Raw genomic sequence first — 57465 nt, forward strand, 5'->3', positions numbered from 1 at the left:
TGCACGCGCTGTTCCGCCTGTTGCAGCTTTACCTGGCCCTGGCGCGCCAGCTGCACACCGCGTTCGAATTCATTAAGCGCCTCTTCTAACGGCAGATCGCCGCTTTCCAGACGGGTAACGATTTGCTCCAGTTCACTCAGCGCAGTTTCGAAACTGGCAGGTGCATCGTTTTTCTTCGGCATAGTGAATGTCTGACTCTCAGTTTTTTATCCCTGATATGGTATCGGACTCAGGGTAATTATCAAATAACGCGCAATGTGCACAGGAGGCGCCTGATGGTGGTATACTTGCGCGCCTGGAAGCAGCCTTCGGTTATAGGGGCTGCTGTACTTTTCCATTACAAGCTTAAATGCTTGCCAAAGAAACATTGCCGCCATGAAGTTTATCATTAAATTGTTCCCGGAAATCACCATCAAAAGCCAATCTGTGCGTTTGCGCTTTATTAAAATTTTAACCGGGAACATTCGTAACGTTCTGAAGCACTACGACGAAACCCTTGCCGTCGTGCGTCACTGGGATCATGTTGAAGTCCGCGCTAAAGATGAAAATAAGCGCCTGGACATTCGTGATGCCTTAACCCGCATCCCGGGGATCCACCATATTCTGGAAGTGGAAGATGTTCCGTTCACTTCCCTGCACGACATCTTCGAAAAAGCGCTGGCGCAGTATCGCGATCAGATCGAAGGCAAAACTTTCTGCGTGCGCGCCAAGCGTCGCGGTAAACATGAGTTTAGCTCGATTGAAGTAGAACGTTACGTGGGCGGCGGTCTGAATCAGCACGTTGAATCTGCGCGCGTGCGCCTGACCAACCCGGAAGTGACCGTGCATCTGGAAATCGAAAACGACCGTCTGCTGCTGATTAAAGGCCGCTATGAAGGGATTGGCGGTTTCCCTATTGGTACTCAGGAAGATGTGCTGTCGCTGATCTCCGGCGGTTTCGACTCCGGTGTCTCCAGCTATATGCTGATGCGTCGCGGCTGCCGCGTACACTACTGCTTCTTTAACCTTGGCGGCGCTGCCCATGAAATTGGCGTGCGTCAGGTTGCGCACTATCTCTGGAACCGCTTCGGCAGCTCCCACCGCGTCCGTTTTGTTGCCATTAACTTTGAACCTGTGGTGGGTGAAATCCTCGAAAAAGTGGACGACGGCCAGATGGGCGTGGTGCTGAAGCGTATGATGGTACGTGCGGCCTCAAAAGTCGCTGAACGCTATGGCGTACAGGCGCTGGTGACCGGCGAAGCGCTGGGCCAGGTCTCCAGCCAGACTCTGACCAACCTGCGTCTTATCGACAATGTCTCCGACACGCTGATCCTGCGTCCGCTGATCTCTCACGACAAAGAGCACATCATCGATCTGGCGCGTGAGATCGGCACCGAAGACTTTGCCCGCACCATGCCAGAATACTGCGGCGTGATCTCAAAGAGCCCGACGGTCAAAGCGGTGAAGGCGAAGATCGAAGCGGAAGAGGAGAACTTCGATTTCTCCATTCTTGATAAAGTGGTGGAAGAAGCCTCTAACATCGATATCCGCGAAATCGCCCAGCAGACCGAGCAGGACGTCGTCGAAGTGGAGACCGTTAACGGTTTCGGCCCGGATGACGTACTGCTGGATATCCGCTCCGTTGATGAGCAGGATGCGAAGCCGTTTGAGCCGGAGGGAGTAGAAGTGGCCTCACTGCCGTTCTACAAGCTGAGCACCAAATTTGGCGATCTCGATAAGAGCAAAACCTATCTGCTGTGGTGCGAGCGCGGGGTGATGAGCCGTCTGCAGGCGCTCTATCTGCGCGAGCAGGGCTTTACCAATGTGAAGGTGTATCGCCCGTAGTGGTTGTGCCGGGTGGCGGCTACGCCTTACCCGGCCTGGTCGTGCTTTGTAGGCCCGGCAAGCGTAGCGCCGCCGGGCAATTTCTACGCTTCGTAATAATTATAAATTCCCGCCGCCATCACCAGCGATGAGGCCACTTCATACGCTTTTTCGCGCCCAACCAGCAGCTCAATAATCTTCAACGCAAAATCAATCGAGGTTCCTGGCCCCTGGCTGGTGAGCAGGTTGACGCGCGGATCCCAGACCATACGCTTATCCACCCATTGCTCTTCGGGGATCTTATCCTTCAGCGTCGGGAAACCGGTCATGTTGCCGATCGGGAAGATATTGTGCGGAACCAGCACCGTGGCCGCCGCCGCGCAAATAGCCGCGACGATCCGCCCGGAATGGTGGAACTGCCTGACCGTCTCGACCAGCAGCGGGCTGTCGCGGAAGCACTCGGCGCCTTTCAGGCCACCCGGCAGGACGATAACGTCGTAATCACCGTCGGCGACTTCCACCAGCGGTGCATCTGCCACGATTTTCACCCCACGGGAGCAGGTGATGACCAGGTTGCCATCGCTGGCGACACTTGCCGTTGTGACGCTAATCCCGGCGCGAACCAGCAGATCGATGGTGGTGACCGCTTCGGTCTCTTCGCTACCAGGGGCGAGGCATACCAGTGCCGACGCGCTCATACTCACTCTCCTTACGTTTAACCTGTTCATACAGCCGGACATTTTCTGGCACGCTGATACCGTGTGCCCGGGCGCGTTTTAGCAGGTAACCGGTAATATAGTCAATTTCAGTATGGCGCAGAGCGCGGATATCCTGCAGCATCGAGGAGATATTCTGCGCCGTACTCTCAATGACCTCTTCGACGTAATAGCGAATATCATCCACTGAGGTGTGAATGCCTTCCCGCTCCACCACGGCAGCCACCTCAGCGCACAGGGTTGCCACCTCCTCAGGGTGATGTTTAAGCTCGCCGTTCGGGCAATCCAGCAGGGCAGTCAGCGGATTGATCACGCAGTTTACCGCCAGCTTGTGCCACATCTGTGGACGAATGTTATCGTGCCAGGCGACATCCGGCAGCACCTGCTGAAAGCGATCCGCCAGATAGCTGTAGTCACCCTCCTGGTCACGTGCAGGGCCGATATGGGTCATGCCGCTGGCGACATGAACAATTACATTGCCATCCCGGCGGGCGGCATGGGTGGTGATTGCCATCAGCAGTGGCTGGTGAACGTGTCTGAGCTCTTCAATGGTGCCCATGCCGTTGTGTAGCAACATGATTGGGGAGGCGCGGGGGAGGGGGGTTGCCAGCGCCCGGACGGCATCGGAAACCTGCCAGGCTTTCAGGGTGACCAGTAGCAGATCGCTTTGCGCCAGAAAGTCAGGGTCGTTAGCGATCAGCGATTCGTTAAAGATACTTCCGTCTTCTTCAATTACGTTTACACTGCAATAGGGCTGTGGCACGCGCAGCCAGCCCTGTACTTCATGCCCATGTTTGCAAAGTGCGGTGAGCCAAAGTTGTCCCAATGCTCCGCATCCGAGCACGGTAATTTTCATCGTTCCTCCTCACCTGCAACTGCACCAGGTGTTTCAACATTTAGTATAGCGTCGACAACTAAGCTTCTGTTGAGTTATGCCCCGTAGCGGGTATTATGCAACGCAACAAAAGTGAAGGGAGAAGAAAAGATGCCATCTTTCGATATTGTTTCCGAAGTTGATATCCAGGAAGTACGTAACGGCGTAGACAACGCCAGCCGCGAGGTTGAGTCTCGCTTCGATTTTCGTGGCGTTGAGGCTTCATTTGAGCTGAATGACGCGAATAAGACAATTAAGGTGTTGAGCGAGTCTGACTTTCAGGTGAATCAGCTGCTCGATATTCTGCGCGCAAAACTGCTGAAGCGCGGCATCGAGGGGACATCCCTGGATGTGCCAGAAGATTTTGTTCACAGCGGTAAAACCTGGTTTGTTGAGGCCAAACTGAAGCAGGGCATTGAGAGCGCGGTTCAGAAGAAGATCGTTAAGCTCATCAAAGATAGCAAGCTGAAGGTACAGGCGCAGATTCAGGGCGAAGAGATTCGTGTAACCGGGAAATCCCGCGACGATCTGCAGAGCGTGATGGCGCTGGTACGCGGCGGCGATCTCGGCCAGCCGTTCCAGTTCAAGAACTTCCGCGATTAAGAAAATGCCCGGCTAAGCCGGGCATTTTTTCAGGCTTTCAGGGCCTGTTCAACTTCAAAGCGGTTTGTCACTTTACTGTCGATTTTGACATACAAACTGCGCTCCTCAGGTACCAGTAATACCTCACTGACTCCCTCTTTGGCTTCAAGGCGCTGTTTTAAGGCATCGCTGATATTCACATCAGACGGAATTTCCACCCGCAGGCTACTGACATACTTCGGTTCTTTCATGGTGCTGGCGACCAGTAGCCAGAGGGTTGCCAGCAGCGCACCCGCGAGGAAAACGGTTTGCGAATCAAACAGGCCATCAACCCAGCCGCCCAATGACCCGCCGATTGCCACGCCGATAAACTGGCTGGTGGAGTAGATCCCCATTGCCGTGCCTTTATAGCCTGCCGGCGACTCTTTACTGATCAAGGACGGCAGCAGGGCTTCCATCAGGTTGAACGCAAGGAAGAACAGCTGCACCCCGGCAACCAGCTCCCAGAAGTGCGGGCCTGAGCCCCACAACACAATTTCCGCAATCAACAACAGAGCGACGCAGGTGATGAAGACGCGCTTCATCCGGCGCTTCACTTCGGCATAAATAATAAATGGCACCACGGAGACAAACGAGATGAGCATGGTCACCAGGTAGATTTTCCAGTGCTCGGCCGCAGGAAAACCCGCTGCGGCAAGCTGGCCGGGCAGGGCGACGAAGGTAGACATCAACAAAATGTGCAGGCACATAATGCCAAAGTTGAGCTTCAGCAGGCGCGGCTCAACCAGTACTTTGCTGAAGCAGCCTTTCACCATTCCAGACTCGCGGTTCAGCACATGATTTTTGCTGTCCGGCACTACCCATATCGTCAGGGCGATACCCAGCGTCGCCAGCACGGCAATCATCCAGAACAAGGCGTGTAACCCAAGTGCATGCGTGATAATCGGACCCAGTACCATGGCGATGGCGAAGGTCACGCCGAAGCTGACGCCAATAAAGGCCATCGCTTTGGTGCGGTTCTGTTCACGGGTCAGATCGGAAAGCAGCGCCATCACGGCGGCGGCAATGGCACCGGAGCCCTGCAACGCGCGACCGAGAATAATGCCCCAGATAGAGTGGGAGAGGGCGGCAATCACGCTACCGGCGACAAACACCAGCAGCCCGCCGACGATTAACGGTTTACGGCCGACGCGATCGGAAAGCAGGCCAAAGGGGATCTGAAATATGGCCTGCGCCAGGCCATAAATGCCGATGGCAAGGCCAATCAGCGCCTCACTTGCGCCCTGTAACGCCATACCGTATGTCGTCAGGACCGGCAGGACCATGAACATGCCGAGCATGCGCAGTGAAAAAACTGTCCCCAACCCCCAGGTCGCGCGTAGCTCGCCTGGCGTCATTTTATAATCGTTCATTACCACCTCTGTCTAAAAAGCGCGTCCAGTGTAGTGCGAGCGAGCGTGCGGGTAAACAGAGCGATGGTGAGCAAATATAAATTACATGAATGATCTGTGCTATTAAGTAGAAAACAGGGTAAACGAAAGGGGAGGGGATAGGGTGTTTGCTGGATTCGGCGACTTACGTTAATTAATGATGAACCAGAAACAGGTTGAATAACCTGTTTCTGCAGCGTTACCTATTTTACGCGTTGGCTTTTGCGAGGAAATTATTCCAGTCGCTGGCCGCGTTATTAACGAAGGTTGACCAGCTATTTCCTGCTGTTGAGACAAAACCGTTCCAGTTATTTGAACCGGTATCAACAAAAGTTTGCCAGTTAGAATTTCCCAGCACGAATGAGCCAAAAGCGATAGCGCTGTCTACCACGAAGTCAGCAAAGGCGGCACCTGCGGTGCTAACGAAAGAGCCAAAGCCGACCCCGGAGTTACAGACAAACTGGGTGAAGCCGGTCGCAGCACCGAACAGATTAAAACCACCTGAGACATAGTGCATTTCATTTAGTGATAATTCTTTCACTTTTATTTCCTTATTAAATGAAAAAGAAGGTGAGCTAAATACTCACGGCGAGAGAGTACCACCAGATAATAACAATGCGACAGACAAAATGTAGCGAAAGGAGTTATATGTTCTTTTTTTAGCTTAATTAATATATTAAGGTGATCTGTCGTGCTGAAATAATTAATTTTTGATATGACATTAAAAAAAACAGCCCGCGACCATTACGGTGGCGGGCTGTTGAGTGACGCTGTCAGGCAAGCTTACCAGACGTAAGTCAGCAGGCTATGTGAGTCCGGGACCATAAAATCTACAGACATCATGACGCTCAGCGCGGTAATAGCGATGATCGAGAAGCCGAACAGCTTACGCGCCCAGACTTTATCATCTTCAACTTTATATCCGCGCAGCGCCATGCCGAGCCACCAGACGCTGACCGCTGCAGCCACCACCAGATATTTATATCCGGCGTAACCGCCCAGTGAAAGCATCAGCGTAGCCACCGCAAAAGCGATGATGTAGAGGGTGATATGGTTCTTGGCGACAGAGATGCCTTTCACCACCGGCAGGACCGGGATGTTCGCTGCCTGATAATCCTTAAAGCGGAAAATCGCAATGGCGTAGGAGTGCGGCATCTGCCACAGGCTAAAGATAGCCAGCAGGATGAGCGCACCGCTGTCGAACTCGTTGGTGACTGCGCAGTAGCCAATCACCGGCGGCGCAGCGCCGGAGAGAGAACCAATCAACGTACCGTAGACGGAGTGACGCTTCATATACAGGCTGTAGACGCCCACATAAACCACGAAACCCATTACCCCCAGCCAGCAGGCCAGAGGGTTGGCACCGAACCACAGCAGCATAAAGCCAGCAATACCCAGCAAGGTGGCGTACACCAGCGAGACGGCAGGAGACATCAGGCCTTTTACCAGCACCCGATTTTTCGTCCTTTCCATCTTCCTGTCGATATCCATGTCGATGTAGTTGTTAAATACACAACCGGACGCAACCACCAGTGACACCCCAATCAGCGTGGAGATAAAGAGGGCGTAATCGATGCTGCCTTTAGAAGCCAGCAGGAACCCTCCGATCACCGAGATCAGGTTGCCAAAGATGATGCCTGGTTTTGTTACTTGCAGGTATTGCTTAAACATACTCGCCGCTCTTAGTGAACCATCATGTTGTAGTTGAGGTTCCACATAATCCAGATGGATCCGACTACCAGGATTGCGATGATAATCACGGTAAAGATGAATGCTGTCATATTCCAGCCTTCATCAGACTTGGTGTTCATGTGCAGGAAGCAAACCAGATGCACCAGAATCTGCACTACCGCGGTAACCAGGATGGTACCCAGAATTGCCGCGTGAGAAGCAGTACCGCTCATCACCATCCAGAACGGAATGACCGTCAGGATGATCGACAGGATAAACCCTGTCATGTAGGTCTTTACGCTGCCGTGGGAAGCGCCATGATCGTTAGAATGACTCATTACATCGCCCCCATCAGATAGACTACAGAGAACACACAGATCCAAACCACATCCAGGAAGTGCCAGAACAGGCTCAGGCACATAATACGGGTGCGGTTAGTGCTGGTCAGGCCGCGACGGGAAATCTGGAACATCAGCACTGCCATCCAGATCAGACCGGAAGTCACGTGCAGACCGTGGGTACCGACCAGCGCGAAGAACGCTGACAGGAAGCCACTGCGATCCGGGCCGAAGCCTTCCATGATCAGGTGATGGAATTCATAGATTTCCATCCCGATAAATCCAGCACCAAACAACCAGGTCAACGCCAGCCAGGAGACAACCTGGCTCTTGTTGTTTTTGTACATGGCGATAGCCGCCATGCCGTAGGTGATGGAGCTGAACAGCAGCAGGGCAGTTTCAACCAGAACGAACGGCAGCTCAAAAATGTCCTTACCGGTCGGGCCGCCCGCTGTGCCGTTCACCAGAACGGCATAGGTCGCGAACAGACAGCAGAACAGAATGCAGTCGCTCATCAGGTAGATCCAGAAGCCGAAAACTTTCGTCGGCCCTGTATCGTGGTGCGCGTGGTCATGCGCGTGGGCAGTTGAGTGCGTCAAAGTATCAGTTGCCATTTTTCAGCCCCGCTTTAGAAATCTCATCGAAATGCTGGTTTTCCAGTTTTTCGACTTCACGGACTGGTACGTAGTAGTCCACGTCCTCGTCAAAGCTCTTCACAATCCAGCTAATTACGACGCCGGCAAAGCCAACAATCGCCAACCACCAGATGTGCCAGATCATTGCGAAACCAAATACCATAGTGAATGCGGCGATGACAATGCCCGCACCGCTGTTTTTCGGCATGTGGATCTCTTCGTAATGCGTAGGTTGCTTGTACGCTTCGCCTTTTTCTTTCATTTCCCAGAATGCGTCACGCTCATGAATGTGCGGCACAACGGCAAAGTTATAGAACGGCGGTGGAGAAGAGGTCGCCCACTCCAGCGTACGGCCACCCCATGGGTCACCGGTCAGGTCGCGGTTCAGGTTACGGTCACGGATAGAGACGTAGTACTGAATCAGCTGACATGCGATACCGCAGGCAATCAGCGCCGCGCCGCCCGCTGCAATCAGCAGCATTGGGTGGAACTGCGGATCGATCTGCTGGCTCAGACGACGGGTCATACCCATGAAGCCCAGCACGTACAGCGGCATAAATGCCACGAAGAAGCCGATAATCCAGAACCAGAACGCGCGTTTACCCCAGGTTTCGTTCAGCGTGAAGCCGAACGCTTTTGGCCACCAGTAGGTTACGCCAGCGAAGCAACCGAAGACGACGCCGCCGATGATAACGTTGTGGAAGTGCGCGATCAGGAACAGGCTGTTGTGCAGAACGAAGTCAGCACCTGGAACAGCCAGCAGTACACCGGTCATCCCACCGACGGAGAAGGTCACGATGAAGCCGATGGTCCACAGCATTGCTGAGTGGAACTGGATACGGCCCTGGTACATGGTGAACAGCCAGTTGAAGATCTTAACCCCGGTAGGGATTGCGATAATCATGGTCGTAATACCGAAGAAGGCGTTTACGTTCGCGCCCGCACCCATGGTGAAGAAGTGGTGCAGCCAGACGATGAACGACAGAACGGTAATACATACGGTTGCCCACACGAGCGAGGTGTAACCAAACAGACGTTTACGCGAGAAGGTCGCCGCGATTTCGGAGAAGACACCGAACACCGGCAGAACCAGGATGTACACTTCCGGGTGACCCCAGGCCCAAATCAGGTTGATGTACATCATCATGTTGCCACCCATATCGTTGGTAAAGAAATGGGTACCCAGATAGCGATCCAGGGTCAGCAGCGCGATGGTGACGGTCAGAATTGGGAAAGAGGCGATAATCAGGACGTTGGCGCACAGAGATGCCCAGGTAAATACCGGCATCTTGAACATCGTCATGCCTGGGGCACGCATCTTCAGGATGGTCACGAAGAAGTTAATACCGGTCAGGGTAGTACCGATACCGGAGAGCTGCAGCGCCCAAATCCAGTAGTCAACACCTACGCCAGGACTGTATTCAATTCCCGATAGCGGCGGATAGGCCAGCCAACCGGTCTGCGCGAACTCACCGACGCCCAGAGAGAGGTTAACCAGAATCACACCGACAACCGTGAACCAGAAGCTCAGGTTGTTCAGGAACGGGAACGCAACGTCGCGCGCACCGATCTGCAGCGGCACAACTACGTTCATCAGACCGATAACCAGCGGCATCGCCACGAAGAAGATCATGATAACGCCGTGGGCGGTAAAGATCTGATCGTAGTGGTGCGGTGGCAGGAAGCCTGCTTCACCCGCCGAGGCGAGCGCCTGCTGGCTACGCATCATGATCGCATCCGCAAAGCCACGAATTAACATGACGATACCGACGATGCAGTACATGATGCCGAGTTTTTTGTGGTCAACCGAAGTCAGCCACTCATTCCACAGGTAGCTCCACTTACCGAAGTAAGTGATCAGGCCAACTAAGGCCGCGCCACCAATGATAATTGCAGCAATCGTAACCATGATAATGGGTTCATGGTACGGCACTGCATCCAGTGTCAATTTTCCGAACATTTTCTTCCTCGGCCCCTTAGTGAGCGGTTTCCGCGTGGCTCATGTCCATGCCTTCCATACCTTCGTGCGAGGTGTGCTCGCCTTCAGGCTGGGTCACGTCCATGCTCTTGCCATGTCCCATAAATTTGCCAATGACATCTTTGAACAAATTCGGTTTCACGTTAGAGAAGTACTCCACTTTGTTGTATTCGCTAGGCGTTGCCACTTTTTCGAACGCAGCCATGTCAGACATGGTGTTCGGGGACTGTTTCGCTTTAGCGACCCACTGGTCGAAAGCGGCACGGTCAGGTGTGGCAATGGCTTTGAACTTCATACCAGAGAAGCCCGGACCACTGTAGCTGGCGGAGATACCGTCATAGGTGCCTGCTTCGTTGGCAATCAGGTGCAGGTTAGTCTGCATACCGGCCATCGCGTAAATCTGGCTGCCCAGACGCGGAATAAAGAAGGAGTTCATCACGGAGTTAGAGGTCACTTTGAACTCTACCGGAGTGTTCGCCGGGAAGGCGATTTCATTCACGGTAGCAATGCCCTGTTCCGGGTAGATGAAGAACCATTTCCAGTCCATGGAGACCACTTCAATGGTGATAGGTTTCTCATCGTGAACCAGCGGTTTGCTCGGCTCGAGCGAGTGAGTGGTTTTCCAGGTCAGCACGGCAAGGAACAGGATGATCAGGATAGGCACCGTCCAGACCACAGCTTCCACTTTATTGGAGTGTGACCAGTTAGGGCTATACTTCGCATCTTTGTTGCTCGCACGATACTTCCAGGCAAAACCAATAGCCATCAAAATGGCAGGAATAACGACGATCATCATCAGGCCGAAAGCCGTCAGAATCAGGGAACGTTGTTCCAGTCCAATCTGTCCTTTGGGGTCCAGAAGCGCAGAATCACAGCCACTGAGTAATACAGTGCCTGCAATTAACGACAACCAGCCCAAACCTTTATTGTATTTCCTAAGTGTCATTTAACGACCTCAATTCCACGGGGACCTTGGTGGCGTTTAAAGTGTGGGGGCATTTTACGGGAAGGTTACATTACTGTAAACATGATTAGGACTGTGTCAGTAACGTGTTACCGGGTTCTGCCAGATAAGTCACACATGTTGCAAAGTATAGCCAATCCTGGACAGGAGTCCCGCCATTCGCGGCTTATAACGAATCCAGTCCTGTCGGGAGGGGAAAGGGGGTAATTGGTATAACCATTGCGGAAAAGACACAAATAATTAACAAATAATTTTCAATAAAAAGACAATTAAAAAACGGAAAATTAATCTTTCGGTTGCTGAATCGGTTAAAGGAAAATAGGGTTTATTACCGCTTCCAATAATTTCCGGAATTCTAAGAAGCACGAAACAACAAATATTATTTTGACCGGGACAGATTTATTCGCCGTTATAATTTCACAAGGTGATTACAACGGCAAATAACCGTTTTTTATCATTTTACGCCGTTTGGGTTTTACGCATGGCCAGATAATCGAGAAGCGCACCGGTTACGATCCCGACCATCGCCAGTAGCGCACCCACATCAAGCAGCAGCAGGGTAAACGGCAGATCGAGCGTGGTTGTGGCATTCACGATCGCCGCGACAAGCCACAGCGCCAGCATCAGAGATCCCGCAAGTAAGATTCTTAAGGCGAAGCGATAGGCGTACGAGTAGAGCGTTCTTTCCATAAAGTGTTCGGTTTGCTGGGTATATTCCAGCGAACGGCGGCATAGTAATAACAGGAGCAGCCCAGGAATGGCTGCAAACACAGAGAACAGATAGAACTCCGCCCAGCCGTGCGTTTCAACAAACCAGCCCGCGATAGGGCCAACATAGACCCGACCCACCGCAGAGAGGGCCGAGAGCAGGGCGAACTGCGTGGCGGAGAACGATTTATTGCACAAGGTCATCAGCAGCGCGACAAACGCGGCTGTCCCCATCCCACCACACAGATTCTCGAAGAACACCGCCGTCGCCATGCTGAGCATATGCTTATCGGTGATGGAGAGCAGCCAGTACCCGGCGTTTGAAACCCCCTGCAGAATGCCGAAAATCAGCAGGGCACGGAACAGGCTTAAGCGCTGCATCAGCACGCCGCCGTAGAGCGCGCCGATAATGGTGGCAATCAGCCCCAGCGTTTTGTTAACGACCCCCACTTCACCAGCATCGAAGCCCACACCACGTATCAGGAAGGTGGTGGTCAGGCTCATCGCAAACGCATCGCCAAGTTTGTACAACACAATCAACAGCAGAATGAGCCAGGCGTTGTTACGGCCAAAAAAGTCGCGCAACGGTTCAGCCACAGCCTGCTCAAGGGAGCGGGGGACCGGAATCACATCGCTCGGTTCCGGAGCAAGAATTGTGGCGATCATGCAGGGAATAAGCAGGATGGCCATCAGCCAGTACATTCCCTGCCAGCCGAGGTATCTGTCCGCCAGCCACAGGGCCAGCCCGCCTGAGACCAGCATGCCCAGACGGTAACCCAGCACGCTGATGGCGGCCCCGGCGCCGCGCTCTTCGGCTGAAAGCACGTCCGTTTTCCAGGCATCAAAAACGATATCCTGCGACGCAGAGCAAAACGCGATCACCACTGCCAGCGCAGCCATCCAGCGCAGCTGTGACGCAGGCTCAAGAAAGCCCATGGCGGCAATCGCCAGCAGCAGCATCGCCTGGGTCATCAGCAACCAGCCACGACGTCTGCCGAGGAAAGGCGGCGTGTAGCGGTCCATCATGGGTGACCATAAAAACTTAAAGACATAGGCCTGACCGACCAGCGAGAAGAAGCCGATGGTTTTAAGATCGATATTTTCGACGGTCATCCACGCCTGTAGCGTGCCGGATGTCAGGGCAAGGGGTAAACCGGAGGCAAAACCGAGGATCAGCAAGATAGCTGATTTAGGCTGCTGGAAAATGCGTAAGTAGTGACTGGACATGAGGTAAAACTGACCCGACCGGAGGCCGGGTCAGCAGGCAGACTTAACGTGCGTTCTGCTTGATGAATTCGTGAATGCTGGTGTCCTGCGCCATATCGGCGATGGTGTCGGTCAGCACGCTGTTAACCGCGTTAGCAATATTCTGGTTAGAGGCCTGGAACGCACCTTCAACAGAGTAGCTTGCACGGTAGTTTTTGTTCATCTTGTTGCCGTTCTTCGCGGTAGCGATGATGGCGATATCGGCTTTGGTGGCGATGTTATAGCGCACGTTGCCCTGAGAGACGTCGGCGTACAGGTTGTTCACGATGATCTGCAGATCCACCGCACCGCTTGGGCCGACCATATAACCGCGAGCGGTCATCTGCTTCTCAAGCACTTCCTGCAGCAGGAAACGCAGATCGCGGGAGGCGGTCAGGGTTACGACCTGGTTGTCACGGGTAACTTTCGCCAGCGCCTGGTCGCGACGCTGGTCTGCGCCGTTAATGCTTACGGTCACGCCCATCAGGCTTGGATCCTGTTGTGGCAGGGTGATCTTTGGCGAAACATCAATGGTGGTTGGCGGGGTCGCGCAGCCAGCCAGCATAAACAGGGCGACTAAAGGGAAAAAGAGTTTTTTTAACATGTTCAGGCTCTCAACGAATCGTAAGCATATAGAGATAAAAATTGCCGCCATCATAACATCGCCAACGGCAAGGGGAAGTGGTCAACGCATGTAAATTCATCGCCTTGTCTGAAAACTAACCACCTGAAACGCTTTTCCGTTATTCGAACGACAAAACGACGCTTCCCTTATAGGACTTCATACGGTTGAATGAGAAAATCAGACGAAAGCTAAATTTTTGTTGTCTTGTTGTTATGCAAGCGGTAAAAGCGGCTAACATTTAAAGGGATGGGTGACATCTCAGCGTTGTCGGAGGAGTAATTTCATGATGATACGTGAACAGATTGAAGATAAGTTAAGGGCGGCGTTTGAACCTGTGTTCCTTGAAGTCGTCGACGAAAGCTATCGTCATAACGTACCGGCAGGCTCTGAGAGCCACTTTAAGGTGGTGCTGGTCAGTGACCGTTTCGCTGGCGAGCGTTTTCTCAACCGTCACCGTATGATCTACGGAACCTTGACGGAAGAGCTCTCGACCACGGTCCATGCGCTGGCGCTCCACACTTATACAATCAAAGAGTGGAAAGGGTTACAGGATACGATTTTCGCATCGCCACCGTGCCGGGGAGCCGGGACGATCGCCTAATAAATCCTGTTTGCAACAGCAGGAGCTTTTCCAGTATGTTGCATAAAGATTACGTCAAAGCGGCCTGCGGGCCGTTTTGTTTTGTCCGGGTTTTGAGCCGGTGGCGCGATTTTAAGGCTAAAAATAGCCTTAATTTGTGAAAAAAGCCGCAGCAACATACGCCAACCGTTCTCGACTCACTAAAGTGATGCCGCTATAATGCCGCGTCTTAATGAATGTCTTCGGGATGATTCTGGCGACAGGGAATGTGAATCTGCTACAAGAGAGCATCCCGGTATTGCGAGGCAAATTCAGAGTTGACCGAGCACTGTGATTTTTTTGAGGTAACAAGATGCAAGTTTCAGTTGAAACCACTCAAGGCCTTGGCCGCCGTGTAACGATTACAATCGCTGCTGACAGCATCGAAAACGCTGTAAAAAGCGAGCTGGTCAACGTAGCGAAGAAAGTCCGTATTGACGGCTTCCGTAAGGGCAAAGTACCGATGAATGTCGTTGCTCAGCGTTATGGCGCTTCTGTTCGCCAGGACGTGCTGGGTGACCTGATGAGCCGCAACTTTGTTGACGCGATCATCAAAGAAAAAATCAACCCAGCCGGTTCCCCGACCTATGTTCCGGGTGAATACAAACTGGGCGAAGACTTCACCTACGCAGTAGAGTTCGAAGTCTATCCTGAAGTTGAGCTGAAAGGCCTGGAAACGATTGAAGTTGAAAAACCTGTCGTTGAAGTGACTGAAGCTGACGTTGACGGCATGCTGGACACCCTGCGTAAGCAGCAGGCGACCTGGAAAGACAAAGACGGCGCTGCTGATGCAGAAGACCGTGTCACCATCGACTTCACCGGCTCTGTAGACGGCGAAGAGTTCGAAGGCGGTAAAGCGTCTGACTTCGTACTGGCGATGGGCCAGGGTCGTATGATCCCAGGCTTCGAAGACGGTATCAAAGGCCACAGCGCTGGCGAAGAGTTCACCATCGACGTGACCTTCCCGGAAGAGTACCACGCTGAAAACCTGAAAGGTAAAGCGGCTAAGTTCGCCATTACCCTGAAGAAAGTCGAAGACCGCGAGCTGCCAGAACTGACTGAAGATTTCATCAAACGTTTCGGCGTTGAAGATGGTTCTGTTGAAGGTCTGCGTGCAGAAGTGCGTAAAAACATGGAGCGCGAGCTGAAAGGCGCCGTGCGTAACCGCGTGAAGTCTCAGGCTATCGAAGGTCTGGTTAAAGCTAACGAGATCGAGATCCCGTCTGCCCTGATCGACAGCGAAATCGACGTTCTGCGCCGTCAGGCTGCACAGCGTTTCGGTGGCAACGAGAAGCAAGCGCTGGAGCTGCCACGCGAGCTGTTCGAAGAGCAGGCTAAACGCCGCGTTGTCGTTGGTCTGCTGCTGGGCGAAGTGATTCGTACCCACGAGCTGAAAGCTGACGAAGAGCGTGTTAAAGGTCTGATCGAAGAGATGGCTTCTGCCTACGAAGATCCGTCAGAAGTTGTTGCTTTCTACGGCAGCAACAAAGAGCTGATGGAAAACATGCGCAATGTCGCCCTGGAAGAGCAGGCTGTTGAAGCGGTTCTGGCCAAAGCGAAAGTGTCCGAAAAAGCCACTTCTTTCAACGAACTGATGAACCAGCAGGCATAATTCTGCCCGCTTTGTTTAAAGTTTGAGCAAAAAACCCGTTGCCTTTCGGCGGCGGGTTTTTTTTATCACAGTTATAAATCACGAAGCGTGATAAAACGCCTTTTCAGTGTTAGCGTTACAACAAAAGATTGTTATGCTTGAAATAGGGCTGAGCCATCCCCATTAGTGGGGAAGCAGTATTAAAGAGACTGGCTGATAATCCGTCCGCAAGGTTACAATCAGTACAGCAGGTATTTTCATTTTTTATCCAGGAGACGGAAATGTCATACAGTGGCGAACGAGATAACTTTGCACCCCATATGGCGCTGGTGCCAATGGTTATTGAACAGACCTCTCGCGGTGAACGTTCTTTTGATATCTACTCCCGTCTGCTTAAAGAGCGCGTTATCTTCATGACCGGCCAGGTGGAAGACCACATGGCGAACCTGATCGTGGCGCAGATGCTGTTTCTGGAAGCGGAAAACCCGGAAAAAGACATTTACCTGTACATTAACTCCCCGGGTGGCGTTATCACCGCCGGGATGTCCATTTACGATACCATGCAGTTCATCAAGCCTGATGTGAGCACCATTTGTATGGGCCAGGCGGCATCGATGGGCGCATTCCTGCTGACCGCAGGGGCGAAAGGCAAGCGCTTCTGCCTGCCGAATTCGCGCGTTATGATCCACCAGCCGCTGGGCGGATACCAGGGCCAGGCGACAGACATTGAGATTCACGCCCGTGAAATTCTGAAAGTTAAAGGGCGTATGAATGAACTTATGGCTCACCACACGGGTCAATCACTTGAGCAGATCGAGCGTGATACCGAGCGCGATCGCTTCCTGTCCGCACCAGAGGCAGTTGAGTACGGCTTAGTCGACTCCATTTTGACCCATCGTAATTGATGCCCACGACGCGGGTGTGCCGCTATACTATGGTAGGGCGGCACTTTGCTTACGAGCAGCTTGCGTCTGAGAATGGCATTTGCGTCGTCATGTGCGGCACAAAGAACTTAAAAAGAGGTTTTGACTCATGACAGATAAACGCAAAGATGGATCGGGCAAACTGCTTTACTGCTCTTTTTGCGGCAAAAGCCAGCATGAAGTGCGCAAACTGATTGCCGGGCCATCCGTGTATATCTGCGACGAATGTGTCGACTTATGTAACGACATCATCCGCGAAGAGATTAAAGAAGTCGCACCACACCGCGAGCGCAGCGCGTTACCGACCCCGCATGAGATTCGTCATCATCTTGACGACTATGTCATCGGCCAGGAACAGGCGAAAAAAGTGCTGGCAGTGGCGGTGTACAACCACTACAAACGTCTGCGTAACGGGGATAACAGCAACGGCGTTGAGCTGGGCAAAAGTAACATTTTGCTGATCGGCCCAACCGGTTCCGGTAAAACCCTGCTGGCAGAAACGCTGGCACGTCTGCTGGATGTTCCATTCACCATGGCCGATGCCACCACCCTGACCGAAGCCGGTTATGTGGGTGAAGATGTGGAAAACATCATTCAGAAACTGCTGCAGAAATGTGATTACGATGTGCAGAAAGCACAGCGCGGTATCGTTTATATCGATGAGATCGATAAAATCTCGCGTAAATCCGATAACCCATCGATCACCCGTGACGTTTCCGGTGAAGGTGTGCAGCAGGCATTGCTGAAACTGATCGAAGGGACGGTTGCCGCGGTTCCACCGCAGGGCGGTCGTAAGCATCCTCAGCAGGAGTTCCTGCAGGTTGATACCTCCAAGATCCTCTTTATCTGTGGCGGTGCGTTTGCCGGTCTGGATAAAGTCATCGCTAACCGTGTTGAAACCGGCTCGGGTATTGGCTTTGGCGCCACCGTAAAAGCGAAGTCTGAAAAAGCGAAAGAGGGCGAACTGCTGATGCAGGTTGAGCCAGAAGATCTGATCAAGTTTGGTCTGATCCCTGAGTTCATCGGTCGTCTGCCGGTTGTCGCCACGCTGACAGAACTGAGCGAAGATGCGCTTATTCAAATTCTGAAAGAGCCGAAAAATGCCCTGACCAAGCAGTATCAGGCGTTGTTCAATCTGGAAGGTGTTGAGCTGGAATTCCGCGACGAAGCGCTTGATGCGATTGCTAAAAAAGCGATGGCACGTAAAACCGGTGCCCGTGGCCTGCGTTCCATCGTTGAAGCAGCCCTGCTTGATACCATGTACGACCTGCCTTCCCTGGAAGAGGTCGAGAAAGTGGTCATCGACGAGTCCGTGATTGCCGGTCAAAGCAAGCCGCTGCTGATTTACGGTACGCCGGAAGCGCAGCAGGCATCTGGCGAATAATTCACCAGAGCATACAAGCAGTTAATCAAAAAGGGGGGATTTAATCCCCCCTTTTATTTTTCCGTAAACATGACGTTGAATGTGTGGGAAACATCCCCATATACTGGATTACATGTTAATGGTTATGTGAAGCACAGTCTCATGACCAGCTTACCTGGCGGACACTAAACTAAGAGAGAGCTCTATGAATCCTGAGCGTTCTGAACGCATTGAAATCCCCGTATTGCCGTTGCGCGATGTGGTGGTTTATCCGCACATGGTCATACCCTTATTTGTAGGGCGGGAAAAATCTATCCGTTGCCTTGAAGCCGCCATGGATCATGATAAAAAAATCATGCTGGTTGCGCAGAAAGAAGCATCAACGGATGAGCCGGGTGTAAACGATCTTTTCACCGTCGGGACCGTGGCCTCTATTTTACAAATGCTGAAGCTGCCTGACGGCACCGTAAAGGTGCTGGTTGAGGGGCTACAGCGTGCGCGTATTACCACGCTATCTGACGATGGCGAACACTTTGCGGCAAAAGCGGAATACCTCGACTCGCCTCAGCTGGACGAGCGTGAGCAGGAGGTGCTGGTTCGCACCGCGATCAGTCAGTTTGAAGGCTACATCAAGCTGAACAAAAAAATCCCACCAGAAGTGCTGACGTCGCTCAACAGTATCGACGATCCTGCACGTCTGGCAGACACTATCGCTGCACACATGCCGCTGAAGCTGGCGGACAAACAGTCCGTGCTGGAGATGTCCGACGTTAACGAGCGTCTGGAATATCTGATGGCGATGATGGAGTCTGAAATCGATCTGCTGCAGGTTGAGAAACGCATTCGCAACCGCGTGAAGAAGCAGATGGAGAAATCTCAGCGCGAGTACTATCTGAACGAGCAGATGAAGGCTATTCAGAAAGAGCTCGGCGAGATGGATGACGCGCCGGATGAAAACGAAGCGCTGAAGCGTAAGATCGACGCGGCGAAAATGCCGAAAGAGGCCAAAGAGAAAGCGGAAGCAGAACTGCAGAAGCTGAAAATGATGTCTCCGATGTCGGCTGAAGCGACCGTTGTACGCGGCTATATCGAGTGGATGGTTCAGGTTCCGTGGAACGCCCGCAGCAAGGTCAAAAAAGACCTGCGCCAGGCCCAGGAGATCCTGGATACCGACCACTACGGTCTTGAGCGTGTCAAAGACCGCATCCTTGAGTACCTTGCGGTTCAGAGCCGTGTGAATAAGCTCAAGGGGCCAATTCTCTGCCTGGTCGGGCCGCCGGGGGTGGGTAAAACCTCTCTGGGGCAGTCCATCGCCAAAGCCACCGGTCGTAAATATATCCGTATGGCGCTGGGCGGGGTGCGTGACGAGGCGGAAATCCGCGGTCACCGCCGGACCTATATCGGCTCAATGCCGGGCAAACTGATCCAGAAGATGGCGAAAGTGGGCGTTAAAAACCCGCTGTTCCTGTTAGATGAGATCGACAAAATGTCGTCCGATATGCGCGGCGATCCGGCGTCTGCCCTGCTTGAAGTGCTGGATCCAGAGCAGAACGTGGCATTTAGCGATCACTACCTGGAAGTGGACTACGATCTGAGCGATGTGATGTTCGTGGCGACCTCTAACTCCATGAACATCCCGGCACCGCTGCTGGATCGTATGGAAGTGATCCGTCTTTCTGGCTACACCGAAGACGAAAAGCTGAACATTGCCCGTCGTCACCTGCTGTCGAAGCAGATTGAACGTAACGCTCTGAAAGAGAGCGAACTGACCGTCGATGATAGCGCGATTATCGGCATCATTCGTTACTACACCCGTGAAGCGGGCGTGCGTAGCCTGGAGCGTGAAATTTCCAAGCTGTGTCGTAAAGCGGTTAAACAGTTGCTGCTCGATAAGTCGTTGAAGCACATTGAAATCACTGGCGACAACCTGCACGAATACCTCGGTGTTCAGCGCTACGACTATGGCCGCGCGGACAGCGAAAACCGCGTCGGACAGGTTACGGGTCTGGCATGGACTGAAGTAGGCGGCGATCTGCTGACCATTGAAACCGCCTGCGTACCGGGTAAAGGTAAGCTGACCTACACCGGATCGCTGGGTGAAGTGATGCAGGAGTCCATTCAGGCTGCGCTGACCGTGGTGCGCGCCCGCGCGGAAAAACTGGGTATTAATCCGGACTTCTACGAAAAACGCGACATTCACGTTCACGTGCCGGAAGGGGCAACGCCGAAAGATGGCCCAAGCGCCGGTATCGCCATGTGTACCGCGCTGGTCTCTTGCCTGACGGGTAACCCGGTTCGTGCCGATGTGGCAATGACCGGCGAAATCACCCTGCGTGGCCAGGTATTGCCGATTGGCGGTTTGAAAGAGAAACTGCTGGCGGCACACCGCGGTGGCATTAAAACGGTTCTCATTCCGTACGAGAATAAGCGCGATCTGGAAGAGATTCCGGATAACGTGATCGCCGATCTGGATATCCATCCGGTGAAACGTATTGAGGAAGTTCTGACACTTGCGCTGCAGAATGAGCCTTCAGGAATGCAGGTTGTGACCGCAAAATAGTGACCTCGCGCAAAGAGCGTCAATAAAAAAAAGGTTGGTAAGCTATTTCGGGCTTGCCAGCCTTTTTTTGTATAGCTAATTTAGATTGCTGATTGGGCCAGCCATCAACAACGGGTGTTGTAAGGTCATGGCAGGCCTGATATAACTGCTGCGCGGTCGCGTTGTGAAGGATTCAGACGCGATATAAATTATAAAGAGAGGAAGAGAAGAGTGAATAAATCTCAACTGATTGACAAAATTGCTGCGGGTGCTGACATCTCCAAAGCTGCGGCTGGACGTGCGTTAGATGCTTTGATTGCTTCTGTTACCGAATCTCTGCAGGCTGGGGACGACGTAGCGCTGGTAGGTTTTGGTACTTTTGCTGTTAAAGAGCGTGCTGCCCGTACTGGCCGCAACCCTCAGACCGGTAAAGAGATCACCATCGCTGCTGCTAAAGTTCCGGGCTTCCGTGCCGGCAAAGCGCTGAAAGACGCGGTAAACTGATCGCTTTCTTACTTCAGGGAAGTTGAAAAGTACAAGGGCGCATCATTTGATGTGCCTTTTTTGTTTGTCCAGGCCTGATTTATGTGAGTTTATGCGAGTTGTGGGCTGACAATAGCCCCGGTTTCTTGTCACAATACGTCTTTACGCGCTGCGGTCAGGATTCCGCCAGCGTCAGGTCACCAGTCACCTACAGCGGAGTGTGGTTACACCATGATGGACAGCTTACGCACGGCTGCTAACAGTCTCGTGCTCAAGATTATTTTCGGTATCATTATCGTGTCGTTCATATTGACCGGCGTGAGCGGATACCTGATTGGCGGTAGTACAAACTACGCCGCAAAAGTGAACGACCAGGAAATCAGCCGTGGGCAGTTTGAGAATGCATTTGCCGGTGAACGTAACCGCATGCAGCAACAGTTAGGCGATCGGTTCTCTGAACTGGCGGCGAACGAAGGGTACATGAAGAACCTGCGTCAGCAGACGCTGAACCGTCTTATCGACGAAGCGCTGCTGGATCAGTATGCCCGTGAGCTGGGTCTGAGCATCAGCGATGATCAGGTGAAGAATGCGATTTTCGCTACTCCTGCTTTCCAGAATAACGGCAAATTTGATAACACCCGTTATACCGCCATCGTTAATCAGATGGGGATGACGCCGGATCAATACGCTCAGGCACTGCGCAATCAGCTCACCACTCAGCAGCTTATTAACGCTGTTGTAGGCACCGACTTCATGCTTAAGGGCGAAGCGGACGAGCTGGCGACGCTGGTTGCTCAGCAGCGCGTCGTGCGCGAAGCCACTTTCGACGTTAACGCCCTGGCGGCTAAACAGCAGGCGAGCGACGAAGAGGTGAAAAGCTACTACGAGCAGAACAAAAACAACTTCACCGCCCCGGAACAGTTCCGCGTGAGCTACATCAAGCTGGATGCGGCTGCGATGCAGGAGAACGCCACCGATGCGGAGATCCAGTCTTACTACGATCAGCATCAGGATCAGTTCACTCAGCCACAGCGTAACCGTTACAGCGTGATTCAGACCAAAACGGAAGCCGACGCTAAAGCGGCGCTGGATGAGCTGAACAAAGGCACCGACTTTGCAACGGTCGCAAAAGAGAAGTCCACCGATATCATCTCTGCGAAAAACGGCGGTGACATGGGTTGGCTGGAAGAGGCCACCACCCCGGACGAGCTGAAAAATGCCGGCCTGAAAGAGAAAGGTCAACTTTCTGGCGTGATTAAATCTTCCGTCGGTTTCCTGGTGGCACGTCTGGATGATATTACCCCTGCGACAACCAAACCGCTGGCGGACGTCCATGATGAGATTGCGGCGAAAGTGAAGCAGGAGAAAGCGCTGGATGGCTTCTATGCGTTGCAGCAGAAACTGAGCGATGCGGCCAGCAACGACAACGAATCCCTGGCGGGCGCTGAGCAGGCTGCGGGCGCGAAAGCTGTCACCACCGGTTGGTTTGATCGTGACAACCTGCCGGAGGAGCTGAACTTCAAGCCAGTGGCGGATGCTATCTTTAGCGGTGGTCTGGTGGGCGAAAACGGCACCCCGGGCAGCAACTCCGACATCATCACCGTGGACGGCGACCGCGCCTTTGTCCTGCGTGTGAGTGAACACAAGCCGGAGGCTGTTAAGCCGCTGGACGAGGTGAAAGATCAGATCGCTGCGCTGGTGAAACATAACAAAGCCGTGCAGCAGGCGAAGCTGGATGCTGAAAAGCTGCTGGCTGAGCTGAAAGCCGGTAAAGGTGATGAGGCGCTGAAAGCGGCTGGCCTGAGCTTTGGCGAGGCGAAGACCCTGAGCCGTACCGGTCAGGATCCGATCAGCCAGGCGGCATTTACCCTGAGCCAGCCTGCGAAAGACAAACCGAGCTTTGGTATCGCCAACGATATGCAGGGCAACGTAGTGATTGTGGCGCTGGATGAAGTCAAAGCGGGCACCATGCCGGAAGCGCAGAAGAAAGCGATGGTTCAGGGTATCACCCAGAACAACGCCCAAATCGCTTTCGAAGCGTTGATGAGTAATCTGCGTAAAGAAGCCAAAATTAAGCTGGGCGATATCATTACTCAGCAGTAATTACGGCGCTGGTCGCAAACTTAAGCAACATACTGCAATACCAAAAGGCCGCTTTCGCGGCCTTTTCCATTTCTGCAATCTGCTGTTTGTGCCTGAAAAGCGGCCCGAATAAGGTAAGGGGGCTGTCAACAAACAAGGAGAAAACAGCATGAAACATGGAATCAAAGCCCTTTTCATCACGCTTGCCATCGTAACGGCGGGGTTGAGCCACAGCGCGCTGGCGGCACCCTCGGTCGCGAAAACGCCGGTCACGCAAAGCAAATCTGAGCCGTCGGTCTCCGTCACATCATCACCGCAGTCGAAAGCCGCCGCGAGCAGCAAAAACGGCGAAGAGGAAGGGGTGCGGGTCAGCATTAATTCTGCATCGGCAGAGGAGCTGGCAAAGGTGATGAATGGCGTGGGGATAAAAAAAGCCCAGGCGATCGTCAGTTACCGCGAAGAGTACGGTCCGTTTAAAACTCTGGACGATCTCCGGCAGGTTCCGGGTATGGGTGGGGCGCTGGTGGAACGTAATCTTGCGCACCTGATGCTGTAATAACTTGCACAGTGGTAAAAATTTGCCAGGATAAAGAGGTCGTACCAGTTATGACCTCTGAATCTTATAATTAACTACCCTGAAGGCTATTGCGCTATGCAGACCCAAATCAAAGTTCGCGGTTACCACCTTGATGTTTACCAACACGTTAATAACGCCCGTTATCTGGAGTTCCTCGAAGAGGCGCGCTGGGATGGACTGGAAAACAGCGACAGTTTTCAATGGATGACCGCGCACCGTATCGCTTTTGTGGTGGTGAACATCAATATCAACTATCGCCGGCCCGCAGTGCTCAGCGATCTACTCACCGTGACCAGCCAGCTACAGCAGTTGAACGGGAAAAGTGGGGTATTGAGCCAGGTGATCACCCTGGAGCCGGAAGGACAGGTGGTGGCAGATGCATTGATTACCTTTGTCTGCATCGATCTGAAAACGCAGAAAGCGCTGCCGCTGGAGGGGGAGTTACGTGAGAAGCTGGAGCTGTTAATCAAATAACCCCGCTTCTGATGCCGGGCGAAGCATCTTTTCACCCGGCAGACCGCTCCGGTCAGTTAAGACCGGTTTTTTTCTTCAGAGCCGCCATCACCCCGGCTTTATCCGCCAGATAGTGATTCAGGCCATTAGCGCGCAGATTACACGCCGCACACTGGCCGCAGCCATCGCCTTTGATGCCGTTGTAGCAGGTGAGCGTTTCGTTACGCACCAGATCCAGCTTGCCCCAGTAGTCGGCCAGCGCCCAGGTTTCGGCTTTATCGAGCCACATTAGCGGCGTTTCGAAACGGATATCTTTGGCCATGCCGAGGTTCACAGCGTGGTTAAGGGCTTTAACAAACTCATCGCGGCAGTCCGGATAGCCCGAGAAGTCGGTTTCGCACACGCCGGTGATGATTGCCTCGGCTTTTACCTGGTAAGCATAGATGGCCGTCAGGGTCAGGAAGAGGATATTACGCCCCGGTACGAAGGTATTCGGGATCCCCTCGGCATCCGGTTCGTAGTCCGGTACCGGAATGCTGTCCCGGGTGAGGCTGCTCACCGCCAGTTCGTTGAGCAGAGTGACATCCAGCACCTTATGCGCCCGTGCGCCGAGTTTCACCGCCAGTTTTTGCGCGACCTCAATCTCTTCGCTATGGCGCTGGCCATAGTCAAAAGTCACACAATGGACTTCATCATATTGCTGCAGAGCCTGAACCAGACAGGTCGTGGAGTCCTGACCTCCACTGAAGACGACAACGGCACGTTTCATTAATCTTCCCAACTTTGACGGTTAAAGACCTATGGTAGCGTCTGCCCGTGGCGGCGACCAGCTTCTTCACGTTTTCGGCGCTGGCAGCCAGGCCTCGGTAAAGTCAAACCAGCCGCGCGGATTCAGCCGGATACCATTTACCCCCGGCGGGGCGCTGATTTGATATTGATAGTTGAACAGCGGCGTCAGCACGGCACGCTTCATCAGGCGGGAGTAAACCTCTTTCAGCGCCAGATGGCGGGCAGAACCGTCGGGTTGGGTCTGAACGGCATCCAGGGTCGCCATCAGGTGCGCGAACTCCGGTGCGCTGAGCAGATAAGGCCACAGGGCATCACAGCGCAGCCACTGCTCCAGGGTGTATTCTGGCGCCTCGCCAATTAACCTGTCCCCCATCATGATATCCGCCTCCGCCAGGGCGGTGCAGCCGTCCCACGTTTTGGCATCATGAAACATCACTCTGAGCTGACACCCTTCCTGCGCCAGATAGCGTTTCAACTGTTCCGCCATGGTATGCAACTCCACCGGCAGGTGATAAAGCAGAGTGAGCGTTTCCGGCAGAACGGTCTCCTGTTCCCGCGTCCACTGCGGGATTGACCAGCCCGGCAGCAACTCCTGGGTCGGCGTGATGAGATTCTCGTCCAGCGGCAGCGTATGCAGCAGCGACGAGTGATGGATGATCTCGATCATCCGTCGGGCCTGCGCTTCGCTTAGGCGATCGCTCTGTTTCAGCGTGAGGTAGCAAAAACCGAGGCTGATGCTGTTACTGACCAGCCGCAGGCTGGCAAGCTCCTCCGGCTCACCGATGGCAATCTGCACCGGATGACGACAGCTGGTACCTAAATCCTGGTCAAAAAGTTGAGGCGTGATCCAGTATTCGATCGCTTTCAGCAGCGGATGCCCGAGGTGGTACTGCTCGTGGCTTTCCAGCCGGACCAGGTCAGGATCGAAGATTGCCAGGCGAAACGGCCCGCTCCCGGTCAGGGGCTGTTCAGGATGGGCAAGGTGGCTGCAATAGCTTGCCAGCCGGTGCGCCAGCCAGTAGTCGGGATGGTGTAATACAAAAGTCAGGCACTGAGGATGGGTGACCTCAATTTGCCTCACGCTGTTAAACAGCTTGCGCAGCGCGGGCAGGGTAAGCAGCTTCGCCAGCTGGCTCTGGAGCTGGGTTGCCTCGACTTTATCCCCGTTGTGCCAGTGCAGCGTGGAGCGAATGTAGAAATGCCAGCGCAGCCCGTCGGTCGAGATATCCCAGTGATGCGCCAGATCGCCCACAGGTTCGCTGCGGGTATCGTCGAACCGGGTCAGTCCGGAAAAGATCTGTCCCACGAGATGCTGTTCAGCGCGGCCCGGCAGAAAACCAGGCTGGAGCGGATCGAGTGGACGGTAATAGGGAATGCGCAGCGTCGGCGTATCATTCTGCCACTGCCCGCCCAGAAAAGGATGCAGCAGCGCGCGCAGCGCCTGGGGGGCCAGCTGTGCCAGCGCCAGGGCGTTCTGCTGATGCCCGCTTTTCAGCGCCTCTTCCATCATCGCGTTACGTAACGATTCCGGCGTGACGTAAAAGCGTAGCTCACCGCGCTTTCCGCGTCCGGACTGCGCATGCCAGCTGAGCCAGCCCGCCTCCTGGGCCTGACGCAGCAGGGTGCGGACATGCCGTTCACTGCAAAAACAGCGGCTCGCCAGCTCTGCCATGCTGACCTGCTGTGGCGCACCGGCAGAGGGCTGCCACAGTCGCTGGTACTGATTAAGTCGATTAAGCTGGCGCATCGTAAACCCGGAACAATAATGTCCATCTATTCAGTATTACTTCCGTATATACCAGGCAATACTGTTGCACAAGTTACCTCTTCACATTTTTGGAGTTCTCATGGCGCGGCTGGCGGCATTTGATATGGACGGCACCTTGTTAATGCCGGATCACCGTTTAGGCGATAGGACGCTGAGCGTGCTTAAGCGGCTGCGTGAGCGTGATATCACGCTCACCTTCGCCACGGGTCGTCATGTGCTGGAGATGCGCCACTTAATGGGGGCGCTCTCCCTCGACGCCTTTTTGATTACCGGCAACGGCACGCGCATTCACTCTCTGGAAGGGGATGTGCTTTATCGCCAGGATCTCGCCCCGGATGTGGCAGAACAGGTGCTGCACAGCACATGGGATACGCAGGCCAGCATCCACGTTTTTAACGATACCGGCTGGCTGACAGGCAAGGAAATCCCGGCGCTGCTCGAAGCGCACGTCTATAGCGGCTTCCAGTATCAGGTGACCGATCTGCGCCGTATTCCGGCCCATGCGGTGACGAAAATCTGTTTCTGCGGCGATCATGACGATCTGTGCCGCCTGCGCATTCAGCTCAACGAGGCGCTGGGCGGCCGCGCGCATCTCACCTTCTCGGCCATCGATTGTCTGGAGGTGCTGCCGGTAGGGTGCAACAAAGGCTCCGCGCTGGCGGTGCTGAGCGAACATCTGGGCCTGAGCCTGCAGGAGTGTATGGCGTTTGGCGATGCGATGAACGATCGCGAGATGCTGGGCAGCGTGGGGCGCGGCCTGATTATGGGCAATGCGATGCCGCAGCTGATCGCCGAGCTGGCGCATTTACCGGTTATTGGACACTGCCGCAACGAGGCCGTGTCCCATTTCTTAACCCATTGGCTGGATACACCTGATCTTCCTTATTCCCCCGAATAGTGAGACCCTTCCAGCAAGCCAGACAAACGTCTGGCTTTTTTTATTTTACCAGCCGGGTGATTTCCGCAAGCCACGGCGCCACATCGCCAATATTCGCTTTTACCCATTCGGCGTTGTAATAGGTCTCCAGATAACGCTCACCGCTGTCGCACAGCAGCGTCACGACAGAGCCGGTTTGCCCTGCCTCACGCATCCGCGCGGCCAGCTGTAACGCGCCCCACATATTGGTGCCGGTTGAGGCCCCCACCTTGCGGCCCAGCTGCGTTTCCAGCCAGAGGGCGGTGGCGACGCTCGCGGCATCCGGCACGCGGAGCATCTCGTCCACCACATCCGGAATAAACGATGGTTCGACGCGCGGGCGGCCAATCCCTTCTATTTTGCTCCCGACCGGGCTGCGCAGGGCAGGATCGCGCTGCTGCCAGTAATCCAGGAATACGGAGTTCTGCGGATCCACCACCATAAGACGGGTATCGTATCCCTGGCAGCGAATATAGCGGCCAATGGTGGCCGAGGTGCCGCCGGTGCCAGCGCTCATAACGATATGGGCCGGTACCGGGTTAGGCTCATTCTGCATCTGGCGGAAGATACTGTCGGCAATGTTGTTATTGCCGCGCCAGTCGGTGGCCCGCTCCGCGAAGGTAAACTGGTCCATATAGTGGCCGTTCAGCTCCCGGGCCAGCATCTCTGAGGCGGCATAAATTTCACAGGCGCTTTCCACAAAGTGACAGCGACCACCGTAAAATTCGATCTGTTCGATTTTACGTTTCGCCGTACAGGATGGCATAACGGCGATAAACGGCAGGCCGAGCAGGCGGGCAAAATAGGCCTCAGAGACGGCGGTGGAACCGGAGGAGGATTCAATAATGGTGGTGCCTTCATTGATCCAGCCATTACACAGCCCATACAGGAACAGCGAGCGCGCCAGACGGTGCTTCAGGCTGCCGGTGGGGTGGGTACTTTCGTCTTTCAGATAGAGCTGGATACCCGGAAAACCGGGCAGGGCAAGGCGAATAAGGTGTGTATCCGCCGACCGCTGATAATCGGCGTTAATTTCACTGATGGCATTTTTAACCCAGGTGCTATTCATCGAAGTTATCCATTTGTCATTTTGTGCCCAGCATAGCGAAAAGCACAGAAAAAATTGTTGCTATCTGACCTTTAAAATAGAATGTGAAGAGAAAAATTTTCTCTGCGGGGTGGTTATGCTAGATAAAATTGACCGTAAGCTGCTCTCCTTACTGCAAAGTGACTGCACCCTCTCTTTGCAGGCGCTGGCGGATGCCGTTAATCTGACCACCACGCCCTGCTGGAAACGCCTGAAACGACTGGAAGACGAAGGCATATTGCTGGGGCGTGTGGCGCTGCTCGATCCCGAAAAACTGGGGCTTGGCCTGACCGCGTTTGTGCTGATAAAAACGCAGCACCACAGCAGCGAATGGTACTGCGGATTCGTTAGCGTGGTTTCACAGATGCCGGAAGTGCTGGGCTTCTGGCGCATGGCGGGCGAATATGACTACCTGATGCGCGTACAGGTAGCTGACATGAAGCGCTATGATGACTTCTATAAACGGCTGGTCAACAGCGTGCCGGGTCTGACGAATGTCACCTCCAGCTTTGCGATGGAACAGATAAAATACACCACCGCCTTACCCATTGAATAACCCGGAATACAATCCTCAGGAAAAGACCGCGTGCGATTATTTGCTCAGTTAAGCTGGTACTTTCGCCGGGAGTGGCAACGCTACCTCGGTGCAGTCGCCCTGCTTATTATTATTGCCATTCTGCAGCTCATCCCACCAAAAGTGGTGGGCTACGTTGTGGATGGCGTTACGGAACAGCATTACACCACCGCACGGGTGATGATGTGGATCGGCATGCTGGTCCTGACGGCGGTGGTGGTCTACCTGCTGCGCTATGTCTGGCGCGTGCTGTTGTTCGGTGCGTCATACCAGCTTGCCGTCGAGCTGCGGGAAGATTTTTACCGCCAGCTCAGCCGCCAGCATCCGGAATTTTATCTGCGCCATCGCACCGGCGACCTGATTGCCCGCGCCACCAATGACGTGGATCGCGTAGTCTTTGCCGCCGGGGAAGGGGTATTAACCCTAGTGGACTCGCTGGTGATGGGCTGCGCGGTGCTGATCGTCATGTCGACCCAAATCAGCTGGCAGTTAACCCTGCTGGCGCTCCTGCCAATGCCTCTGATGGCCCTGGCGATCAAACGCTACGGCGATCAGCTTCACCAGCGCTTCAAGCTGGCGCAGGCGGCGTTCTCCACTCTTAACGACCGTACCCAGGAGAGCCTGACCAGTATCAGGATGATCAAAGCCTTTGGCCTGGAGGATCGTCAGTCGGCGCTGTTTGCCGCCGACGCGGCGGATACCGGGGCCAAAAACCTGCGCGTCGCCCGGATTGACGCCCGTTTTGATCCCACGATTTATATCGCCATCGGCACCGCTAACCTGCTGGCCATTGGCGGCGGAAGCTGGATGGTGATTAACGGCTCGCTGACGCTCGGACAGCTGACCAGCTTTGCCATGTATCTGGGGCTGATGATCTGGCCGATGCTGGCCCTGGCCTGGATGTTTAACATTGTCGAGCGCGGCAGCGCGGCCTACAGCCGGATCCGCGCCATGCTCGCCGAAGCGCCGGTGGTCAACGACGGTAGCGAGACGGTACCGAACGGACGCGGCGAGCTGAATGTCGCCGTCCGCGCCTTTAGCTATCCGCAGACGGAACAGGTCACGCTTGAAAACGTCCACTTTACGCTGCAACCGGGGCAGATGCTGGGCATCTGCGGCCCAACAGGCGCCGGCAAGAGCACCATTCTGTCTCTAATCCAGCGCCACTTCGATATCCCTCAGGGTGAGATCCGCTTCCACGATATTCCACTGCCGCAGCTGCGGCTGGATAGCTGGCGCAGCCGCCTTGCGGTGGTGAGCCAGACGCCGTTCCTCTTCTCCGATACCGTCGCGAATAATATTGCGCTGGGTTGTCCGCACGCCACACGCGAGGAGATCGAGCACGTTGCGCGTCTCGCCAGCGTCCATGACGATATCCTGCGCCTGCCCCAGGGCTATGAAACCGAAGTGGGCGAGCGCGGCGTGATGCTGTCGGGCGGGCAGAAGCAACGTATTTCCATCGCCCGTGCGCTGCTGCTGAATGCCGAAATCCTGATCCTCGACGATGCCCTTTCCGCCGTCGATGGCCGTACTGAACATCAGATCCTGCATAACCTGCGACAGTGGGGGGAGGGGCGCACGGTGATCATCAGCGCCCATCGTCTCTCGGCCCTGACCGAGGCGAGCGAAATTCTGGTGATGCAGCACGGGCACATTGCCCAGCGCGGGCAGCATGAGCAGCTGGCGGAACAGCCGGGCTGGTATCGCGATATGTACCGTTATCAACAACTGGAAGCGGCGCTGGATGAGGTGCCGGAGACGGACGAGGAGGCCGCCGATGCGTAGTTTTTCCCAGCTGTGGCCTACCCTGAAGCGCCTGCTGGCCTATGGCTCGCCGTGGCGCAAACCGCTGTCGCTGGCGGTGGTATTGCTGTGGATTGCGGCGATAGCCGAAGTGACCGGCCCGCTGCTGATCAGCTATTTCATCGACAACATGGTGGCGAAAAACTATCTGCCGCTCGGTTTAGTCACCGGGCTGGCGGTGGCCTATGTCGGGCTACAGTTGCTGGCGGCGGGGCTGCACTACGCCCAGTCGCTGCTCTTTAACCAGGCCGCCGTGGGGGTGGTGCAGCAGTTGCGCACCGACGTGATGGACGCCGCGCTGCGCCAGCCGCTGAGCGCGTTCGATACCCAGCCTGTCGGGCAGATTATCTCCCGCGTGACTAACGATACGGAAGTGATCCGCGATCTCTATGTTACGGTGGTGGCGACGGTGCTGCGCAGCGCCGCGCTGGTCGGCGCTATGCTGGTGGCGATGTTCAGCCTGGAGTGGCGCATGGCGCTGGTGGCGATGGCGATTTTCCCGGCGGTGATGATTGTGATGATCATCTACCAGCGCTACAGCACACCGATTGTGCGCCGGGTGCGAACCTATCTGGCGGATATCAACGATGGCTTTAACGAGGTCATCAATGGCATGAGCGTGATTCAGCAGTTCCGTCAGCAGGCGCGCTTTGGCGAACGGATGGGCGAGGCCAGCCGCTCACACTACATGGCCCGCATGCAGACCCTGCGTCTGGACGGTTTCCTGCTGCGCCCGCTGTTAAGCCTCTTTTCGGCGCTGGTGCTGTGCGGGTTGCTGATGCAGTTTGGCTTTGCCGCCCGTGGCACCATCGAAGTGGGGGTGCTGTATGCCTTTATCAGCTATCTGGGCCGTCTTAATGAGCCGCTGATTGAACTCACCACCCAGCAGTCGATGTTGCAGCAGGCGGTGGTCGCCGGTGAGCGCGTTTTTGAGCTGATGGATCGCCCGCGCCAGGCCTATGGGGATGACGAGCGCGAACTGCAAAGCGGCGAGATTGAATTTGATCATGTCTCCTTTGCCTATCGCGACGATCGCCTGGTATTGCAGGATATCAACCTGACGGTACCGTCTCGAAGCTTTGTCGCGCTGGTGGGGCATACCGGCAGCGGTAAAAGTACCCTCGCCAGCCTGCTGATGGGCTACTACCCGCTCACCGAAGGTGAAATTCGTCTGGATGGGCGCCCGCTGTCGACCCTGAGCCACGCCGTGTTGCGTAAAGGGGTGGCGATGGTGCAGCAGGATCCGGTGGTTCTGGCCGACACCTTCTATGCCAACGTGACGCTGGGGCGGCCGTTTAGCGAAGAGCAGGTGTGGGACGTGCTGGAAAAGGTGCAGCTGGCGGATCTGGCCCGCGGCCTGCACGACGGTATCCATACCCGGCTGGGCGAGCAGGGTAACAATCTGTCAGTCGGGCAAAAGCAGCTATTAGCGCTGGCCCGGGTGTTGATCGATACGCCGCAGGTGCTCATCCTCGATGAAGCCACCGCCAGCATCGATTCCGGCACCGAGCAGGCGATCCAGCAGGCGCTGGCGGCGGTACGCGAACAGACCACCCTGGTCGTGATTGCTCACCGCCTGTCGACCATTGTTGAGGCAGATACCATTCTGGTGCTTCATCGCGGCCAGGCGGTTGAGCGCGGTACCCATAAGCAACTGCTTGAGGCGAAAGGGCGTTACTGGCAAATGTATCAACTGCAGCTCGCTGGCGAAGAGCTGGCCGCCAGCGCGCGGGAGGAGTCCCTCAGCGCCTGATGCACTAAAATTAAGCAACCTGCCAGCCGCTGAATCGGTTGGTGCAAAAATGAAACGCACCCTGCACTGTCATGGTGCGTTTTTTTTCGCCATCTTATCGCGATGCCTCGTATTCACGCCCTTTTCACTTTTGGCACACCCCTTGCAATACCACCTTCGTTAGCTCGCCAAAACCGAATTCTGACTGGAGGGGATATATGAAGCTGGTTACCGTGGTAATCAAACCATTCAAGCTCGAAGACGTGCGTGAAGCGCTCTCTTCAATGGGTATTCAGGGGCTGACCGTCACCGAGGTGAAAGGCTTTGGTCGACAGAAGGGGCATGCAGAGCTCTACCGTGGCGCGGAATATAGCGTCAACTTTCTGCCAAAGGTGAAGATTGACGTGGCGATCGCCGACGATCAGCTGGAAGAAGTCATCGACGTGATTAGCAAAGCAGCCTACACCGGCAAAATTGGCGACGGCAAAATTTTCGTTGCTGAGCTGCAACGCGTTATTCGCATTCGTACAGGCGAAGCCGACGAAGCGGCACTGTAAAACAGCAGGCACACAGTGATAGGGATCGAGAAAATGAACACAACAACACTTAAAGCAGGTCTGGGGTCTCTGGCGCTGTTGCCGGGGCTGGCAATGGCTGCACCCGCGGTAGCAGACAAAGCCGATAACGCCTTTATGATGATTTGCACCGCGCTGGTGCTGTTTATGACCATTCCGGGGATCGCGCTCTTCTACGGCGGCCTGATCCGCGGCAAAAACGTCCTCTCCATGCTCACCCAGGTGACGGTGACCTTCGCGCTGGTTTGTGTGCTGTGGGTGGTTTACGGCTACTCGCTGGCCTTCGGGGAGGGCAACGCCTTCTTCGGCAGCTTTAACTGGGCGATGCTGAAAAATATCGAGCTAACCGCGGTAATGGGCAGCTTCTATCAGTACATCCACGTGGCGTTCCAGGGCTCGTTCGCCTGTATCACCGTCGGGCTGATTGTTGGGGCGCTGGCGGAACGTATCCGCTTCTCCGCCGTGCTGATCTTCGTGGTGGTGTGGCTCACGCTCTCCTACGTGCCGGTGGCGCATATGGTGTGGGGCGGCGGCCTGCTGGCCTCTCATGGCGCGCTGGACTTTGCGGGCGGTACCGTTGTGCATATCAACGCCGCGGTAGCGGGGCTGGTGGGAGCATACCTGATCGGCAAACGCGTCGGTTTTGGCAAAGAGGCCTTCAAACCGCACAACCTGCCGATGGTCTTTACCGGCACGGCTATCCTCTACTTCGGCTGGTTTGGCTTTAACGCTGGCTCAGCAAGCGCAGCAAACGAAATCGCGGCGCTGGCCTTCGTGAATACCGTTGTGGCGACAGCGGGCGCAATCCTCTCCTGGATCTTTGGCGAGTGGGCGGTACGCGGCAAGCCTTCGCTGCTGGGTGCCTGTTCCGGTGCCATTGCCGGTCTGGTAGGCATCACCCCGGCCTGTGGCTTCGTCGGTGTCGGTGGCGCGCTGATCATTGGTATCGTGGCAGGTCTGGCCGGTCTGTGGGGCGTAACGGCGCTGAAACGTGTTCTGCGTGTGGACGACCCGTGTGATGTCTTTGGTGTGCACGGCGTGTGCGGCATCATCGGCTGTATCATGACCGGTTTCTTCGCCTCAACGTCCCTTGGCGGCGTGGGTTATGCGGAAGGCGTGACCATGGGTCACCAGGTTCTGGTTCAGCTGGAAAGTATCGCCATCACGGTGGTCTGGTCGGGTGTGGTGGCCTTTATCGGCTACAAGCTGGCAGACATGACGGTGGGGCTGCGCGTACCGGAAGAGCAGGAGCGCGAAGGTCTGGACGTCAACAGCCACGGCGAGAACGCATACAACGCGTAAAGTTAAAGTATTGCCCGGTGGCGCTACGCTTACCGGGCCTACGGATTGTGCTTTTGTAGGCCGGGTAAGGCAAAGACGCCGCCCGGCTTTTTCATATCATCCGCGGTTACGCATCACCCCTTCCTGCACGGTGGAGGCCACCAGCACGCCATCCTGGGTATAAAACTCACCACGAACAAAGCCGCGAGCGCTGGATGCCGAGGTACTCTCCACGCTGTACAGCAGCCACTCATTCATATTAAACGGACGGTGGAACCACATCGAATGGTCGATGGTGGCAACCTGCATCCCTTTCTCAAGGAAGCCCACACCATGTGGCTGCAGGGCAACCGGCAGGAAGTTGAAGTCGGAGGCATAACCCAGCAGATATTGATGCACGCGGAAATCTTCCGGCATCGCGCCGTTCGCGCGGATCCAGACCTGACGAGCCGGCTCCGCAATATGGCCCTTCATTGGGTTGTGGAACTCAACCGGGCGGATCTCCAGTGGTTTATCGCAAAGAAACTTCTCTTTAACCTGCGGAGGCAGCAGATGCGCCAGCGCACGGGCAATGTCCGTCTCGGAACGCAACGCGTCGGGTGCGGGGGCAGGGGGCATCGCTTTCTGATGCTCATAGCCCGGCTCCGGCGCCTGGAATGAGGCGGTCATGTAAAAGATTGGCTTGCCGTTTTGCACCGCCGCCACGCGGCGGGCGCTGAAACTGGTGCCGTCGCGCAGGACTTCAACGTCATACACGATGGGCTTCTGGCTGTCGCCAGGGCGCAGAAAATAGCTATGAAAGGAGTGCACAAAGCGCTCCTGGGGTACGGTCTCTTTTGCAGCGTAGAGGGCTTGTCCCACAACCTGGCCGCCGAAAACCTGGCGTAATCCCAGATCTTCGCTTTGTCCCCGAAAGAGTCCTTCTTCAATTTTTTCCAGGTTTAATAATGTCAGCAGATTGCTTAATGCCTGACTCATAGTCGTCCTCAATTAATACGCCGTGGCGAAAGATACGCAGAGTATAACGCAGAAATGCAAGTGGTCCGATGGGTGCAATAATCTGAATAACAGGGGGATTCCAGGCATAAATAATTGATCTGTGCCACACTTAGTCTCGTTATCTTTATGTTAACCACTCATCTGGCGGTATCGATCCCGCTGGTGCATTGATGATAAGGAGAACTCAATGAAACTCGTGCACATGTTAAGTGGTTTAGCGGTAGCGGTTGCTCTCTCTGCCTGCGCGGATAAAAGCGCAGACATTCAGACGCCGGCGCCGAACCCTAACACTGCTGGCGTAGCGACGCAGCCGACCATTCAGCAGCCAAATGTCTCAGGTACAATCTGGATCCGCCAGAAGGTGGCTTTACCGCCGGATGCAGTGTTAACCGTTACTCTGTCTGATGCCTCGCTGGCGGATTCGCCATCGAAGGTTCTGGCGCAGCGGGCGACGCGTACCGAGGGTAAACAGGCGCCATTTAAATTTGAACTGCCGTTTAACCCGGCGGATGTTCAGCCTAACGCCCGCATCCTGCTGAGCGCAGCCATTACCATTGACGATAAGGTTGTCCTGATGACCGATATCGTTAAACCGGTGATCAATCAGGGCGGTACCAAAGCCGATCTGGTGCTGGTGCCGGTACAGCAGACCTCGCTGCCGCTGCAGCCTGGCGGCGGTGCGCCGACAACTGTGCCGTCAACGTCACCAACCCAGGTTAGCCCATCTACGGCTACGCCGGCGCCAACCCAGCTTTAATGCTTCATGCCCCTCTCGTCTGAGAGGGGCTATTCAATACCGCCAGCGATAACGCTGCATATCAATTTGCCCACTTCCCGACACCTGCACACCTTCGCTGAGTAAGGCCTGACGCTGGCGCTGTAAATCTGGCCCGGTTAAGGAGATTACTCCGTGGCGGTTGACCACCCGATGCCAGGGCAGGGTGCTACCTTCAGGCAGCCTTCTCAGCACACCGCCTACCTGTCGCGCTGCACGGGGAGAACCCGCCAGCTGCGCCACCTCGCCATAGGTGGTGACCGTGCCTTCGGGAATCGAGGCCACTATCTGCCATACCCGCTGGGGAAAAGAGTCGTGCTCGTCCATTTTGTGCTCCTGTGTTAAGGGCATGATAAAGATTTACGGACAAGACAGGAAGAAAGTGCCCACTCTGTAAACGTTTTGCGCAATAAAACATCACCCGGACGCGGTTAACTTGCAATTGCTATCCCGTACAGTGATAATGCGCCAGCGCGTTGGTTAACAACGCTCTCAATGGGGGCTCTGTTGGTTCTCCCGCAACGCTACTCTGTTCACCAGGTCAGGTCCGGAAGGAAGCAGCCAGGGCAGACGACGTGTGTGCCGGGATGTAGCTGGCAGGGCCCCCACCCATTTCTGCTCTTCTCAGCATCGCTTCATATCCATTATCGCCATTATCCCCAACAATAGTGCGCGTATTATATATTTTTAAACCGACCTGTATATTTCGAAAATTGTCATCATACTGAAACATGATTGTCATTATTCTGTCATAAATTTTCTGCAGGGTAAGTGTGACATTTTTATGATGTATAAGCAGAGAATATATATCTGGATAATAATGTTAACTTCGTGTATTAATTTAAGAAAAAATAGCCAGGGATGTAAAAACGATGACGACTGCAGTCCTGAATGTAAAAATTGACGAAGCGCTGAAAGAGAAACTTCGTCATTATGCCGAAGTGAATAATGAGAATCTCAGCGTTACCACTGAGAAGCTGCTGCAGATGGCATTTGCTGTAGCAGATGAGGCGGGAGTGACGGAGGAGGATATCGACAATCAGCATACGGAAGAAGAGAGTGTAGCTCCATTTACTCCTAAAGAAATCAAGGCACTAAGAAAAATTCTGAAGAAGAAAAAATGAAACAACATCAACAATCCACCGCCAGCAGCTACTCCGAAGCCTGCACGCTTCTGCGCTCTGGCTATGTCAAACATGTCCGCCTGGGCTGGGACGTTGGCAGTGATGAGTTCTTTCGAATTGCGTCTGACTGGTGTGATACCGGTGCAAAAATAAAGAAAGAAGGCGATAGTTTTGTTATTTCCCTGAAAGGTTTTCCTATTCCTGCTCAGCACTGACCTCCCATGCTGAAAATGTCTGACTGTAACAATTACAGTCAGACATTTTTAAATTGCCCGTTATGCGCGATTATTTGTGCGCCCGCTCACTTTTTTCCCGTAATTAATATCAACGTTGCAGTCGCCCACGGCGAAAAGGCGATTACACCAGGGTACGTTTTACGTTTTGCCCACCGTTAATCAGCGCCAGCCACAGCGGCTTGATCCGCACCAGGGCGTTTTCCAGCGCCATTGGCTCCAGAGAGAAGGGCATGCGCAGGTAGCGGTCAAACGCCCCGCAAAGCCCGAACCGCGTCCCGGTCCCCAGATGAATACCCGCCGCTTCGGCGCGGGTGGCGAGCTGAGTGGCCAACATATCCGGCAGTTCCACCCAGTAGGATAAGCCCCCTTCCGGCACCTGGAAACGCCAGTCGGGAAAATGTTCCCGCAGTAGCGCGGCGCAGCCATCTCGCCGCTCACGCAGCATCTGCCGTCGGGCAGGTAAAAAGGTTTCGCCCTGCTCAATCAACCACAGGGTCGCCAGCTGTTCCAGCAGCGGCGAGCCGAGATCGAGCGTATCGCGCGTTTGCGCCAGCGTGGCGATGGTGCGCGCCGGGGCGCGAACCCAGCCCAGACGCAGGCCGCCCCAGAAACTTTTTCCCGCCGAGCCGAGGGTAATGACATTGCCGTTCGGGCAGAAGGCAGCCAGCGGCGCTGGGGGAGGTGCATCGAACCAGAGATCCACCATGGTTTCATCGACGACCAGCAGAGTGCGGGCCCGGGCAGCCACGGCGGCGATAGCTTGCCGGCTCGTCGCATCCATGCAGCGGCCCGTGGGATTGTGGAAATCCGGCATCAGATAAGCCAGGCGCGGCGCGGTCTGGGCGAGGGTGGCGGCAAAGCCGTCAATATCCCAGCCGGTCTGCGGCAGCGAGACACCTACCGGTCGGCAGGAGGCGCCCTGGATGGCGGCAATAGCCAGCGGGTAAGTGGGGTGATCCACCACTACCCGATCGCCTGGCCCGGTGAACATGCGCAGTACCAGCGCCAGCCCGCTGACGGCACCGTTAACCACCATCACCTCTTCTGCCCGGGTCGGCAGGCCGCGCGCCGTATAGCGTGCGGCAATGGCTTCGCGCAGGGCCAGCAGTCCCAGTTGGTCATAGCCGGTTTGCGTCAGATGCGGCGTCATGGCGGTCAGGGCATGGGTATAGGCCTGATGGATCTCCGGCCCGGCTCCCAGCGCGGCGGTAGAGAGATCCAGCGCCGCACTGGCGTTGGCGCGGGTAGGGGGCGTGCGGCTGTTGGGCAGGATCACCCGCGAGCCGCTACCGTGTCGGCTTTCGAGGTAGCCCTCATCCCGCAGATGGGCAAGGGCGCTGCTGACGGTGGTCCGGCTGACTTCCAGCGTTAAAGCCAGCTCCCGCTCTCCCGGCAGGCGTGTATCCAGCGCCAGCCTGCCGTCCAGGATCAGCAGGCGCAGGGCATCGGCCAGCTGTCGCCACAGCGGGGTACGGGAGGGGCTCTCCTGCCAGTGACCCAGCAGACGCACTAATGACTGACTTCCAAATCGACGTGATGACACAGGCAGTCCACTTTTTGAAAACTGGTCATTAATCATAGGGCCATTTCAGGCAATGATAAAAGCAGAAACCATCGGAGAGCGATCATGTTACGTCGATTACTTCAGCTTTACGTCGGATTAAGCCTCTATGGCCTGTCAACGGCGATGTTTGTGCGCGCGGATCTGGGGGCCGATCCGTGGAATGTCTTCCACCTGGGGGTGGCAAAACTGCTGGGAATGGATATTGGCACCGTTATCATTCTGACCGGTGTGCTGGTGCTGCTGCTGTGGATCCCACTGCGCCAGCGCCCGGGGCTCGGCACCATCAGCAACGTGATTGCCATCGGTCTGGCGGCCGATGTCGCGCTGGCGTTTATTCCGGCTATCGATTCGCTGATGGCCCGCTGCGTATTGCTGGTCAGCGCGGTTATCGTAAATGCGCTGGCGACCGGCATGTACATCGGGGCCGGATTTGGCGCCGGGCCGCGCGATGGCCTGATGACTGGTATCAACGCCCGCACCGGCTGGTCGGTTCGCAGCGTGCGCACGGCGATTGAGATTTCAGTTTTGCTGACTGGCTGCCTGCTGGGGGGCACTTTTGGTGTCGGTACCGTGCTCTATGCGTTAAGCATTGGCCCGCTGATCCAGATCTGTCTGCCATGGTTTCGTCAGAGACCGCGCCCGCTAGTCCCGCAGCCTGAGCGCGTTGTCTGATTTTGCGAAGCGCTCGCATGCTTTACGCCAGGCGTTATGACAGAATAGGTACCTCTGTCACTGCAACGCGAAGCACATGAAAGCCATAACGCTCTATGATGTTGCCCGCCTCGCGGGCGTCTCTTATCAAACCGTCTCACGGGTCATTAATGATGCGGCCCACGTCTCGGCCCGGACCCGGGAGAAAGTGCTGCAGGCGATGGCCGAGCTGCACTATGTTCCCAATCGCGGTGCCCAGCAGCTGGCCGGTAAACGCACCCGCACCCTGGGGTTGATTACCACCGATCTGGCCCTGCATGCCCCCTCGCAGATTGCCTCAGCGGTGAAGACCCGCGCAGGCGAGCGCGGGGCGAGCGTGCTGATCTCGATGGTGGAAAATCCCCAGCAATGCATGGCGGCGCTGCAGGAGCTGCTGGCCCAGCGCGTGGAAGGGCTGCTGGTTAACGTGCCGCTCGAAGAGGCCCAGGCAGAAAGCCTGCAGGCGCAGGCCCTTCCGGTGCCGGTACTGTTTCTTGATGTCTCCCCTGACGCCCGGGTACACAGCCTGGTGTTTGATGCCGGACAGGGGGCCACTCTGGGGGCGCAACATCTGCTGGCGCTGGGCCATCAGCGGATCGCCCTGCTTGGCGGGCCACAAAGTTCCGTCTCTGCCCGGGCGCGTCTTGCCGGCTGGTTGTCTGCCTTAGGCGAGGCGGGTCTGGAACCGTGTGCGGTTGCGGAGGGGGACTGGAGCGCGGCTTCAGGTTATGAAAAAGGCCATCAGCTGCTGGCGGGGGCGACCCTCCCGCAGGGGATCCTGGTGGCGAACGATCAGATGGCCCTTGGCGTGATGCGCGCCTGTGCCGAAAAAGGTATTGCTGTGCCGGGCCAGATCTCGGTGGTCGGGTTTGATGATACCACCGACAGCGCGTGGTTTACCCCGCCGCTGACCACGGTTCGTCAGGCGTTCCGTGAGGCGGGACTGCGCAGCGTGGAGTGGCTACTGGCGCAGCAGGGGACGAGTGAAGCAGCCCCGGCACAAACCCGGCTGCCGGTGACGCTTGTCGAGCGCCACTCCACCGCCCGGGAAGGGATCCCGCAGGGAAGTGAGGATCTGGCCCGCCAGCTTAAATCGCTGGCGCTGCTGGCCGAACAGCTGGCGCGTCGTTAACGCTTTTGTGATCGCCATCGCTTCATGATGCTCTCCCCCTTTACCCTGGCAACCTGACAGGGCATTGTAGCTATAAATTGTGAGCGCTTCGCAAAGAGGTAACTATGTCCCATCCTGCTTCGCTGACCCTCAGCACACTACTTGCCCGTCGTGACTGGGAGAATCCCGGCGTCACCCAATGGAACCGACTTCCTGCCCACGTCCCGCTAAGCGGCTGGCGTGATGAGCACGCCGCGCGGGATGAGGAGCCAACCCCGGCCATCCGCTCGCTGAACGGTGACTGGCAGTTCAGCTTCTTTCCTGCACCTGAGCAGGTTCCCGACAGCTGGACGCAGGAGGATTGTGCGGATGCGGTGGTGATGCCCGTTCCCTCCAACTGGCAGATGCAGGGCTTTGATACGCCGATCTACACCAACGTCACCTATCCTATTGCGGTGGATCCGCCCTTTGTCCCGGCTGAGAACCCGACCGGTTGTTACTCGCTCACATTCGATATGGACGCCAGCTGGCTGGAAAGCGGTCAGACGCGACTGGTCTTTGACGGCGTCAATTCCGCCTTTCACCTCTGGTGCAACGGGCAGTGGGTGGGCTACTCCCAGGATAGCCGTCTGCCTGCGGAGTTTGACGTGTCTGCGTTCCTGCGGGCAGGCAGCAACCGGCTGGCGGTAATGGTGCTGCGCTGGTGTGACGGCAGCTATCTTGAAGACCAGGATATGTGGCGGATGAGCGGTATCTTCCGCGACGTGACCCTGCTGCATAAGCCAGATACCCATATCGCCGACTATCACGTTGTGACGGAGCTGAACGCCGATTATGACCGCGCACAGCTTCAGCTGGGGCTGACCCTTGGCGGGAACGACTACGCAGGCTGTGAGGTGAGCGTAAACCTGTGGCGGGACGGAGAGCGTATCGCCAGCGCCATCGGCACACCGGGCTCTGCGGTTGTCGATGAGCGCGGAAGCTGGCAGGAGAGGGTAAATCTTGCACTGAAGGTGGAACACCCGGCGCTGTGGAGTGCGGAAATCCCCGCCCTTTACCGGCTGACTCTGGTGTTGCATGACGCGCAGGGCCAGATCCTGGACGTAGAAGCCTGCGATGTGGGATTCCGTCGTGTCGAGATCGCAAACGGGCTGTTGAAGCTCAACGGCAAGCCGCTGCTGATCCGTGGCGTAAACCGTCACGAGCATCACCCTGAGCGCGGACAGGTGATGGACGAAGCCACCATGCGCCGCGACATTGAGCTGATGAAGCAGCACAACTTTAACGCCGTGCGCTGCTCGCATTACCCTAACCACCCGCTCTGGTATCGCCTGTGCGATCGCTATGGGCTCTATGTGGTGGATGAGGCCAACATCGAAACTCACGGCATGGTGCCGATGAGCCGCCTGGCTGACGATCCGCGCTGGCTACCCGCCATGAGCGAACGCGTCACCCGCATGGTGCAGCGCGATCGTAACCACCCGTCGATCATCATCTGGTCTCTGGGCAACGAGTCTGGTCATGGCGCCAACCATGACGCCCTTTACCGCTGGGTGAAAACGACCGATCCTGGCCGTCCGGTGCAGTATGAGGGCGGTGGGGCGAATACGGCGGCGACCGACATCGTCTGTCCGATGTATGCCCGCGTCGATCAGGACCAACCCTTCCCGGCAGTACCGAAATGGTCCCTTAAAAAGTGGATCGGTATGCCGGATGAGACGCGTCCGCTGATCCTCTGCGAATACGCGCACGCGATGGGCAACAGCTTTGGCGGGTTCGCTAAATACTGGGAAGCCTTCCGCAAACATCCTCGTCTGCAGGGCGGTTTCGTCTGGGACTGGGTCGACCAGGCGCTGACGAAGCATGACGAACAGGGCAATCCTTTCTGGGCCTACGGTGGCGATTTTGGTGATAAACCGAATGACAGACAGTTTTGTCTGAACGGGCTGGTCTTCCCCGATCGCACGCCGCATCCGGCCCTCTATGAGGCCCAGCGCGCGCAGCAGTTCTTCACCTTTACCCTGCAAAGCCACTCCCCGCTGGTGGTGGAGGTGCAGAGCGATTATCTCTTCCGCACCACGGACAACGAGCAGTTACGCTGGTCGGTAATGCGGAATGGCGAGGTGCTGGCCACCGACGTTGTGGCGCTGGACATTCCGCCACAAGGGACGCAACGGCTGGAGCTCGCTCTGCCGCAGTGGGCATCTGCACCGGGTGAACTGTGGCTGAACGTTGAGGTTATTCAGCCTGCCGCCACGCCGTGGTCCGCTGAAAACCACCTTTGCGCCTGGGAACAATGGCCCTTGCCAGCGCCGTTATGCATCGCGACACCGAAGGCTGCCGGAGCCATTCCACAGCTGATCCATGAGGATGACGCGCTGGTCATAACCCATCAGCAGCAGCGCTGGCAGTTTGATCGCACCAGCGGCAATCTGACGCAATGGTGGCGCGACGGCGTGCCGACATTGCTTTCGCCGCTGACCGATAACTTTACCCGCGCCCCACTGGATAACGATATCGGCGTCAGCGAAGCGACCCGCATCGATCCGAATGCCTGGGTGGAACGCTGGAAGGCGGCAGGGATGTACAGCCTGACGCCGCGTTTGCTGCAGTGCGAGGGGGAGCAGCTGGCGCAGGGAGTAACGATCGCCACGCTCCAGGCCTGGGAGCACAACAATCAGGTGCTGTTCCTGAGCCGTAAATGCTGGCGCATCGATAGCCAGGGCGTGCTGCACGGCGACGTTGAGGTGCAGGTGGCGAGTGATATGCCAGAGCCCGCCCGAATCGGGCTGAGCTGTCAGCTGGCGCAGACGCCGCAGACCGTAAGCTGGCAGGGGCTCGGGCCGCATGAGAACTACCCGGATCGCAAGCTCGCTGCCCGTCAGGGACGCTGGGAACTGCCGCTTGCTGAGCTGCACACTCCCTACATTTTCCCGACCGACAACGGCCTGCGCTGCGATACGCGTCAACTGAATGTAGGGCAGCATCAGCTGGAGGGTGATTTTCACTTCTCGGTAAGCCGCTACAGCCAGACGCAGCTGCGCGAGACCTCGCATCACCATCTGTTACGTGAGGAGCCCGGCTGCTGGCTGAACCTTGACGCGTTCCATATGGGCGTTGGGGGCGATGATTCCTGGAGCCCAAGCGTCTCTCCGGAGTTTATCCTGCAGGTGAAAAAGGTGCGTTACGCCTTTAGCTGGCAACAGAACTAAACTTAATCGCTGATGCGGCCACACCGCGTGGCCGCACGTTCACTTCGGAGGTTTATCTGATGAAGTATGTCGACGGTTTTGTGGTTGCCGTGCCCGCAGATAATAAGGAGGCTTATCGCGAGCTGGCGGCGAAAGCCGCGCCGCTGTTTAAAGAGTTTGGCGCGCTGCGTATTGTTGAGTGTTGGGCAGATGACGTACCCGACGGCAAATTAACGGACTTTCGCATGGCGGTGAAGGCGGAAGAGAACGAAGAGGTGGTTTTCAGCTGGATCGAATATCCTTCAAAGGCGGTTCGCGACGAGGCGAATCAGAAGATGATGAACGATCCCAGAATGAAAGCGTTTGGCGAAGCCATGCCTTTTGATGGTAAGCGCATGATTTATGGCGGCTTCTCGCCGCTTCTGGACGAATAAGCGTGACGCCCGGCGGCGCTTCCCACCGGGCGTTAAGCGTGGCTCTCGGGATCGAGATTCGTTTCCGCCCACTGGATAAACGCCTCTTTCGGCAGCGCCTTGCTGTAAAACCAGCCCTGGCCGTACTGCACACCGTGGCGACGAAGCCATGCCAGCTGGCCTTCGGTTTCAATACCTTCTGCTACCATGTCCAGATCGAGCGACCTGGCCATCTCTATGATGTGCGAGGTGACATTTTTATATTCCAGCGCATCCACAAACGATTTATCAATTTTCAGCGTATCGACATCCAGATCCTGAAGGTAGCTGAGGCTGGAGTAACCCGTTCCGAAATCATCAATATAGACAGAGTGCCCGGCACGTCGGAATGCGGCAATGGCCGGGGCGCTGACCGCAGGATCGGCGAACCCGCGCTCGGTGAGCTCCAGTGCAATCTGCGAAGGGTGCAGTTGCCACTGATTCAGCAGGCGGCTCAGCAGCGGAAGCACGGTGCCCGAGATCAAATCCGCCGGCGCCAGGTTTATCGAGATATGGTGGCCCGGATGCTGGCGTAACCATTCGCCCATCTCCTCAAACACTTTTTCGATGATAAGTGTCGTCAGCGGGTTGGTCAGGCCCGTCTGTTCCGCCAGGGAGACAAAAATATCGGGTGACAGATAGCTGCCGTCCGGCTGCGGCCAGCGTGCGAGGGCTTCCGCACCGGTGAGTCTGCCGCTGTTCAGATTCACAATCGGCTGGAAATGAACCTGGAATTCCCTGGCATTAATCGCATCCATTAAACGATACCGGGGCGATTGCAAACGGCGTAACACGCGCAATATAAACCAGGCTGTCAGCAGACTGATCAGGACACCAAAAGGCAGCCAGAAAATAAGCTGGTGGTGCCAGCTCTTTTGCAAAGGGGTCAGAGAGGACCACGCCACAATAGTGAAGCCCAGGTCAGATACATCGTGCCGGTTGTACATCACGCCGTTATGCTGAAAATTCGCGCGGCCATTGCGCTGCATTTCCTGAAAGACCTGCATATCCAGCTTGTTGCTGCTGGCAAAAACGATATTGCGGCGAAGCCCCACCAGGGCGACATCGATCGGCCATGAGCCAAAGGGGATCACATCGATCAGCGAGGCCGGATCGATCATGACAATGTAGTGCTCTGTACCAATCGCGGCCATATAGCGGTCGAGGCCCAGATCGTTATGCGAGGTGACCCAGGCCCGGTAGCCATCGGAGGTGATGCGCATTGCTGGCGGAAACGGGGCGGCATGGCTCACTTGTTCCAGCGAGGAGCAGCGCGGTTTCAGATCCTCAACGTAAAGAACTTCCTGAATGTAGCGCCAGGAAAAGGAGGCGCGGCGCATCGCCATCGCATGTTCGTAACTGCATGGGGTTCCATTAAAAGCGTGCATCTCCTTCAGGGCGGATTCCGCCTGGCTAATGACTCTGTCGGTACGTATCTGTACGCGCGAAGAGTAGCTGTTCAGATCATCGACAAACTTATCTTCTGCATTGCGGTGCGCCAGCCAGACACTCAGGCAGACAGGAACAAGGACAGCAATGATGAGTACACAGGTAACCACACTGACCAGGTGTCGGGTTGTCATGCTCCTGTTTCCTTTTATAACGCCGTTGTTGGGCGCTCAAGCCGATGACATTAAAACGAAAACGCCGTTGACATGTAGTGTTATAGCACGCAGTTGATAGTGAGTTCATTTAGCAATTGAGACACTGAATTAAATACCATTTTAAGTGACTTTTTCACAGAGCGAAAACCTGACGAACGCTACAGGCGCAGGTTGTTTTTGCCTCGCTACTCAGATATGCTAATTGTTATGTTATAACAAATCATAATGAGGTAGGTATGCAGGTTCTGAATTCATTGCGCAGCGCAAAACAACGCCATCCAGATTGTCAGATTGTGAAGCGTAAAGGGCGGTTATACGTGATTTGTAAATCCAATCCGCGCTTTAAGGCGGTGCAGGGGCGTAAGAAGAGACGTTAAGCGGGATAAAGATGCCTGCCGCCGATATTGGCGGCAGGCCAGGAGAGGTTCAGGCGGCCACGCGGGAGAGGGTGAAAACATCGTAGAAAGAGAGCTCGCCTTTCGTGGCGATCATCTTCTGCAGTTTCTCTTTTTGCTGGGACTCGACGTTAGGGGAATGCAGAATGTTTTCGATCAGCTGAGGAGGCACAAAGCGCGTGTTGTACCACTCACCGTTGTAGCAGACCCGGAAATCAAGCACATCAATATCTTCATAGCGATAACGCGGATTGACGTCAAAGAAGAAGAAGGCGTTAAAGACGATGAACAGGACAACCAGCAACCAGACGGAACCAATCAGCGTTTCGGATTGCAGCATCACTACCAGCGTAGCAAGCCACGCCGCATACATGGCGACAAACAGACCAGGATGTTTGCGAATAAAGCTGATGCTGAAGCGCGGCTTGTTGTCACGCTTTTCGCGAACATTGAGATCATCAATGGTTTCGGTAAGCAGGCGTTGTATCTCGGTCATCTTCTGCCCTTTCTGAATTCGACTCAATACGAAGGATCCGTATATTTTAAGTGACCACAATGTGTGTGGACAGTAACAGTTATGCTAAGAAACATCATAACAGTTACCAGAAAAGGGCGGGTGGGATGAGATGGCTGGCTGTTCAGTACAACGCAATCTTTCCCCTGGCGATAGCGCTAGCCCAGCAATGGAGAACTGCCTGTCACGCAAAGGATGAAACATCTGAACGTAGAATCTTTATCTCTGAGAGTAGTTAGACATAATCAGCGTACAAACTTCCATACAGCGGTCGGGATTTTATCGTACAGCTTATTCATCGTAAGTTCAGCCAGACGATGATCGGCTGCTGAATAGAATACCGCAAGCTCATTATCAGAAAGCTCGTATTTATTTTTTTCAATGACGCGTTCCAGGGTGTCAATGGACTGACAGCGTCGTAAACGCATCAAATAATCAGTCTTGGTTAATGGTTTATCAGACATAAATTCACCTAATTGTTTGTAATAATTTTAATCGGAGAAGCTAACGGGTTAGCTCTGCTTGCATTGACAAAACAACGAAAAAGCCGATTGCCCGATTTACGCCATTTTTGTAAATCCTGTGCGTTAATGCCGTAGCTGCTGAATAACATAAAAGTGTCATCCAGGTATTCGTCAATTTGCTCAATCAACTTATTATCTTCGTTATACTTAATTTTATAATTAAGCGCGAAGGTAGCAATATGTTCAATCAACTCGTTTAACTGCAAGTTAATGGCAGAAGTCGGGTCATTTACCCAGCCATGATTGCTTTCATCGAGATTGGTCAGGCAGTCATGGTACAGGGATTCACAAAGAAATTTCAACTGTGCAATATCTTGCCTTTTAGGCGAGTATTCGTCCATAGCGTATCCCCTTTTTGAGTGATTTTTTACTCACCGAACATCGTTGTCGGGAAGGGTACAACTGACTCAGCGTCAATGACTACTGTTATGCCTCTTGCTTTAACTATAATCTACTCTAATCAGGATTTCACCGCGCTATTACGAAAAATTACAATTACGCAGCATTTTACCGTCTCTGGCGGCCACTATGTTATATATTGTTTTATCCTGATACAGCTCTTTACTTATCACCCTGTGTGATTTCTTAACCAGTCTAAAAATCATTGGTAAGCGCGGGTGAAATCAAAAAACACCAGGAATACTCTTAATACCTAAGACGTGACGCAAAAATTTGGGAATTTCTGTAATAGAATCAGGTTAAATAGGATAAGCCGTTTAAGGGTGACATTAAATATATAAACCCTCAATAAGCTAATTTTATGATTTTTAATTGTTGAAAAAAAGGCCGCATATGCGGCCTTTTTAACGGTTAAACCCGAATGGGGGTCATCACACCGGATGATTGTGTTCGGTTTCGTCGTTCTTACGGCTGAAACGGCGACGTACGACCACGAAGAACACCGGCACGAAGAAGATTGCCAGGATGGTTGCGGTCACCATCCCGCCCATTACACCGGTACCTACGGCGTTCTGTGCACCGGAGCCTGCACCCGAGCTAATAACCAGCGGCATAACGCCGAGGATAAAGGCCAGCGAGGTCATCAGAATAGGACGCAGACGCATACGTACCGCCTCCAGCGTCGCTTCAATCAGGCCTTTCCCTTCTTTATCCATCAGATCCTTGGCGAATTCGACGATTAATATCGCGTTCTTCGCCGACAAGCCAATGGTTGTCAGCAGGCCCACCTGGAAGTAAACGTCGTTATTCAGGCTACGGAACGTGGCGGCCAGCAGGGCGCCGATAACGCCGAGCGGAACGACCAGCATAACCGAGAACGGAATCGACCAGCTCTCATACAGCGCCGCCAGACACAGGAAGACCACAATCAGCGAGATAGCATACAGGGCAGGGGCCTGGTTGCCGGACAGCCGTTCCTGGTAGGACATCCCCGTCCAGTCGTAGCCGATGCCCGCTGGCAGTTTACCTGCCAGTTCTTCCATCAGGTTCATGGCCTCACCGGTACTTCTGCCCGGTGCCGCCTGACCCAGGATCTCCATGGATGGCAGACCGTTGTAACGTTCCAGACGCGGCGAGCCGTATTCCCAGCGTGAAGTGGAGAAGGCTGAGAATGGCACCATCTGTCCGTTGCTGCCGCGCACATACCAGTTATTGATATCGCTCGGCAACATACGGTACTGCGCTTCAGACATCACGTAGACCTTCTTCACGCGACCGCGGTCGATGAAGTCGTTGACGTAGCTACCGCCCCAGGCTGCGCCCAGCGTGGTATTGATGTCACTGATAGAGACGCCCAGCGCCTGTGCTTTTTCCTGATCGATATCCACTTTGAACTGCGGTGTATCTTCCAGGCCGTTCGGACGAACGCCAACCAGCAGGTCAGGGTGCTTCGCAACTTCGCCAAACAGCTGGTTACGCGCCTGAGTCAGTTTCTCATGGCCCAGACCACCCTGGTCGATAAGCTGGAAGTCAAAGCCGGTTGCCGTACCCAGTTCAACAATCGCTGGCAGGTTAAAGGCGAAGACCATCGCATCTTTAATCTGCGAGAAAGTGCCCATCGCACGACCCGTAATGGCCTCAACTTTGTTCTCGTCGCCTGGACGCTCAGCCCAGTCTTTCAGAGAGACGAAGGCGATACCGGTGTTCTGGCCACGACCCGCAAAGCCAAAGCCGTTAACCGCAAACACCGATTCAACGTTGGCTTTCTCTTTGTTCAGGTAGTAATCCGTGACCTCATCCAGCACTTTCTGGGTACGTTCCTGGGAAGCACCTGCAGGCAGCTGAGCCATGGTCAGGAATACGCCCTGGTCTTCATCCGGCAGGAACGAGCTTGGCAGACGAACGAACAGGTAAGCCATGCCGACCACGATGATGATATAGAGCAGCAGATAACGACCGGTGCTGCGCAGGATGTTGCCCACGCTGTCGGTGTAGTGGTGCGTGCTCTTATCGAACATACGGTTAAACCAGCCGAAGAAGCCTTTTTTGTTCTCGCCGTGATCGCCTTTTGCCACCGGTTTCAGCATGGTGGCGCACAGGGCCGGCGTCAGGATCAGTGCCACCAGAACCGACAGGGCCATCGCGGAAACGATAGTGATCGAGAACTGACGATAGATCGCACCGGTAGAACCACCAAAGAAGGCCATCGGGATAAATACCGCCGACAGCACCATGGCGATACCGACCAGGGCGCCCTGGATCTGGCCCATGGATTTACGGGTCGCCTCTTTCGGCGGGAGTCCCTCTTCGGACATCACACGCTCGACGTTTTCGACCACCACGATGGCGTCATCCACGAGCAGGCCGATCGCCAGCACCATCCCGAACATCGTCAGGGTGTTTATCGAGAAACCAAAGGCCGCCAGGATCGCAAAGGTCCCGAGCAGAACCACCGGTACGGCGATGGTTGGAATCAGCGTCGCACGGAAGTTTTGCAGGAACAGATACATCACCAGGAAGACCAGGATGATCGCTTCTACCAGCGTTTTCACCACTTCGTGGATGGAGATTTTCACGAACGGCGTTGTGTCATACGGGTAAACGATTTTCAGGCCTGACGGGAAGAACGGTTCCATTTTCTTCAGTTCGGCACGGATCGCCGTCGCGGTATCCAGGGCGTTGGCGCCAGTCGCCAGTTTAATCCCCAGACCGGATGCCGGCTGGCCGTTAAACTTCGCGATCACGTCATAGTTTTCACCACCCAGTTCCACCTTTGCCACGTCGCGCAGGCGAACCTGGGAACCGTCCGGATTCACCTTCAACAGGATCTTACTGAACTCATCCGCAGAGGTCAGACGGGTCTGGGCGATGATCGAGGCGTTCAGCTGCTGGCCTTTAACCGGCGGCGTACCGCCTAACTGACCGGCTGCAACCTGGGCGTTCTGCGCTTTAATGGCGTTAATCACGTCTACCGGCGTCAGCTGGAAGTTGTTCAGTTTGTTCGGATCCATCCAGATACGCATCGCGTACTGAGAACCGAAGAGCTGAACGTCACCGACACCAGAAGTACGGCTAATAGCGTCCTTCATGTTGGCGCCCACGTAGTCGGAAATATCCTCCTGCGTCATGGTGCCGTTGGTGTTGATAACGCCGACAACCATCAGGAAGCTACTGGAGGATTTCTCCACGCTCACACCCTGCTGTTGTACTTCCTGCGGCAGCAGCGGCATCGCCAGCTGCAGTTTGTTCTGTACCTGAACCTGGGCAATGTCCGCATCCGTACCCGACTCGAAGGTCAGGGTGATCTGAACAGTACCGGTTGAGTCACTGTTGGAGGACATGTACATCAGGTTATCGATACCGTTCATGTTCTGTTCGATAACCTGCGTGACGGTGTCCTGCACCGTTTTTGCATCAGCCCCTGGGTAGGTTGCGGCGATTGAAATTGCTGGCGGCGCAATGGTTGGATATTGCGCGACAGGCAGCTTCAGGATCGCAAGTCCCCCGGCTAGCATGATGATGATGGCGATCACCCACGCGAAAATGGGGCGATCGATAAAGAAATTAGGCATGTCTTAACGGCTCCTGTTTAAGTTAAGACTTAGGTTGTTCTGACTGACCGCCTGCTGAGGCTTGCTGTTGATTGTCAGACGTGACCTCTTGCGCTTTTACCTTGGCGCCTGGGCGAACTTTTTGTAATCCGGTAATGATGACGCGATCGCCATCTTTCAGACCGTCAGTCACCAGCCATTTGTCACCAATCGCCTGGGTTGCCTTGATCTGACGAACTTCGACTTTATCTTCAGCGCCAATCACCATCGCACTGGCATCGCCGCGCGGAGTACGGGTCACGCCCTGCTGTGGCACCAGCAGTGCGGTTGGGTTGGTCCCTTCTTCCAGGCTGGCGCGAACGAACATACCCGGTAACAGCGTATGGTTCGGGTTCGGGAAGATGGCGCGCAGGGTAATCGAACCGGTGGTCTGATCGACCGTTACGTCTGAGAACTCCAGGCTGCCGGTCTCCGGGAATTTGATGCCGTCGCTGGTGACCAGCTCAACTTTCGCTTTGCCGTTTTCCTGCTTCAGGGTGCCGTTTTCCAGCTCCTGTTTCAGACGCAGGAAATCATTGCTCGACTGGGTGACATCGACATAGATCGGGTCCAGTTGCTGCACGGTTGCCAGCGCAGTGGTCTGGCCGTTCTGTACCAGCGCACCCTCGGTCACCGCGGATTTACCAATACGGCCGCTGATAGGGGAGGTCACTTTAGTATAGGCCAGGTTGATACGCGCGGTTTCAACGGCAGCCTTCGCAGCGACGACCGCAGCGTTAGCCTGCTGGGCATCCGCCTGCGCACTGTCATATTCCTGTTGGCTGATGTACTGCGTACCCAACAGTTTCTGATAACGGTTGACGGTCAGCTGGGCAATTTTTGCAGCAGCCTGCGCTTTGGCCAGATCGCCTTTCGCGCTTTCGTAGTTCGCCTGATAGGTTGCAGGATCAATCTGATACAGAGACTCGCCCGCTTTAACATCACCGCCTTCAGTAAAATTACGTTTCAGAATGATGCCACTCACCTGTGGACGCACTTCAGCAATACGGTAAGCGCTGGTTCGGCCGGGTAATTCTGTTGTCATCTGGAGAGGTTCGGTTTTGAGCGTCACGACACCAACTTCTGGCACCTGCTGCGCTCCTTGTTGAGCCTTTTTTTCGTCACATCCTGTAAGCGCTAAGCTGCCTGAGAGCATCAGAACGATCGCCAGAGGCGTTAACCCTCTGTTTTTGTTCATATGTAAACCTCGAGTTTCCGATTTCAAATTGATCAATGGATCAAGCGTCCACAAACCCATTGCTGCGTTTATATTATCGTCGTGCTATGGTACATACATTCATAAATGTATGTAAATCTGGCTCCTGTAAATTCACCTGCGCATGGCACGAAAAACCAAACAACAAGCACTTGCAACACGCCAACACATCCTTGATGTCGCTTTACGCTTGTTTTCGCAACAGGGGGTCTCCTCCACCTCTCTGGCTCAGATTGCTCAGGCGGCTGGGGTTACCCGGGGAGCGATTTACTGGCATTTCAAAAATAAGTCAGATTTATTTGGCGAAATTTGGGAGCTGTCAGAATCCAGTATTGGGGATCTTGAGACTGAGTATCGGGCAAAATTCCCTGGCGATCCACTCTCAGTTTTAAGAGAGATTCTGGTCTATATCCTTGAGGCGACGGTTATAGAAGAGCGACGCCGTCTGATGATGGAGATCATCTTCCATAAATGTGAATTTGTTGGGGAGATGGCGGTGGTGCAGCAGGCGCAGCGCAGCCTCTGTCTGGCCAGTTACGACCGAATCGAACAAACCCTGACGCACTGTATTAAAGCCAACATGCTCCCGGCTAATCTGCTGACCCGTCGCGCCGCCATTCTGATGCGCAGTTATATTTCCGGCATTATGGAAAACTGGCTGTTTGCTCCCCAGTCTTTTGATCTGCAACGTGAAGCCCGTGATTATGTCGCGATCCTGCTGGAGATGTACCAGCTCTGTCCCACGCTACGGGCGCAGCCTGAGCCGCTCCTGGCCTGACGCCCAGGAATTATCCGGGAGCCATCAGTTCACGCTATTTTGCTTTCGACGGCCGTGATATTCTTCACGCCGGTCATCCCGGTCATTCATCACACAAATTACACACTACTATGTCGCACTACACACGCCAATCGCATCCTGTTTTTGCCTTTATTTTGCTTCTCTTTTTTGCCTTACTGGCTTCCCCGGTTGCGTTTGCACGTGGTGATAACACCAGTGATACGCCAACCCGGGCAGATATTCAGAGCCAGCTTGATGTCCTGAACAAACAAAAAGAGCTCACTCCGCAGGACAAGCTGGTACAAAAAGACCTGACGGAAACCCTCGAGACTATTGATAAGCTTGAGCGGATCAAGGCCGAAACCACACAGTTACGCCAGAAAGTGGCCCAGGCGCCGGAAGCGATGCGTAAGGCGACCGAAAGCCTGAATGCGCTAAGTGATGTGGACAATGATGAAGAAACCCGCAAAACGCTGGCCACGCTCTCATTACGCCAGCTGGAACTGCGCGTATCGCAGTTGCTCGACGACCTACAAACCGCCCAGAGCGATCTCTCAACCTACAACAGCCAGCTGGTTTCCCTGCAAACTCAGCCGGAGCGCGTACAGAACGCAATGTATGCCGCCTCTCAGGAGCTGCAGCAGATCCGCAATCGCCTGAACGGCACCACGGTGGGCGAGGCGGCGTTACGCCCCACGCAGCAAACGTTGCTCATGACGCAGCAGCTTCTGCTGAATGCCCAGATCGAACAGCAGCGCAAGAGCCTGGAAGGCAATACCGTCCTGCAGGATACCCTGCAAAAACAGCGCGACTACGTCACCGCGAACATCAACCGTCTGGAGCACCAGCTGCAGCTGCTGCAGGAGGCGGTCAACAGCAAGCGACTGACCCTGACGGAGAAAACGGCTCAGGAAGCGGTAAACCCGGATGAAACCGCGCGTATCCAGGAAAATCCGCTGGTGAAGCAAGAGCTGGACGTTAACCACCAGCTCAGCCAGCGCCTGATTAAAGCCACTGAAAACGGCAACACCCTGGTTCAGCAGAACATTAAAGTGAAAAACTGGCTGGATCGCGCCCTACAGTCCGAACGCAATATTAAAGAGCAGATTGCCGTCCTGAAAGGCAGCCTGCTGCTGTCGCGTATCCTTTATCAGCAGCAGCAGACTTTACCTTCTGCCGATGAGCTGGAGGACATGACCAACCGCATTGCGGATCTGCGCCTGGAGCAGTTTGAGGTCAACCAACAGCGCGATGCCCTGTTCCAGAGCGATGCCTTCGTGGCGAAGCTGGAAGAGGGGCACAAGAGCGAGGTCAATGGAGAGGTTCACGATGCGCTGTTGCAGGTGGTGGATATGCGCCGCGAACTGCTTGACCAGATGAATAAACAGCTGGGTAATCAGCTCATGATGGCCATTAACCTGCAGATCAACCAGCAGCAACTGGTGAGCGTATCCAAAAGTCTGCAGGAGATCCTCACCCAGCAAATCTTCTGGGTGAACAGCAATAAACCGATGGACTGGGACTGGATCAAATCCTTCCCGGGCATGCTGAAAGATCAGATTAAGGGGATGAAAATCTCTGTTAACTGGGAAAAAGCAGGCCCTGCGGTGGCGTTTGCTTTCCTGGCGGGTCTGCCGCTGTTGTTGATTGCCGGCCTCATTCGCTGGCGTCTTGGCTGGCTGAAAAAGTATCAGGCGAAGCTGGCGCAGGAAGTGGGGCAGTTGCGTAATGACAGCCAGCTTCATACCCCAAAAGCGATTCTTATCGATCTGATCCGCGCCCTGCCGGTCTGTCTGCTGATCCTCGCCGCCGGCCTGATCCTGTTCACGATGCAGCTCAATATCAGCGATCTGCTGTGGGCCTTCAGCAAAAAGCTGGCGCTGTTCTGGCTGGTCTTTGGCCTGTGCTGGAAAGTGCTGGAGAAGGATGGCGTGGCGGTGAGCCACTTTAATATGCCTGCGCAACTGACCAGCCACTGGCGCCGCCAGATTGTGCGCATCAGCCTGGCGCTGTTGCCGCTGCACTTCTGGTCGGTGGTGGCGGAGCTCTCTCCGCTCCATCTGATGGATGATGTGCTGGGGCAGTTCGTTATCCTGCTTAATCTGCTGCTGATCAGCGTCCTGATGTGGCCGATATTCCGTGACAGCTGGCGTGACAAAGAGTCGCATACCATTCGTCTGGTGACGGTCACCGTACTCTCTATTATTCCTATCGCCCTGATGGTGCTGACGGCCACCGGCTATTTCTATACCACCCTGCGTCTGTCAGGTCGCTGGATTGAAACCGTCTATCTGGTGATCTTCTGGAACCTGCTCTATCAGACCGTGCTGCGCGGGCTGAGCGTTGCCGCCCGCCGTATTGCCTATCGCCGCGCGCTGGCGCGTCGGCAGAATATGGTGAAGGAGGGGGCCGAAGGCGCTGAACCGCAGGAAGAGCCGACCATTGCCCTGGAGCAGGTTAACCAGCAAACGCTGCGTATCACCATGCTGGTGATGATAGCCCTGTTCGGCGTGATGTTCTGGGCGATCTGGTCTGATTTAATCACCGTCTTTGCCTATCTCGACAGCATTACGCTGTGGCACTACAGCGGCACCGAAGCGGGTGCGGCGGTGATGAAAAATGTCACTATGGGCAGCCTGCTGTTTGCACTGGTCTCGTCGGTGGTGGCATGGGCCTTGATCCGCAACTTACCCGGCCTGCTGGAGGTACTGATCCTCTCGCGCCTGAATATGCGTCAGGGGGCCTCCTACGCCATTACCACCATCCTGAACTATGTGATTCTGGTGGTGGGCGCCATGACCGTCTTCGGTTCGCTCGGGGTGTCGTGGGACAAACTGCAGTGGCTGGCGGCGGCGTTGTCGGTGGGCCTTGGTTTCGGTTTGCAGGAGATCTTCGGTAACTTCGTCTCCGGCCTGATTATTCTGTTCGAACGTCCGGTGCGAATCGGCGATACCGTCACCATCGGTACCTTCTCGGGCACCGTCAGCAAGATCCGTATCCGCGCGACCACCATCACTGATTTCGATCGCAAAGAGGTGATCATCCCGAACAAAGCGTTCGTCACCGAGCGGTTGATTAACTGGTCACTGTCGGACACCATCACCCGCGTGGTGATCCGCATCGGCGTGGCTTACGGTTCCGATCTGGAGATGGTGAAAAACGTCCTGCTGAAAGCGGCGATGGATCATCCAAAAGTGATGCACGATCCGGAGCCAGCCGTCTTCTTTACGACCTTCGGGCCGAGCACGTTAGATCATGAGCTGCGTCTGTACGTGCGTGAACTGCGCGATCGCAGCTACACGGTGGATGAACTGAACCGCACCATCGAACGTATGTGCCGCGAGAACAACATCAATATCGCCTTTAACCAGCTGGAAGTGCATCTGCGCAATGAAAAGGGCGACGAGCACACTGAAGTGAAACGTGACATTAAGGGTGACGATCCGACCCCGGCGTGATGTGCCCCCTCGCTCTGGCCTTCTCCCTTTCAGGGAGAGGGCAGGGGGGAGGGCAATTTCCCTTCAAAATCCCGCTTCACAATCTCCAGCGCTTTCAGCACTGTTTCAGTGGGGATGCCAT

Annotated in this window: 52 protein-coding genes and 1 other RNA gene (2 of these 53 running past the window's edge); 28 read left to right on the forward strand and 25 right to left on the reverse strand. The window is 55.1% G+C overall.

The genetic code is table 11. From position 1 onward, the window contains the following. Window positions 1-182, reverse strand: partial view of an exodeoxyribonuclease VII small subunit gene (xseB, locus tag C2U54_RS09890; protein WP_032616819.1) — the 5' portion only. Its footprint begins 61 nt before the window's first position; only the first 182 of its 243 coding nucleotides appear in the window; the start codon lies at window positions 180-182; its stop codon lies beyond the left edge, outside the window. Between the two features lie 193 nt (window positions 183-375). Here xseB and thiI point away from each other — a divergent pair, with 193 nt between their 5' ends. Then, a complete protein-coding gene (gene thiI / locus C2U54_RS09895) occupies window positions 376-1824 on the forward strand; it encodes a tRNA uracil 4-sulfurtransferase ThiI (protein ID WP_103178468.1) in 1449 nt (482 codons plus the stop codon). Window positions 1825-1907: 83 nt separating this feature from the next. Here the strand turns inward: thiI and yajL are convergent, their stop codons facing one another. Beyond that, window positions 1908-2501, reverse strand: a complete 594-nt coding sequence (gene yajL, locus C2U54_RS09900; RefSeq protein WP_103178469.1) for a protein deglycase YajL — start codon at window positions 2499-2501, stop codon at window positions 1908-1910. Next, complete coding sequence (panE, locus tag C2U54_RS09905; RefSeq protein ID WP_103178470.1) at window positions 2464-3375, reverse strand: 2-dehydropantoate 2-reductase; 912 nt, start codon at window positions 3373-3375, stop codon at window positions 2464-2466. Before panE ends, yajL begins: the two co-directional genes overlap by 38 nt. A gap of 129 nt (window positions 3376-3504) precedes the next feature. On the opposite strand from panE, the gene C2U54_RS09910 reads away from it, so the two are divergent. Further along, on the forward strand, window positions 3505-3996 hold the full coding sequence (locus tag C2U54_RS09910; RefSeq protein ID WP_103178471.1) for a YajQ family cyclic di-GMP-binding protein: 492 nt from the start codon (window positions 3505-3507) through the stop codon (window positions 3994-3996). Between the two features lie 29 nt (window positions 3997-4025). On the opposite strand, the gene C2U54_RS09915 is transcribed toward C2U54_RS09910, so the two are convergent. From C2U54_RS09915 to C2U54_RS09955, 9 genes are all read right to left on the reverse strand, one after another. Beyond that, window positions 4026-5387, reverse strand: coding sequence for an MFS transporter (locus C2U54_RS09915; protein WP_103178472.1), 1362 nt, complete (start codon window positions 5385-5387; stop codon window positions 4026-4028). Window positions 5388-5613: 226 nt separating this feature from the next. Then, window positions 5614-5946 (reverse strand): hypothetical protein, encoded by a 333-nt coding sequence (locus tag C2U54_RS09920; protein ID WP_103178473.1) that lies wholly within the window; start codon window positions 5944-5946, stop codon window positions 5614-5616. Between the two features lie 242 nt (window positions 5947-6188). Beyond that, entirely contained in the window at window positions 6189-7076 is an 888-nt protein-coding gene (gene cyoE, locus C2U54_RS09925) for a heme o synthase (RefSeq protein ID WP_103178474.1), read from the reverse strand. Between the two features lie 11 nt (window positions 7077-7087). Beyond that, window positions 7088-7414, reverse strand: coding sequence for a cytochrome o ubiquinol oxidase subunit IV (locus C2U54_RS09930; RefSeq protein ID WP_103178475.1), 327 nt, complete (start codon window positions 7412-7414; stop codon window positions 7088-7090). Continuing rightward, window positions 7414-8028: a cytochrome o ubiquinol oxidase subunit III gene (locus C2U54_RS09935; protein ID WP_103178476.1), complete on the reverse strand. Its 615-nt coding sequence runs from the start codon at window positions 8026-8028 to the stop codon at window positions 7414-7416. The genes C2U54_RS09930 and C2U54_RS09935 overlap by 1 nt, the downstream gene beginning before the upstream one ends. Continuing rightward, complete coding sequence (gene cyoB, locus C2U54_RS09940; RefSeq protein WP_103178477.1) at window positions 8018-10009, reverse strand: cytochrome o ubiquinol oxidase subunit I; 1992 nt, start codon at window positions 10007-10009, stop codon at window positions 8018-8020. Before cyoB ends, C2U54_RS09935 begins: the two co-directional genes overlap by 11 nt. A 16-nt stretch (window positions 10010-10025) precedes the next feature. After that, window positions 10026-10973 (reverse strand): cytochrome o ubiquinol oxidase subunit II, encoded by a 948-nt coding sequence (gene cyoA, locus C2U54_RS09945; RefSeq protein WP_103178478.1) that lies wholly within the window; start codon window positions 10971-10973, stop codon window positions 10026-10028. 477 nt (window positions 10974-11450) lie between these two features. After that, entirely contained in the window at window positions 11451-12926 is a 1476-nt protein-coding gene (gene ampG, locus C2U54_RS09950) for a muropeptide MFS transporter AmpG (RefSeq protein WP_103178479.1), read from the reverse strand. A gap of 43 nt (window positions 12927-12969) precedes the next feature. Beyond that, window positions 12970-13548 carry a lipoprotein gene (locus C2U54_RS09955; RefSeq protein WP_103178480.1) on the reverse strand — a complete coding sequence of 193 codons (579 nt, stop codon included), beginning with the start codon at window positions 13546-13548 and terminating at the stop codon, window positions 12970-12972. Window positions 13549-13852: 304 nt separating this feature from the next. Here C2U54_RS09955 and bolA point away from each other — a divergent pair, with 304 nt between their 5' ends. The 9 genes from bolA (at window position 13853) to fadM (ending at window position 24220) form a co-directional block, all read left to right on the forward strand. Further along, window positions 13853-14170, forward strand: coding sequence for a transcriptional regulator BolA (gene bolA, locus C2U54_RS09960; protein ID WP_039032378.1), 318 nt, complete (start codon window positions 13853-13855; stop codon window positions 14168-14170). 331 nt (window positions 14171-14501) lie between these two features. Next, the gene (gene tig, locus C2U54_RS09965; protein ID WP_103178481.1) at window positions 14502-15800 is read left to right on the forward strand and encodes a trigger factor; all 1299 of its coding nucleotides are present in this window, start codon (window positions 14502-14504) and stop codon (window positions 15798-15800) included. A 260-nt stretch (window positions 15801-16060) separates the two neighbouring features. Next, window positions 16061-16684 (forward strand): ATP-dependent Clp endopeptidase proteolytic subunit ClpP, encoded by a 624-nt coding sequence (clpP, locus tag C2U54_RS09970; RefSeq protein WP_032616835.1) that lies wholly within the window; start codon window positions 16061-16063, stop codon window positions 16682-16684. A gap of 127 nt (window positions 16685-16811) precedes the next feature. After that, a complete protein-coding gene (clpX, locus tag C2U54_RS09975; RefSeq protein ID WP_103178482.1) occupies window positions 16812-18086 on the forward strand; it encodes an ATP-dependent protease ATP-binding subunit ClpX in 1275 nt (424 codons plus the stop codon). Window positions 18087-18270: 184 nt separating this feature from the next. Then, window positions 18271-20625, forward strand: coding sequence for an endopeptidase La (gene lon / locus C2U54_RS09980; RefSeq protein ID WP_103178483.1), 2355 nt, complete (start codon window positions 18271-18273; stop codon window positions 20623-20625). 210 nt (window positions 20626-20835) lie between these two features. Beyond that, complete coding sequence (hupB, locus tag C2U54_RS09985; RefSeq protein ID WP_002444653.1) at window positions 20836-21108, forward strand: nucleoid-associated protein HU-beta; 273 nt, start codon at window positions 20836-20838, stop codon at window positions 21106-21108. 210 nt (window positions 21109-21318) lie between these two features. After that, window positions 21319-23190: a peptidylprolyl isomerase gene (gene ppiD, locus C2U54_RS09990; RefSeq protein ID WP_103178484.1), complete on the forward strand. Its 1872-nt coding sequence runs from the start codon at window positions 21319-21321 to the stop codon at window positions 23188-23190. A gap of 148 nt (window positions 23191-23338) precedes the next feature. Then, window positions 23339-23725, forward strand: coding sequence for a helix-hairpin-helix domain-containing protein (locus C2U54_RS09995; protein WP_103178485.1), 387 nt, complete (start codon window positions 23339-23341; stop codon window positions 23723-23725). 96 nt (window positions 23726-23821) lie between these two features. Next, window positions 23822-24220, forward strand: a complete 399-nt coding sequence (gene fadM, locus C2U54_RS10000) for a long-chain acyl-CoA thioesterase FadM (protein ID WP_103178486.1) — start codon at window positions 23822-23824, stop codon at window positions 24218-24220. Window positions 24221-24272: 52 nt separating this feature from the next. On the opposite strand, the gene queC is transcribed toward fadM, so the two are convergent. Together queC and C2U54_RS10010 are read right to left on the reverse strand one after the other, a co-directional pair. Continuing rightward, the gene (gene queC / locus C2U54_RS10005; RefSeq protein WP_103178487.1) at window positions 24273-24968 is read right to left on the reverse strand and encodes a 7-cyano-7-deazaguanine synthase QueC; all 696 of its coding nucleotides are present in this window, start codon (window positions 24966-24968) and stop codon (window positions 24273-24275) included. Window positions 24969-25034: 66 nt separating this feature from the next. Beyond that, window positions 25035-26735 (reverse strand): SgrR family transcriptional regulator, encoded by a 1701-nt coding sequence (locus C2U54_RS10010; RefSeq protein WP_103178488.1) that lies wholly within the window; start codon window positions 26733-26735, stop codon window positions 25035-25037. A 100-nt stretch (window positions 26736-26835) separates the two neighbouring features. On the opposite strand from C2U54_RS10010, the gene cof reads away from it, so the two are divergent. Further along, window positions 26836-27654, forward strand: coding sequence for an HMP-PP phosphatase (cof, locus tag C2U54_RS10015; RefSeq protein ID WP_103178489.1), 819 nt, complete (start codon window positions 26836-26838; stop codon window positions 27652-27654). A gap of 40 nt (window positions 27655-27694) precedes the next feature. On the opposite strand, the gene C2U54_RS10020 is transcribed toward cof, so the two are convergent. Next, the gene (locus tag C2U54_RS10020; protein ID WP_103178490.1) at window positions 27695-28741 is read right to left on the reverse strand and encodes a PLP-dependent cysteine synthase family protein; all 1047 of its coding nucleotides are present in this window, start codon (window positions 28739-28741) and stop codon (window positions 27695-27697) included. Window positions 28742-28856: 115 nt separating this feature from the next. Here C2U54_RS10020 and C2U54_RS10025 point away from each other — a divergent pair, with 115 nt between their 5' ends. The 5 genes from C2U54_RS10025 (at window position 28857) to amtB (ending at window position 34745) form a co-directional block, all read left to right on the forward strand. Next, window positions 28857-29315: an Lrp/AsnC family transcriptional regulator gene (locus C2U54_RS10025; RefSeq protein ID WP_168192003.1), complete on the forward strand. Its 459-nt coding sequence runs from the start codon at window positions 28857-28859 to the stop codon at window positions 29313-29315. Between the two features lie 30 nt (window positions 29316-29345). Then, the gene (locus tag C2U54_RS10030) at window positions 29346-31118 is read left to right on the forward strand and encodes a SmdA family multidrug ABC transporter permease/ATP-binding protein (RefSeq protein ID WP_103178491.1); all 1773 of its coding nucleotides are present in this window, start codon (window positions 29346-29348) and stop codon (window positions 31116-31118) included. After that, a complete protein-coding gene (locus tag C2U54_RS10035) occupies window positions 31111-32889 on the forward strand; it encodes a SmdB family multidrug efflux ABC transporter permease/ATP-binding protein (RefSeq protein ID WP_103178492.1) in 1779 nt (592 codons plus the stop codon). Before C2U54_RS10030 ends, C2U54_RS10035 begins: the two co-directional genes overlap by 8 nt. Before the next feature lie 197 nt (window positions 32890-33086). Beyond that, window positions 33087-33425, forward strand: a complete 339-nt coding sequence (gene glnK / locus C2U54_RS10040) for a P-II family nitrogen regulator (protein WP_103178493.1) — start codon at window positions 33087-33089, stop codon at window positions 33423-33425. A gap of 33 nt (window positions 33426-33458) precedes the next feature. Further along, window positions 33459-34745, forward strand: a complete 1287-nt coding sequence (gene amtB / locus C2U54_RS10045) for an ammonium transporter AmtB (RefSeq protein ID WP_032616850.1) — start codon at window positions 33459-33461, stop codon at window positions 34743-34745. Window positions 34746-34841: 96 nt separating this feature from the next. Here amtB and tesB read toward each other — a convergent pair whose 3' ends face one another. Continuing rightward, a complete protein-coding gene (gene tesB, locus C2U54_RS10050) occupies window positions 34842-35702 on the reverse strand; it encodes an acyl-CoA thioesterase II (protein ID WP_103178494.1) in 861 nt (286 codons plus the stop codon). 208 nt (window positions 35703-35910) lie between these two features. Here tesB and C2U54_RS10055 point away from each other — a divergent pair, with 208 nt between their 5' ends. Next, window positions 35911-36480: a YbaY family lipoprotein gene (locus C2U54_RS10055; protein ID WP_103178495.1), complete on the forward strand. Its 570-nt coding sequence runs from the start codon at window positions 35911-35913 to the stop codon at window positions 36478-36480. A 33-nt stretch (window positions 36481-36513) separates the two neighbouring features. On the opposite strand, the gene C2U54_RS10060 is transcribed toward C2U54_RS10055, so the two are convergent. Continuing rightward, on the reverse strand, window positions 36514-36825 hold the full coding sequence (locus C2U54_RS10060) for an MGMT family protein (protein ID WP_103178496.1): 312 nt from the start codon (window positions 36823-36825) through the stop codon (window positions 36514-36516). 178 nt (window positions 36826-37003) lie between these two features. Here C2U54_RS10060 and ffs point away from each other — a divergent pair. The 3 genes from ffs (at window position 37004) to C2U54_RS10075 (ending at window position 37837) form a co-directional block, all read left to right on the forward strand. After that, window positions 37004-37100, forward strand: an RNA gene (ffs, locus tag C2U54_RS10065) — signal recognition particle sRNA small type. Between the two features lie 270 nt (window positions 37101-37370). Further along, window positions 37371-37622, forward strand: coding sequence for a hypothetical protein (locus C2U54_RS10070; RefSeq protein WP_039032396.1), 252 nt, complete (start codon window positions 37371-37373; stop codon window positions 37620-37622). Next, on the forward strand, window positions 37619-37837 hold the full coding sequence (locus tag C2U54_RS10075; protein ID WP_032616855.1) for a hypothetical protein: 219 nt from the start codon (window positions 37619-37621) through the stop codon (window positions 37835-37837). Before C2U54_RS10070 ends, C2U54_RS10075 begins: the two co-directional genes overlap by 4 nt. 142 nt (window positions 37838-37979) lie before the next feature. Here the strand turns inward: C2U54_RS10075 and yczR are convergent, their stop codons facing one another. Continuing rightward, complete coding sequence (yczR, locus tag C2U54_RS10080; protein WP_103181036.1) at window positions 37980-39401, reverse strand: MocR-like transcription factor YczR; 1422 nt, start codon at window positions 39399-39401, stop codon at window positions 37980-37982. Between the two features lie 84 nt (window positions 39402-39485). Here yczR and yczE point away from each other — a divergent pair, with 84 nt between their 5' ends. The 4 genes from yczE (at window position 39486) to C2U54_RS10100 (ending at window position 44848) form a co-directional block, all read left to right on the forward strand. Then, window positions 39486-40094 (forward strand): membrane protein YczE, encoded by a 609-nt coding sequence (gene yczE / locus C2U54_RS10085; protein WP_103178497.1) that lies wholly within the window; start codon window positions 39486-39488, stop codon window positions 40092-40094. Window positions 40095-40170: 76 nt separating this feature from the next. Beyond that, window positions 40171-41244 carry a LacI family DNA-binding transcriptional regulator gene (locus tag C2U54_RS10090; RefSeq protein ID WP_103178498.1) on the forward strand — a complete coding sequence of 358 codons (1074 nt, stop codon included), beginning with the start codon at window positions 40171-40173 and terminating at the stop codon, window positions 41242-41244. A 104-nt stretch (window positions 41245-41348) separates the two neighbouring features. Further along, window positions 41349-44435, forward strand: coding sequence for a beta-galactosidase (locus tag C2U54_RS10095; RefSeq protein ID WP_103178499.1), 3087 nt, complete (start codon window positions 41349-41351; stop codon window positions 44433-44435). Window positions 44436-44494: 59 nt separating this feature from the next. After that, a complete protein-coding gene (locus C2U54_RS10100; protein ID WP_103178500.1) occupies window positions 44495-44848 on the forward strand; it encodes a DUF1428 domain-containing protein in 354 nt (117 codons plus the stop codon). 32 nt (window positions 44849-44880) lie between these two features. On the opposite strand, the gene C2U54_RS10105 is transcribed toward C2U54_RS10100, so the two are convergent. Further along, window positions 44881-46449, reverse strand: a complete 1569-nt coding sequence (locus C2U54_RS10105) for an EAL domain-containing protein (RefSeq protein WP_103178501.1) — start codon at window positions 46447-46449, stop codon at window positions 44881-44883. Between the two features lie 257 nt (window positions 46450-46706). Here C2U54_RS10105 and ykgO point away from each other — a divergent pair, with 257 nt between their 5' ends. Continuing rightward, on the forward strand, window positions 46707-46847 hold the full coding sequence (ykgO, locus tag C2U54_RS10110) for a type B 50S ribosomal protein L36 (protein WP_003859006.1): 141 nt from the start codon (window positions 46707-46709) through the stop codon (window positions 46845-46847). Window positions 46848-46896: 49 nt separating this feature from the next. Here the strand turns inward: ykgO and C2U54_RS10115 are convergent, their stop codons facing one another. The 5 genes from C2U54_RS10115 to acrA all read right to left on the reverse strand — a co-directional run bounded on the left by C2U54_RS10115 (window position 46897) and on the right by acrA (window position 53090). After that, complete coding sequence (locus tag C2U54_RS10115) at window positions 46897-47361, reverse strand: YlaC family protein (protein ID WP_103178502.1); 465 nt, start codon at window positions 47359-47361, stop codon at window positions 46897-46899. Window positions 47362-47624: 263 nt separating this feature from the next. Next, window positions 47625-47843 carry an HHA domain-containing protein gene (locus C2U54_RS10120; RefSeq protein WP_032616864.1) on the reverse strand — a complete coding sequence of 73 codons (219 nt, stop codon included), beginning with the start codon at window positions 47841-47843 and terminating at the stop codon, window positions 47625-47627. Window positions 47844-47851: 8 nt separating this feature from the next. Then, entirely contained in the window at window positions 47852-48244 is a 393-nt protein-coding gene (tomB, locus tag C2U54_RS10125) for an Hha toxicity modulator TomB (protein WP_103178503.1), read from the reverse strand. Window positions 48245-48733: 489 nt separating this feature from the next. Further along, the gene (gene acrB, locus C2U54_RS10130) at window positions 48734-51874 is read right to left on the reverse strand and encodes a multidrug efflux RND transporter permease subunit AcrB (RefSeq protein ID WP_103178504.1); all 3141 of its coding nucleotides are present in this window, start codon (window positions 51872-51874) and stop codon (window positions 48734-48736) included. 22 nt (window positions 51875-51896) lie between these two features. Next, on the reverse strand, window positions 51897-53090 hold the full coding sequence (gene acrA, locus C2U54_RS10135) for a multidrug efflux RND transporter periplasmic adaptor subunit AcrA (RefSeq protein WP_103178505.1): 1194 nt from the start codon (window positions 53088-53090) through the stop codon (window positions 51897-51899). A 142-nt stretch (window positions 53091-53232) separates the two neighbouring features. On the opposite strand from acrA, the gene acrR reads away from it, so the two are divergent. After that, complete coding sequence (acrR, locus tag C2U54_RS10140) at window positions 53233-53886, forward strand: multidrug efflux transporter transcriptional repressor AcrR (RefSeq protein ID WP_103178506.1); 654 nt, start codon at window positions 53233-53235, stop codon at window positions 53884-53886. 110 nt (window positions 53887-53996) lie between these two features. After that, a complete protein-coding gene (mscK, locus tag C2U54_RS10145) occupies window positions 53997-57344 on the forward strand; it encodes a mechanosensitive channel MscK (protein ID WP_103178507.1) in 3348 nt (1115 codons plus the stop codon). Window positions 57345-57373: 29 nt separating this feature from the next. Here mscK and rsmS read toward each other — a convergent pair whose 3' ends face one another. Continuing rightward, window positions 57374-57465, reverse strand: partial view of a pleiotropic regulatory protein RsmS gene (gene rsmS / locus C2U54_RS10150; protein ID WP_103178508.1) — the 3' portion only. It continues 67 nt past the right edge of the window; 92 of the gene's 159 nt are visible here — the last part of the coding sequence; its start codon lies off the right edge, out of view — the gene reads right to left on this strand; its stop codon occupies window positions 57374-57376.

The sequence above is a fragment of the Leclercia sp. LSNIH1 genome, assembly GCF_002902985.1.
Classification (GTDB): Bacteria; Pseudomonadota; Gammaproteobacteria; order Enterobacterales; family Enterobacteriaceae; genus Enterobacter.

Excerpts from the sequence above, each read along its gene's own strand:
- C2U54_RS09915 (WP_103178472.1), bottom strand. The coding sequence starts at position 5,387 with ATGAACGATTATAAAATGACGCCAGGCGAGCTACGCGCGACCTGGGGG.
- C2U54_RS10075 (WP_032616855.1), top strand. The coding sequence starts at position 37,619 with ATGAAACAACATCAACAATCCACCGCCAGCAGCTACTCCGAAGCCTGC.
- C2U54_RS10025 (WP_168192003.1), top strand. The coding sequence starts at position 28,857 with ATGCTAGATAAAATTGACCGTAAGCTGCTCTCCTTACTGCAAAGTGAC.
- ykgO (WP_003859006.1), top strand. The coding sequence starts at position 46,707 with ATGCAGGTTCTGAATTCATTGCGCAGCGCAAAACAACGCCATCCAGAT.
- tesB (WP_103178494.1), bottom strand. The coding sequence starts at position 35,702 with ATGAGTCAGGCATTAAGCAATCTGCTGACATTATTAAACCTGGAAAAA.
- C2U54_RS09995 (WP_103178485.1), top strand. The coding sequence starts at position 23,339 with ATGAAACATGGAATCAAAGCCCTTTTCATCACGCTTGCCATCGTAACG.
- C2U54_RS09935 (WP_103178476.1), bottom strand. The coding sequence starts at position 8,028 with ATGGCAACTGATACTTTGACGCACTCAACTGCCCACGCGCATGACCAC.
- clpP (WP_032616835.1), top strand. The coding sequence starts at position 16,061 with ATGTCATACAGTGGCGAACGAGATAACTTTGCACCCCATATGGCGCTG.
- C2U54_RS10010 (WP_103178488.1), bottom strand. The coding sequence starts at position 26,735 with ATGCGCCAGCTTAATCGACTTAATCAGTACCAGCGACTGTGGCAGCCC.
- C2U54_RS10105 (WP_103178501.1), bottom strand. The coding sequence starts at position 46,449 with ATGACAACCCGACACCTGGTCAGTGTGGTTACCTGTGTACTCATCATT.
- C2U54_RS09930 (WP_103178475.1), bottom strand. The coding sequence starts at position 7,414 with ATGAGTCATTCTAACGATCATGGCGCTTCCCACGGCAGCGTAAAGACC.
- acrA (WP_103178505.1), bottom strand. The coding sequence starts at position 53,090 with ATGAACAAAAACAGAGGGTTAACGCCTCTGGCGATCGTTCTGATGCTC.
- C2U54_RS09910 (WP_103178471.1), top strand. The coding sequence starts at position 3,505 with ATGCCATCTTTCGATATTGTTTCCGAAGTTGATATCCAGGAAGTACGT.
- tomB (WP_103178503.1), bottom strand. The coding sequence starts at position 48,244 with ATGGACGAATACTCGCCTAAAAGGCAAGATATTGCACAGTTGAAATTT.
- glnK (WP_103178493.1), top strand. The coding sequence starts at position 33,087 with ATGAAGCTGGTTACCGTGGTAATCAAACCATTCAAGCTCGAAGACGTG.
- yajL (WP_103178469.1), bottom strand. The coding sequence starts at position 2,501 with ATGAGCGCGTCGGCACTGGTATGCCTCGCCCCTGGTAGCGAAGAGACC.
- clpX (WP_103178482.1), top strand. The coding sequence starts at position 16,812 with ATGACAGATAAACGCAAAGATGGATCGGGCAAACTGCTTTACTGCTCT.
- mscK (WP_103178507.1), top strand. The coding sequence starts at position 53,997 with ATGTCGCACTACACACGCCAATCGCATCCTGTTTTTGCCTTTATTTTG.
- acrB (WP_103178504.1), bottom strand. The coding sequence starts at position 51,874 with ATGCCTAATTTCTTTATCGATCGCCCCATTTTCGCGTGGGTGATCGCC.
- queC (WP_103178487.1), bottom strand. The coding sequence starts at position 24,968 with ATGAAACGTGCCGTTGTCGTCTTCAGTGGAGGTCAGGACTCCACGACC.
- ppiD (WP_103178484.1), top strand. The coding sequence starts at position 21,319 with ATGATGGACAGCTTACGCACGGCTGCTAACAGTCTCGTGCTCAAGATT.
- cof (WP_103178489.1), top strand. The coding sequence starts at position 26,836 with ATGGCGCGGCTGGCGGCATTTGATATGGACGGCACCTTGTTAATGCCG.
- C2U54_RS10095 (WP_103178499.1), top strand. The coding sequence starts at position 41,349 with ATGTCCCATCCTGCTTCGCTGACCCTCAGCACACTACTTGCCCGTCGT.
- C2U54_RS09955 (WP_103178480.1), bottom strand. The coding sequence starts at position 13,548 with ATGTTAAAAAAACTCTTTTTCCCTTTAGTCGCCCTGTTTATGCTGGCT.
- thiI (WP_103178468.1), top strand. The coding sequence starts at position 376 with ATGAAGTTTATCATTAAATTGTTCCCGGAAATCACCATCAAAAGCCAA.
- fadM (WP_103178486.1), top strand. The coding sequence starts at position 23,822 with ATGCAGACCCAAATCAAAGTTCGCGGTTACCACCTTGATGTTTACCAA.
- panE (WP_103178470.1), bottom strand. The coding sequence starts at position 3,375 with ATGAAAATTACCGTGCTCGGATGCGGAGCATTGGGACAACTTTGGCTC.
- amtB (WP_032616850.1), top strand. The coding sequence starts at position 33,459 with ATGAACACAACAACACTTAAAGCAGGTCTGGGGTCTCTGGCGCTGTTG.
- C2U54_RS10100 (WP_103178500.1), top strand. The coding sequence starts at position 44,495 with ATGAAGTATGTCGACGGTTTTGTGGTTGCCGTGCCCGCAGATAATAAG.
- cyoA (WP_103178478.1), bottom strand. The coding sequence starts at position 10,973 with ATGACACTTAGGAAATACAATAAAGGTTTGGGCTGGTTGTCGTTAATT.
- C2U54_RS10090 (WP_103178498.1), top strand. The coding sequence starts at position 40,171 with ATGAAAGCCATAACGCTCTATGATGTTGCCCGCCTCGCGGGCGTCTCT.
- C2U54_RS10060 (WP_103178496.1), bottom strand. The coding sequence starts at position 36,825 with ATGGACGAGCACGACTCTTTTCCCCAGCGGGTATGGCAGATAGTGGCC.
- ampG (WP_103178479.1), bottom strand. The coding sequence starts at position 12,926 with ATGTCCAGTCACTACTTACGCATTTTCCAGCAGCCTAAATCAGCTATC.
- lon (WP_103178483.1), top strand. The coding sequence starts at position 18,271 with ATGAATCCTGAGCGTTCTGAACGCATTGAAATCCCCGTATTGCCGTTG.
- cyoB (WP_103178477.1), bottom strand. The coding sequence starts at position 10,009 with ATGTTCGGAAAATTGACACTGGATGCAGTGCCGTACCATGAACCCATT.
- cyoE (WP_103178474.1), bottom strand. The coding sequence starts at position 7,076 with ATGTTTAAGCAATACCTGCAAGTAACAAAACCAGGCATCATCTTTGGC.
- C2U54_RS10070 (WP_039032396.1), top strand. The coding sequence starts at position 37,371 with ATGACGACTGCAGTCCTGAATGTAAAAATTGACGAAGCGCTGAAAGAG.
- bolA (WP_039032378.1), top strand. The coding sequence starts at position 13,853 with ATGATGATACGTGAACAGATTGAAGATAAGTTAAGGGCGGCGTTTGAA.
- acrR (WP_103178506.1), top strand. The coding sequence starts at position 53,233 with ATGGCACGAAAAACCAAACAACAAGCACTTGCAACACGCCAACACATC.
- yczE (WP_103178497.1), top strand. The coding sequence starts at position 39,486 with ATGTTACGTCGATTACTTCAGCTTTACGTCGGATTAAGCCTCTATGGC.
- tig (WP_103178481.1), top strand. The coding sequence starts at position 14,502 with ATGCAAGTTTCAGTTGAAACCACTCAAGGCCTTGGCCGCCGTGTAACG.
- C2U54_RS10120 (WP_032616864.1), bottom strand. The coding sequence starts at position 47,843 with ATGTCTGATAAACCATTAACCAAGACTGATTATTTGATGCGTTTACGA.
- C2U54_RS10020 (WP_103178490.1), bottom strand. The coding sequence starts at position 28,741 with ATGAATAGCACCTGGGTTAAAAATGCCATCAGTGAAATTAACGCCGAT.
- C2U54_RS10115 (WP_103178502.1), bottom strand. The coding sequence starts at position 47,361 with ATGACCGAGATACAACGCCTGCTTACCGAAACCATTGATGATCTCAAT.
- C2U54_RS10055 (WP_103178495.1), top strand. The coding sequence starts at position 35,911 with ATGAAACTCGTGCACATGTTAAGTGGTTTAGCGGTAGCGGTTGCTCTC.
- C2U54_RS10035 (WP_103178492.1), top strand. The coding sequence starts at position 31,111 with ATGCGTAGTTTTTCCCAGCTGTGGCCTACCCTGAAGCGCCTGCTGGCC.